This window comes from Aliiglaciecola aliphaticivorans (assembly GCF_054782055.1).
The window spans coordinates 1-57,671 of record NZ_BAAGTF010000001.1 but is presented as its reverse complement, the minus strand read 5'-3'; the positions used below and the strand labels follow the sequence as shown (position 1 = coordinate 57,671).

Below are 57,671 nucleotides of genomic sequence, written 5' to 3'. Positions count from 1 at the left end.
TCATTTCAGCCTCACTGATTTCACCATCACTTCCTGCCAAAACAATGAGATCGTCTAATTTTGCCAGTAATTGCTGTGAGCTATCTGCCACTTCATCGGTATTGCTGGCGCTTTTCAATAATCGTTCTTTCACTTCTTGCATTGTCTGCGGACGATCGACAGCTCTAAACTGCAAACAATCATCCACCAAATTAAGCAAGGATGGGCTAAAATCCCCTTTTTTAAGTTCACTAGCTGACACCAGTGGATCGGGTTTGCCCATGGCAAATGCTAATGTCCGACTTTCCGCTTTTGTACCTTTTTCACCGGTTACGATTCGATAAATTAACGCGCCAAAAGCGTGAATATCGATGCTAGGCTTAGCCTCACCACCACCTTCAATTTGCTCCATGGGCGCATAAAATTCGGTATAAGGCGCTTGGGATTGAGATGCCAACGCAAAGTTTTGTTTAGCCGCACCAAAATCCAACAAAACCGGAGAACCGTCACTGCGACGAATGAAAATATTAGCAGGCTTAATATCGCGATGTAGCACACCTTTGCTGTGGATATAACTCAACCCATCAGCCAAAGGCAGCAAAAAATGCATCAATTGTTCTTGTGAATAATGTTGGCCTTGGGATTCTAAGCTGTTGATTAGTTCATCTAGGGCTAACCCATCTTCAAAATCCATGACCAAGTAGGCAGTACCATTGGAAGTGAATAAATCACGACAACGCACTACATTAGGATGACGAAGCTTCACCAAAGTGCGTCCCTCTTCCATGAAGCGTCGTAAACAATCGCCATACACATCTTGTTTAGAGGTACCATGGGGCGTGACAGTTTCCCCTTGTCGACTTGCTAGCTCAACGGGCAGAAACTCTTTAATCACCACTTCCTCGTCCAAATGAGCGTGGTGGGCTTTATACACCACACCAAATCCACCTTGTCCTAGCACGGATTCAATAACGTAGTGATTTATCTCTGTTCCACTGGGAAGGGCTAGTATGTTTTCCATTTTTAATGCTCTTATGCTAATTAAATTCGACTATTAAGTTCTATCTAAATTTTTACCAAGTTAGATTTCTTTTTTCTAACTCTTGCTGGGCTTTTTCATACCCCTGTTTAGCGGACAATCGATACCATTTTGTCGCTTCAGAATCTGACTGAGTTACGCCATCGCCATTGTCATACATAATGGCCACATTATATTGGCCAACTCGATTATTCCTATCAGCGGCCAGTTGGAAGTATTTTAATGCTTCTGAATAGGATTGTGCTAGCCCACGTCCATGGTAGTGTTGAGTACCTAAATTTAAGTATGCACCAGTGTGCTTTTTTTCTACTGCTTTAGTGAACCATTTATTCGCAGTTTGATGGGATTGAGTGACACCTGTGCCATCACGATACATCTCCCCTAAATTATTTGCGGCATAGGCATTTCCGAGTTCAGCACCTTTGCGGAAATAGGTCAAAGCTTGGGCATAGGATTGTTCAACACCATCACCGGCCTTATACAAAATGCCTAGATTATTCATGGCTCCCGAATTACCTTGGTCGACAGCTTTTTTATACCAATATGCCGCTTGTTGGTATGATTGCTGATAGCCTTCTTTACCAATATCAAACTTATAACCTAATGAAAATTGCTCCTTAGCATCAATAGGATTCAGCCCCTGCGCGGTTAAATCGGCTAGTGCATTTAATGCTTCTTGTCGATGCTCTCGAACGGCTCCGTTATCTAAGTAACCTTGATAGTGTAAAGCCGTATTGCCTTTTTTCGCTATTGCCCAATCCGCTTCGTCTTGTTGAATCTGTGCTTGCCGTTCTTGTTGTCGTTTTTGTTCAATTTTTAATTGCGCAATAGCGCTATTCGCCTGGTTACGATAACGACCGTTTTGTTGAACATCCAGGTATTCTTGATATGCCTCCTCGCTATGGCGTGACTTGGCTTTATCCCAAGCTCTCTGATCTTCGGCCTTAAGTCTTAAAGCAATGCTATCCTTTTTTTGCTGGTAAGCCTGGGCAAGTCGGTCTCTTTCCAGTTGTTTTTGATAATCGACAATCTTGGCTATACCAACAGAAACCCCAACCAGTACAACAACGGCAAGCAACTTGCGGCTAAATGACAGGGATTTTTTATGATGTTCTGGAGTTTCTTCAACAGGATCAGCATCCATATCTACGGGCGATTTAGCAAAGGGGGATTCTGGTTTTTTCGGGGTATTTATTTCCGAGGAAACTATTTCTGAGGGTTCATCACATGCAGTTCCGTCAGAAGAGGTGCTCTGGATTTGCCAATTATTTTGTGTCGCTATAGTAAGAATATAATTTTTTGCCGCAGCGAGATCAATATTCGCTGATTGCGCTTTAGATAAAATTAACTGCATTTCGCTGTCAGTAATCACACTATCACTGCCAGCCATAGTAATTAAATCATCAAGCAATCCAAGGGATGCATTATTGGAATTGGGGCTCCCTTCATTGAGTTGCGCTACCCTCATTAATCGTTTCTTGACCGCTTCCATGGTTTGTGGCCGATCTTTCGCCTCAAACTTTAAGCAACTATCGATAAGGCGTAAAAAATCTTCAGAATAAGTTCCTTTGGCAGCTTTACTTGCACTAATTAGAGGATCATCTTTCCCCATTACCAATGCTAACGCCCGACTTTCCGACTTCATTCCCACAGCGCCGGTTACAATGCGGTACATAAGCGCGCCAAATGCATAAATATCAATAGTTTCTTTCGCCTCGCCCCCCCCTTCTATTTGCTCCATGGGCGCATAAAATTCTGTGTATGGGGCTTGGGATTGTGAAGCGATAGCAAAGTTTTGCTTGGCCGCACCAAAATCAATAAGCACCGGAGAACCGTCACTGCGACGAATGAAAATATTAGCGGGCTTAATATCGCGATGTAGCACGCCTTGACTGTGGATATACGCCAGCCCATCTGCTAATGGCAATAAAAAGTGCAATAATTGTGCTTGGGAATAATGTTGCCCTTGAGACTCAAGACTAGTTACAAGTTCATCTAAGGCTAACCCCTCTTCATAATCCATCACCAAGTAAGCAGTGCCGTTGGCAGTAAAAAGATCTCTGCAGCGCACAATATTCGAGTGACTAAGGCTTACTAAAGTACGTCCTTCAGACATGAAACGATTCAAACAATTCACATATAAATCGTGTTTGGAGGCCGTATGGGGCGACACGGTTTTACCTTCCCGACTTGCCAATTCAAGGGGTAAAAACTCCTTAATCACTACTGCACTTTTTAGGTGAGCATGGTGGGCTTTGTACACCACCCCAAAGCCACCTTGTCCAAGTACGGATTCAATAATGTAATGATTTAGCTCAGTACCTTGCGGTAACGCTAAAATATTTTCATCCATTCCATTAAACCCCTAATTAATTTACCTAAAATAATTTAAACAACACTACAGCCGGACTTTTGCTTCCATCTGTTGAATCTTCACTTCAATTTTAAAATCGGCCAAATACAAAACGCTGCCGTTTTCAATTTCCTGTTCTACGAATTTTTCTAAACGGACCGGCTTGTTATTTTTCTGCAAAAATGACCCGTATGACGAATCCAAATCTTGAAAATACCAATGCCCCTTTTTAAACGTAAATTTACCATGAGTTCCTGAAACGGAGTTGTGTGGCATGACCAACGAACACGTCTCTTTTCGACCAATTTTCGCGCCTTCACCTAGTGCTTGCTCGCTGTGCAGATTAAAACGCCCCTTGTCAGTCACTAAGGTTAAAGTGGATGAACTCTCAGGCTTTTTGTGCTCTTGCTGATTTAAGGAGGGTTTACTTTCAACTAACTGACAAGGTAAATCTGCGAGCACAACTTTATCCCCAAAGTTAACTTTAACCCTTTGATGCTTATCTATTTTTTGAGCGTTAATAAAGGTTCCATAACTAGAACCTAAATCTTCAACAAATAGCTGTTTTTCTTTTGAGAATAAGCGGATATGAAAACTGGATACCGATGGGTGAGCAAGGGGAATAGTGGCTGATTCACTTCGACCAACGGTTATTCCTTTCTCATTTAATGCTGCATTAGAAAGGGCATAGTAACTATCATCAGCCACAAAAAAACCATAATTTCCAGCGATAACTGGATTCGATTTAACTCCCTTTTCCAACTGACTATGCAAAGAGGCAGAGCCAGGGTTAACATTATAAGGGGCATATTTTTGATTCTCAGGCTCGCCAGGACGACTCCGCTTGAGCAATATAATTAACACAACAATCAACAAAAACACGCACACACCTGTCAACAGCATCACCTCAGTGGTAAGTTTGCTACTAACATTCGGCTTACCATCAGGTTTAGGATCGGGCTTAGGGTCAGGTTTTGGATCCGGTTTGGGATCCGGTTTGGGATCGGGTTTAGGATCCGGCTTGGGATCAGGTTTAGGTGCTGGTGCTGGCGGCACATTTTTAGTCCAGCGACCTTTTACACCTATGGCGTCAAAGGCCATATGAACTGCCGTTCTTTCCTCGCTATATTTACCAAAAATAATTTCAGCTGAACGAGCAAAAGCATAACGCGCATCTTCGAAATCTGAGGTTTGAGTCAAAATTTTTGTGGCGCCATACTGCCAGATTTGTAAGGCTTTCTTCATCCCTATTTTGGGTACCTTATCCCCCCCTAAACGTCGATGTTCTCCGCCTTCAGACAATAAGTAAAATGCATGATTAATAATCGAGGAATTGATATGTACGCCACCATGATCTTTGCTACCGGTATAACGTTCACTGTAGTGATCAGGCATATTTTGAACACGTGTGGGATAACCAAAGTCACGTATGACTTCTTTGCCCAACTTTAACTTCCAGTCGGAAGTAGCAGGAGAATTTATCCGATTATGCTTCCAACTTACGAAACCCACACCAATTGCATCACCTATAGCCTCATTTAGTGCCCCTGACTGTTGTTGATAAACTAAGCCAGCGCCATAAGCGACTATACCGTGGGTAAGTTCGTGCATAATCACTTCGGGGTTCTGTAATAAAGGCCCATGAATTTGCATTAAACCAAGCGTGTCACTAAGTTCAGTCCAAAATGCGTTGGTGGTATTGTTTCCAGCGCAACTCAAACTTTCCTCATAAAAATTTTGTCCAACAAATGCTAAAACCCGGACTTTATCGTTTCTATCAATACCAGGATGACCAAATTGGTCCTTCAAATAAGCATTCGCTTCTTCTAGCATGGTGGCTAATTTTAGTTCCCTATTGGTACTTGCCGTCGATGGCGACTGAGCAGGAGGATGAGTTTGCAAATATCCACCATCGGCCATAATCAAGAGTTCAACGATTGTGGTTGGACGTTGATAACCCAAAGCGCCACACATTTCATCAACGTCAATCAAACCATAACTAAAATCAAGACGATTGGGGATGGTTTGCAGAACTTCTCCGGCACTGGAGATAACCAAAGTATACAAATAATCTAACTGGTTCTTTTTGAATTTACCGCGCACTATAGCCGCCGACACTAGCGCTTTTGCTGTTCTAAAATAAACAGGTTTAAGCAAAGGCTCATCCTGATATTCGATTTTCAAATCAGCTAAAGTGGTACTAACAGTGTGTTGTAAACTTGCCATATCCGGCGGGGGTTGTGCTGATAAGTCTGTAGTGACTAAATGCGCACTTATGGGTTGTCCTGCAGATAATATGACGACGGATTGATGGGTAAACACATCAATATTATTTAATTGTTGTTGAATACGATAAATACTATAACCATTGTCTTCTTGGGTGCTTTGCAGTACTTGTACCTGCGCTGCGTCTGACATCCCTAAAAGCTGTTTATTATCACTTACCCAAGCGCTGAACCCCTGCTCTGTGACAATCGGCGTATCAACAGGCGCAAAAGATGTTTCTATACGAGGAGCGTGCAACCGAGTGCCACCACTACTAGCCTGCTCTTCCAACTCGCCATGTGCAACACTGATGAAACTAATAAAAACAGCAACTAAGGTTAAGTATTTCACAACTTATATTCCTTAATGGCTTACGTGTTTAGACACTAGACGGAGTGCTTCACAACTTACATCTAGCAAAAATAAATCATATGCCTGTCCTGTTTCTTTGATCTTAATATCTGTTAACCAAAAATAACCTGAGCTTGCAGGATCAATATAAAGCACAGGATCAGACTGACCTTTTTCAACCGTTTTATTCTGTTGACTTTGCCCTTGCTGGTATTGACTGAAGCAGCTCGCAAAATCATGGGTTGGAGCATCTGGAACCTGAGGTAAATTACTGACTTTACCAGCGATAACTTCAATACCTGAACTGGTTTTCTGGTAACGTAAAACAGCGCCGTATACTGGTGTACCTTTCACTTCTAATTGAACGGTGATGATTTCTGCATATTGATCTTTCATCACATCCGTTTGATCTAATTTACTGCCTTTGGCGAGGCTGCCATCCTGGGTTAACTGAGTTTCAAGCTTGGCAATGGGATCTTCTCCAGGCCCTACGTCTAACGACAAACTTGGGGCTGAATCTAAATTCGCGTTTAAATCTGCCGGTCCAGAGACATTGCCCTCTTCGTTAGCATCAGCGCTAGGATCTGTATCACTGCTGTCAACAAAGGTTTTCACAGGGGATGCTGAGGATTCTTGATCCTTTATCTGTTCAGCACTTTCAATCGTTTTGCTTTCACTCAACGACTCTTCCACATCATCCAAAGACGCTTCAGCTTCACCCAAAGTCTCTTCTACATCATCCAATGACGTTTCAGCTTCACCCAAAGTGTCTTCCACATCACCCATTGACGTTTCAGCTTCACCCAAAGTGTCTTCCACATCATCCAAAGACGCTTCAGCTTCACCCAAAGTGTCATCGAAGGTGTCTTTTGCCTCATTAGTTACAGAGGACGCTAAGGGTTCTAGTGTTTCTTCGACTTCTGCTGATGTCTGGTTAGCCTGAGTGGCTATTTCTTCTGCCGGCCTTTCTTCTTCGCCAATGCTGGAGTCAACTTCAGAGTTTAACTCGCTGGAGGACAAGTCAGACGTCTCGTCACCATTAAAAGAAGGCTCAAGTTGTTGCTCGGTTATTACTGGAGGTTCATTTGCACAGCAAGGTTGAGTGTAATTGCGATAAGTAAAATACAACAACACGATCAACATCAGTGCGACTAGCGCTAACAGGATCACCTTCCAATTGAGTAATGAGTTTGAACCCTGCTCTGCCGCACCGTTAGCTGGCAAATTGTTAGCTGGCTCAGAAACCCTTTCGCTGCTGGCAAGGGAGCTTTGTGGCTCGGCCTCAGTTTCCGTTGGTTTATAACTAGTAATAATGGGAGGGGCTATAGACTTATCTAATTGGCACAACACCACAGTAGTGTTGTCTTGCGTCGGTTTAGTTTGCAAGATTTCATCGATTCGGTTGGCGAATATGTAATCTCTATTTTCATTTTTGATTAATTCTAAAATTTCATCATTATCAAATATTTCCCAAAAGCCATCTGTACATAGAGCAAAGTACTCACCTTCGGCCAACTGCCAATGGTTAATTTCACACTGGGCACTTTCACTGCCATCTAGACAATTTAAAAGTTGGGTTTGGCTTGGGTGGGTGGCCAATTCATCTTCACCAATTTCCCCCATTAAAAATTTGGCGTAAGCCAATGAATGATCTTTAGTTTGCTTAACTTTACCACTTTGATCAAATTGGCAAATTCGTGAATCTCCCGCGTGAGCTGAAACTAACTCCCCCTTTAACAGTAACAATGCGGTTAAGGTTGCGGCAGTGGATACCCCTTGTTCACAGGTTTGTTTAATCGCTAAATTACATGCATCAGAGAAAGCTTTTAGAAAATCTTCGCCGTTCGAGAACTCTTCGCGCTTTTGCCAGAACTCGCCACTTTTATGGGCTATAATTTCCGCGGCTAATTCTCCTTGCTCAGTACCACCGACTCCATCAGCAACAACAATAAATATATCATCGTTGTGATCACTCAAATGGTAAGCATAGCGGTCTTGATTATAGTCTCTACCAGCTTGCTCAGATTTCTCAAAAATAATATGGTTATTAGACATGTATAATTCCCTTGCGAGCGCCCCTACAAAGGCAGCGCAGCTTTAAATTCACTAATATTCTGATATCTATGCTCAGGTTGCAGTTGGGTTGCGTAAAACAATGCATTGGCAAGATCTTCTCCACAGTAGTGAGCTACTTGCTCTAACAACATTAAAATCGGGTCACTACCACCGTTGCCTGATTGGGTATGTCTGTCAAAGGCCTTGATTGGCCTTTGTCCTGTCAACAACTCAATAATCATGACTCCCAGCGCATGGATGTCAGTCCATGGGCCAATGGGAAAAACATTATATTCTTGTTCCAACGCAGCATAAGACTGGGTATTTTGAGCTTGTTGACTGACATAGCCGCCGGCTACTTTTACCGCGCCAAAATCAATCAATATCGGATGAAGTTCAGATCCTGAACGTAAAAAAACGTTACTGGCCTTCATATCTCTATGTACTAAATTTTGTTGATGCAAATAGTCAAGACCTGCCATAACCCCTGGTAATACCGCACCAACTTGCTGCCACGTAAATGGCTGATTATAGGTTTCAACCTGTTGTACATAACTTTCCCACAGGGTGTTCCCAATTTCTTGATGCATCACCATATAGGCTGTACCCGCTTCATAAAAGCAATCATAAACATAAACGATATTCTCATGATCTAAGGTCAGCAAAGTTTCACATTCGTGTTTAAACTGCTGTAGAGCGGTTTCATATACTTGCACTAAATCTGCCATGAATGGTTTAACCACGCCATCAACACGATGGGCAATTTGATTGGGCAGGTATTCTTTAATCACAACCCTATACTCAAGAGAAGCGTGTTGAGCTAAATAAACCACCCCAAAGCCACCGCTTCCCAGTACTTTCTCAATCACATAACGATGTATTCGATTGCCGGGTTGCAGTTCTCGCGTCATGGTATTTATCTCGCACTACTTGGGCATGAGCGCGATGAGTAACGCCGCGGTTAAAGAACCATCAGAGGCGTCTAAATAATTACCTAAGCCTATTTCTGCTAACTCCTGATAAAACTCTTTTTCGTGTTTTTCATCACCGGAATAGCGCACCGAAACACTGTATTTTTCGCTAGCAAACTGCTGAACTTTTCTCATTAAAGGTCGAGCTTCGCCAGAATGGGCTTCATCATCAGTGATAATAAAAATGACTCTACGTTGCGCTTGTGAACGCCATTTCGTATTTAACCCTTCTTCAAAACCGGCATAAACAGACTCACCATTATCACCAGGATTGAACCCTCTCCCCAAACCTAAGTTAAGATTGACTTGGTCTAAATAGGATTTTAATACGGCAATGTCTTTGGTCAGTGTAAGGGGAAATTGAGATACGGGGCGATCAAAATTTTTATCGCCAAAAGCAACGATGCGCATGGCAGCCGAATCCGATAACATCTCAATAATACGAGCAATATTGCCTATTTCAGCGCGCAATCCATTAATTTCTTGCCCCATACTGCCGGTCACATCCAACACAACCACTAAATCAAGTGTTTGCATTTTTTGAAAACCAGGTGGAGTTGGCGCTGGCACAGGATCTGGTTTTGGCGTACTAGGGGGAGGACACACTTTCACTTCTGGGCACTTTTGCGGTGCTGATGTAGGAATTTTCGACACATTCCCAAAGAAAGGGAGTGAAATAACGGCGAGTAAAATAAACGCCCCCATTCCAGAAGCAAACAAATCTAGAGCAGACATGCTAAAGATATTGATTTCCCTACTTTTAAGCTTCATGTATCGATTCCCTTTTAACTACATCACCGACAGCACTGTGCGCTGTCGACTAAGTAAATTTAAAGTACAGTCACTTTGAACGTGATAGTGCTTAAGCGAAGATCCATGCCATTAGAGAGTTCCACTGGTTGCCCTGGGGTAAGCGGTACATCATTCACCCAACTACCATTTTGACTTCCCATGTCTTCCACATAGATTTTATTTTCATGCAAGCGAATCATTAAGTGTTTTCTTGAAATTTCACTTTCACCTAAAACATAATCCACTTGCGCGCTTTCGCGGCCTATGACTTGCCCTTCACTTTGAGCCAGTGTTTTTCCGTTAATTTTAATTCTGACCGTATCACCTTTGGCGGTAGTACCATCGAATAAAATATCATTGAAAGATTTCTCCATCTCAGCGATTTTACCCGCCAGATTATCTTTTTCTTGAGCAAGGCTACTGGCTTCTTTCACTTTATTTTGCAGCTCGTCTGTTTGAGCTTGCATGGCCTCTTTGCGCTTGCGCATCAAAATGACGAACAACAACAACATAACCAATAACAGCACGCCACCACCTAACATAATGTAGGTTTTCTGCTGTTCTGACTTAGCTTTCTTTTGCGCTTCTAATTCTGCGGCTTGCTCTGCTTTTTTCTTCTCTTCTTCTAACGCTAAACGCTCTTCTTCAGCCTTCTTAATGGCTTCTTCGATTTTCTTCTGTTTTTCTAAATTTTCAGCTTCAATTCTGGCGGCTTCATCTTTAGCTTCTTGCAGTGCTTTTTCAGCTTCTTCTTTTGCCTCTTGGGCTTTCTTTTGCGCTTCTTCTAATTTCGCTTTTGCAGCCAAATCTGCATCTTCTTTTTCTTTTTGAGCAAGTTCGGCAAGTTTAGCGGCTTCTTCTGCGTCTTTTGCGGCCTTATCTGCCTTTGCTTTAGCTTGTTCAACATCAGAGAGACAGACTTCATCAGCAACCTTAAAAGTGATCTTATTTTCAGTTAAGAATGACTTTAGCGTTTGCGTAGACAGTGCATATGCGATGTTCTCAGGGGCTTTCATACCCGCAAATAAAGCCGTTTCAAAGACACTGATCCCCACCAACTGGTGACAATTATTCAGTAATGGAGCTGCCCACTGGCCGTCTTTGTAGAGGGCTGTGTGGACATAGATATTGCCTTCAGAAAGGTTTTTCACCGGTTCCAATCGCTGCACAATTGATGGCATTTCGGCAGAATCTGTTTTTAAAATTAGCTGTTCACCCAGGGTTTGCGCTTCTTTCCCTAACATAATTGGCTCACCAGTTACGTTACTGGCAGACAAAATGGCTAAACGTTTGTCTTCATTTTCAACAATCACTGTTGCCAGTATTTTAGCTGCTGGGCTTACCGAGTTATCGACAATAAAAATCGATTTAGCGCCATCGATAACTTCAGCATCAGTGACAAATTGATGGTCATTCACTTTAGTTGCAATGGCGGTTATGGTTTTACCACTTTTGCGTTCTATTTCAATTTGATACGCGTACTCTGCAGCAGCGGAAAAAACTGTCGAACTAAAAGCCAATATCAGTAGTGCAAACAATTTAGGTGACAAAAACATGCCGATTTCCTTACGTATATTATTCAGTTATTTCTTCCGAGTCGGCTTCCTGAGAAACCTTCAATACCATGACAGTGGCGTTGTCTTGGTAATCCTTGTCGAGACTATCGACATAACTAACGATGTGTTCTGCCAATACCTGTGGGTCAGATTGATTAAATCGGTGACACATGGTCGCAATATCCTGTTCGGGAATGCTTTCGATTCCATCACTGGCCAAAAGTACGATATCGCCTACTTTTAACTCAATACTATTAATATCCACCATGTCGACGTCGTAACCCATAACAGCTGAGGTTAACTGGTTACGTTGGGGGTGAACGGCAACGTCATCTTCAGTCATCACACCTTCGTCAACTAACTGCATCAATTCCGATTTTTTTGAGTGATCTTGATTGATGCGTTGTAAGGCGTTATTTCGACAAAGCCATAAAGGACTATCACCCACACTGAGAAAATCTAAGTATTCACCGGTAAATGCCGCTGCAATTAGCGTCCCTCCCATGCCATTGCATTCAGGATTCTCAACAATGTATTCGGCTAGATGTTGATTGGTGGCGTTTAAACTGAGTTGTAAACGTGCCTCCATATGTTCCTCTTCACTGTTACAAAAGGCGTCATTAAAGGCTTGAAGAATTTGCTGACTGGCGACTTCACCATGTACTGCCCCACCCATACCATCTGATAAAACAGTCAATGCAAACCCGTTGGGCCAAACCAATTTGGTTACACCATCTTGCTGATAGTCTCGCTTTCCGACGGTTTGAGCCCATCCTACGGAGATTTGTAGCATCATTATTCCCAATTAAAATTTTGGTCACAAAACGCCACAAACCTTAGGGTCGTTGCGCCAACTTTTAAAAGGCTTCCTGTTTCTAAAACAGTTTGCCCTGCGACAATTTGCCCATTCACACGGTTCAAACTTGAACCATTTCCTGGCGCTACGATGAACTCACGGTTTTCATCATCATAAATAACTAATAATTGCTGTTTAGAGGTAATAGAAGTATCACCAAAATTCAAGGTAATACGTTCAGTAGGAGAGCGTGAAATCGCACTTTGCCCCGGACCTATCACCACACTCTTGCCTTTTCCTGGGCCATCCACTACAACTAACCATCCGCACACAAAAGATTCTGCGCTGGCATTAGACGCATCCCCACCTGCATTAACGGCAATATTAGCGCCACCGAAGTTAATCGAGGTTTTGGGTTCTTCAACCACAGGTTTGGGAGCAGGTTCCTGTCCTTTTGGCGGAATTGTACCTTGTTCCGAACTTCCTGCAGGGTTACTCCCACCAGGAATATTGGCCGGTCGTGTAGGCGGCTCAGGTGAAACGGCAACTCCCCCTGGACGCATCCCCGAACCAGAAGATTTCATATGGTTAAACAAGTCGACTCCAGGTGGCTGCGTAGCCCCTTCTTTAGGCCTGCCACCTTGCCCACCAAACTGACCTTGAGGCGGTTTGGTGCCTCCTTCGGGGGTTGAATGTTTGGGTTTATCATCACTTTTAACAAAACTGGATTCTATTTCGACGGGCTTCCCGTCTGGACCAAGCCTAAAGCTCATGGTGTATTCTCCTTAATTTTAATCTGCCACTATTAAGCGGTTTACTAATCTGTCTAAACAATACTGGCCAACCTGATTTAACGCTTTTTCTTCGCGTCCTTGTGCCAGATGCATAAAAAACACTAAGGCCGCTGACATTATTAATGCTAATAATGTCGTGTTAAAGGCAACCCCTAATTTGATGGTAATAACGGCAACCCAATCTTTGATAGCATCAGAATCAGACAATGGCGGCATATCACCTGCGCTAGACAATGCCATAGCAATACCAATCACTGTACCGATGAAACCTAACGTGGGTATAAGCCAAACCAAATAACGCACCATGGTGTATTTCAGATCGACTTCATGTTGCATTAACTCCAACGAGGAGTTCATCAGGTTATTCGCTTGTTCAGTGCTTCTAGAAAGTTGAAATTGCAGGATTACGCGTTTAATTAAGCGTTGCAGGTAAAAACGACTGCCGAGGGTGTCCGCTTTTATTGCCTGATAGATTGGTCCCAAATCTTTAGGGCGATAAAGGGCATCGTCATCATCACTGATTAAGCCTCGATTGATTTGATTAATTTCTTGGGTAGCTCTTTGCCAACGAACCCATATTTCGCCGCCACAGACAAAGAAAAACAGCCACATTAGATTTTGAATGGTAAAAGGATAAGAAGGACCGCTGCGGTCAAAAAGAATATCGGCTAAACGCATTTCTGTACTGGTGCTAGGTTGTTTTTCTGTTAAAACAAACCCAATTATAATGATTACAAAGGCAATGAAAGACATTGCTAGTAACACAACCAGACGATAGTAAGATTCTTCTTTCTCCAAACTGGTCATATACCACGGCTCCTGCTCTTAATTTGATATGCGATCATGATTTCCATTATGCGAAGTTTCGTTTCACCCACAACGATATAATCGTTAGCAGTTAACGTGACAACGTCAAATTGAAGCCATTGATTCCCTTCCCAATAAAATGATCCATATGACGATTCACAATCTCTGACTTCGATAAAGTCTAAATTATTGAATCTTAGTTGTAAGTGGTTACGAGAAACACTTGGATCATTAATATGAACGTCATTTGTTTGCGCGCAACGACCCACACTAATAACTGTGTCACTAGTAAACATATGAAAAATTATGCACTTTTAAGCAATGAATATTGGGTTCCAAATTTCATATTAGCGGTTGTTTAAAAGTCGAACAAGTATTTATTTAAGGAAAATAACAATTACTAAACGGATCCAAGTTTAGAACTGTTTTTCCTTTAAAGACAATGATATAAGTTTTTCAGTTGGGAATTTGATGATAAGGAAAAAATTTGCACCGAAGTTTAAACGGTGGATTTATGCTGGCTTTTAAGTCCACTTAAGTGAGCCAAAAAAACTGGTTGTGCTTTTCGTCACGTGTTTTGTTGACCGGCTTTTCCGCGAAAACCAGATAACAAAGTGGCAACAATAACGCTAATAAAGGATATATAAAACGCTAACGATAGAGTGCTCATTAACGCAGGAGTTTGTTCAGGCGTAATCTTATTATCACCAAGATAATAATGCACTAATAAGTTAACTGTGCTCATTCCCAACAGGTTACCAATCGTTCGAGCTAGATTTAAAGTAGCAGAAGCCACACCGAGTTCACTGTCTTGCACCGACCCCATGATGGCATTGTTATTGGGCGAAGAAAATAAACCAAAACCTATTCCGATGAGTAACAAGGAGCCGCCAATATAAGTTGTCCCTGTTGCAGTGGTCATTTGTGTCAAGACCAAAAATCCGCAGGCGACAATTGCACAACCTAATGTGGCCAAAAATCTAGGTTGAATTTTGTCTGAAAGCCGCCCTGACATCGGCGCTAAAAAGGCCATCGCAAAGGCTTGTAAAAGTAGTATTTGCCCCGCATCTGCAGGACTGTAGCCTTGTACAACTTGTAAATACAAGCTCAGTAGAAAGGCTAGTGGGAAATTACTCCCATACATCAATAAAGATGTGGTCAAAGACATGGAAAAGACACGGCTTTCGCGAAACATCTGAACGCGAATTAACGGAGTATGGTGCCGACTTTGATGATACACAAATAAGATCATTGTGATAACAGACAAGATCAACAATAAGAATCCATGTAGCTTAGGAAGGGAGCTAAAACCGAAGACTAGTGAGGTGGAAGAAACAGCAAAAATAAAGCTACCGCGCCAATCAAATGAAGCAACATTTTCATTTTTCCACTCGCCATGTAATCCCCACTTAATTAATGCCAATAGCACCATAATTAATGGCAGTTGAAATAAAAATACCGCTCGCCAATTCCATATCTCAGTCACTAATCCACCAATTGCTGGTGCTAAGGTCAATCCTATATAAACACATGCTGCGGCCAATCCAAGGGCGGCACCCCGCTTATGGGGAGGAGTAACCGAAGTTAAAATCGCCACCCCAGTTCCGAAGATCATAGCCGAAGCAGCGCCTTGAACAAAGCGCCAGAACAATACCCACTCTACTTGTTGGCCCAATGCACACATCAAAGACGCAAAGGCATTTAATGCCAAGCCAATGGTATAAATTCGTTTTCTTCCGTAGTTATCAGCCAACTTGCCAAAAGGCAGCATAAAAACCACACTACTGAGCAGAAAAAGCGTGGGCAACCAGCTCACCATTTTAGCGTTAGCATGTAAATCGGCAGCTAAGTTTGGAATTGCAACATTAACCGACGCCATCCCTAATGGCCCAATGAAAGAACCAAGACAAACAACAATAAGGGCAACTGTGGTGACGGGGAGCTTGTTCAAAAACGTTGTATACCTGCAAAAATGAATGATTAAAAGATCATACTCAACAACTGAGAGTTGTACAGTAATTCTAAGATCCAATTAATATAATGCCTTAGTTAACAATATAGCCAGCGCGCTAACAACAATAAAACTACCGCTATAGTTGGCCTGTGTTTATATTTGCAATATTATGTTCTGTAACAATGAACTCGTCCGATAATCAATTCCTTTCCTGAAGTAGAGATAAATTTCATATGGATTATAATCACGAACATAAAGCAGACCGAATAGGCTGGATTAGAGCGGTTGTGTTAGGCGCTAATGATGGCATAGTTTCTACGGCAAGCCTCATCGTCGGTATCGCCGCATCCCAAGTTGCAGCAGAACACTTATTTATTGTAGGTCTAGCCGCTTTAGTGGCTGGGGCGATGTCTATGGCTGCGGGAGAATTTGTGTCTGTGAGTTCGCAAACCGACATCGAGCATGCCGAAATTTCCTTGGAGCAAAAACATATTGACCGTCATTGGGCAGCCGAAGAACAGGAGCTGGCAAACATCTATATAGAACGAGGTCTGGAAGGTGATTTAGCAATGCAGGTTGCCAAGCAACTCATGGCAAAAGATGCCATCGGCAGTCATGTTAGAGACGAGCTAGGTATTACCGAACAATCCCAGGGAAATCCTTTTCAAGCGGCGTTGTTTTCAGCATTGTCTTTTACCGCCGGTGCACTATTACCGCTTTTAACCGTATTAGTCGTCAACGGTCCCTGGTTAATCCCTTCAATTGTGCTGGTTTCATTGCTGTCATTGGTACTACTTGGAAGCGTATCGGCGAATATTGGAGGCGCATCTATTTTAAAAGGCTCTATTCGGGTGCTAATTTGGGGCTCATTAGCCATGGCTGTGTCCATTGCGGTTGGCAATATTTTTCAAGTTTCTGGGTAAAGATCAATGCACAACAGTCAACAAATTCTACTGGTGTAAGGTGTTAAATGAAAAAGATCCTATATGTAATTTTGGCTGGCTTGCTGATAAATGCCTGCTCAAACAACAACTGGCGCACGGCAAGCAGAGAATCTGCTGGAATTGCACCTAACCCCGAAATTAATAAAAATGCGGGTATCGAAGTTTATGCTGCGGATGCATACAGTTGGCGAGGATGGTTCGCGGTGCATACTTGGATTGCCATAAAAACACAAAATGCACCAAATTATACGGTGTATGAAGTGGTTGGCTGGCGAGTCAAAAGCGGGCTTCCTGCCTTACGCAGTTACCAGACACCGATACCAGACCGTTTTTGGTACGGAGCAAAACCTGAAAAGCTGCTTTCAATTCAAGGTGAAAAAGCCAGTGATCTGATACCGAAAATATCGGCAGCTATCCAACGTTATCCTTGGGCAAATGAGTATACTATTTTTCCAGGACCTAACAGCAATACCTTTCCTGCTTGGATTGCATTACAGGTGCCCGAATTAGAACTTACCCTGCCATTTAATGCCATCGGCAGTGGATATGCCGATTAAACGATGTCTCAAACTTTAGCCTAAACGCCTATAAAATCTTTGTTGCTTACCGCATATTGTTGCACTGTTGATAAGAGAGCATCCCGAGAAAAAGGTTTGCCTAAATGGTCAGTAAAACCAACTTTCTTATAATGGGCAACTTCGTCAGCAAAGACATTAGCTGTTAATGCGATAACGGGTAAATCAATCCACTTTTTATTTTTACGTAAAATTTTCAGTGCACTGCAACCGTCCATTACCGGCATTTGAATATCCATTAACACTAAATCAAACTCTTGTTTGGCAAGTACATCCAGTGATTCTTGTCCATTGCTAGCAACCGTTACACGCAGATTGTTTTGCTCTAATATATTTTTAGCAACTTGCTGGTTAATTTCATTATCTTCCACCAGTAAAATACGTTTATTGGCTAGATCTTGTTTTAGCTCGAGTATCGGAATATCAACTCGCGGTTTTTGAGCGATGGGAAGCTCCAATATAAAACTGAACTCAGTCCCCTTAGCTAATTCACTCTTAACATGAATAGTCGAGCCCATTGCTTCAACCAACTCTTTAACAATAGAGAGCCCTAACCCTGTACCACCATATTTGCGGGTAATACTTTCATCCACTTGAGTGAATTTATTAAATAGCGTTTTAATTGATTTATCTTCAATTCCCACACCTGTGTCATTCACAGAAATTTTCACTTTAGCTAACACATCATTGGTGACTAATTTAACCAATACATCCACCCTTCCAGTCTGTGTGAATTTTACCGCATTTGAGGTCAAATTCATTAATATTTGGGTAACGCGGGTGGGGTCGCCTAAAACAAGTGTATTCTGTCTGCCTACAATTTTAGTATTCAGCGCAATGTTTTTCGCCTGAGCCTGACTTGTAAACAAGTTTTCAACTTGCAAAAGAATGTCTTCGAAACAAAAGTGATGTTGCTCTAACTCAAAATGTCCAGACTCAATTTTTGATAAATCAAGTACATCATTAACAATCTGCATTAAAAGTTTTGCAGAAAAGTTTGCGCGGTTTAAATATTCAGTCTGTTGTTCGTTTAATTGGGTGTGCATACACAAGTCCAACAATCCTAAAACGCCGTTTATTGGCGTTCGAATTTCGTGGGACATATTTGCTAAAAATTGGGATTTAATTTGATTAGCCTGCTCTGCGTGCTCTCTTGCCCTTTGGGCTTTTAATTCTAAATTTTTACTTTTAGTCACGTCATGGTAGAAAATAAGCACACCGATCAGATCTTGATTTTTAGAATGCAATGCTAAGTGAGTCACCTCTTTATACTTAACTTGAGCATTCGTATATGGGGATTTCTGTTGGCCCTGTTTTCCTTGGTTTCCTTTTTCTTGGCCTTCTTTTTCTTGATAGTGAATATTAGTTTCATCACCGTAAAGGATGCGTCGATCAATATTGATGATTTTTTGCGCACGGGTTTCATTGGCTAAATCAAAATCTGTTTTACCTTTCAATTGTTCAATATTTTGTAATTTAGAATCTTCTATAAACGCCTGATTTGCGCCTAAATATCTTAATTGCTTATCTTTCCATGAAATGCCGTAGGGTAAGTGATTTATAACGGTTTGGAAGATTGCCTCTGAGTGTTCGATTTTACTGGTTTGGCTATCAATAGTGACTTGCTTGTCTAACAATAGAGACTGTAAATAGTGTAAAAAGTGTTGTATCAAAAACAACACAATACTAATGATAAACCCATATGTTAGCAGCGCAGTAATCCAAGCGGATACACTTAAACCATAAGCACTTTGCGTTACCGTAAACTCAAATTTTCCTAACCAAACAAGGCTCATGTAATAGAATAAAAATAAGCCGCCTGAAATGGCAATTGCTACAGCGACTCTCACACTGAGCATGAAACTACTAAATATGGAAGCAGCCATAATCAGGTAAATTCCGTTTCCTGATAGACCTAAGGTATGTATTCCCGCAAACCCCATTATAAAAAATAACGATGCAATCAAACTAGCGGTAACATTATTTGAAAAACGACGTCGAAATAAATAAAACGTCAATAGCACACAGGTACTAACAATATGTACCCACATCACTGGCAAAAAACCAATTTCAGGAACACGGGAAAGGGAGCCTGCTAAAGCGACGCCAGCGAAAGCCAACGTGACCATTAAAACAGTATTTGTTAGTTTCTCACGAATATAGTCGATGGAACTTTCAGGAGACTCTAAAGACATCGAGGTTCATTAGATTTAATAATAATTGAGCAATATTATGTTGAGACCATAGGGCATTAAAACCCTGTCCGCCATCAAAGGGTATTAGACTTTTGTATAATACCCAATCCATGGGTTACCCAAATAAACAGGATATTAAGCCGTTAGGTCTTTTACTACCCAGGCATTAATCTGCTGTCTTTGAGCCTAATGTTTAGTCAGACTATGTTATACGTTAACTAAACATAATCCATACCCCACGGTATAAGCCACCAACAAATGCACAATATATTTACTGTAACTTACGAATGTGAGCTCTTTCACGCGACTCATGGCCACTATTCCTGCGGCTGAGCCTATCACCAACATTGATCCTCCGACACCAACAGCGTAAGTCAGGGATAACCATTGAATATTGGTTAACTCTGGCTGCGCTTTAAGTAGTGCCGCAGTTAACGGGACGTTATCTAAAAACGCAGATAAAATTCCCACCAAATAATTCGAATAATCAGGATCGAGCATAAAGTAAATATTTGTCATCCAAATTAGCACACCGATTTCTTTGAGTGAGCCAACTATAAGCAGTATTCCTAGAAAGAACATCAAGGTATCAAACTGTATTTTACGGACGTAATCTAATAGATGAATTTCGTACTTAAACTTGTTCACCATACCACCAATTAAGAACATCACAGATAGGCCTAATAAAAAGGTTAAAACTGGCGGAATTTCAAACAACAAATTAAACAGCATAGTGCAGCATATAGTGCTAAAAAATAGACCGGCGATAACAAAATCAAGGGATTTGAATTTTTCACTGCCAATGGTCGCCTCAACCCGTCGATTTTTACCAAAACTCATTAATATAGCCAGCACCACGACGCCTGCTACAGCGGGTAAAATCAAGCCTAACAATTCGACGATCGAAACATGTTTCTCACTGAATATCATCAGCGTGGTTACGTCTCCGGTGATCAAAACCACCCCACCAGAATTCACTGCAAATATAATTAATACACAGAGTTTTACTTTCTCTGCCACCTTTAATTTAAATGCGAAGATAATACTAATTGATACTAGGGTGGCAGTGATATTGTCACACAGCATTGATAACACCAGCGCGAACAAAGCGACCAATAAGGTTAATTTGCGTAAGGACAATTCACCGGGCAAGAGTCGATTCACCATAGCGCCAATCAACCCTCTGGCATTTAGGTATGCAACGAAGGTCATTGTTGCCATAAGAAACAACCACAATTTCGCGATTTCCAGTAAATTCTCGTTGAGTGCATTCTCTATTTCTGCCTGTCCAGAACCATGCCCTCGAATGAATAATAAACACCACACTAAACACCCTAAAAATAAGGTGGTTTTGGCTTTATTGATATGGGTAACTTCTTCAAAGACGATAGATAGCAAAGCTAAAATAGCCAAGCCAATAATGGATATTTCAAACATATCGAACATGGTGTGCGTTCCAGATTACTGAGAGTAGAAAATGCGCCCCGTTGCAGGACACTAAAAAACGTGAGAATTATATCGCAAAAAACCCTGTAGCGGCTACATAAAGGTGTAACGGCATGTTATTTTTTTAGAAAGTGTTTAGAAATTAACTCTGACATAAATATAATTTTTTGGTTGGATAACTGGCGATAGTCAAAATACGGACAGACAATGGTGCGATGATTTAGGTCAATGGCAAATTCTTGGTTAATCCACTCAAGAGTGTTTGGCAAAGTACATGACTTGGCATAAGTGCGCCCCATAATTATGTGCAACTTGTCGGTTTGTTCAAATTTAGGTGGGGTAAAGTAAAGTGCCGTTTGACTGCCAAATTGCAAAAGTTCGTCATCACGATATTGCTGCCAGCTAGAATAACTATCATTCAGTTCACTAAACTTGCTCAGCATCGGGAATAACAACTTTGCATAGACATTGAAAACTTTTCGCCAACCATTCCCACAAGCCTGACCTATGGCATAAATTTCACCTTTTTTAAGGGGATAAACCAGCTGTTGGCTTGCCGCGAAAGAAAATCTGGGGCGATTTTGTATATACACATTAATGTGTGCGTTACTATCCCCCAAACCACTTACTTGCTCAAATTTAGTCTGTGACATAAAACCTATTAGCAGAATTAATGCGCTTTGACAGGTAGTTTACCTCACATGACGACTTTTCAATTAAAAAAATACATTAATAGAAGTTAAAAACCTGTTTTCTAGCAACCTATAAAATATGTGCCCCTTTGCTGAAAATATCTAAACGACTATGTTTATGAATCGTTTTTTGTCAGACTAACAGGATCTAAAAGTGCTTCTAGTTTTGTCCGTGGAATATCAGTATTTTCAGCAGCCACATCAATAATAGGCCGATTTTCCTTGTAAGCCTTCTTAGCAATTTCAGCAGCTTTGGCATAACCAATAATGGGGTTCAACGCAGTTACCAAAATGGGATTTTTATGCAGAGGCTTTTCAAGATTTTGCTGATTCACCTCAAAATCGCGAATGGCATAGTCCGCCAATGAAACCGCGCCATTAGACAATAATTCTATGCTCGACAACAAGTTAAGAGCGATCATGGGTAACATGACATTTAATTCAAAATTTCCCGATTGACCGCCAATGGTGATAGCCGAGTCATTGCCAATAACCTGTGCAGATAGCATAGCAACTGCCTCGGGGATAACCGGATTGACTTTCCCCGGCATAATCGACGAACCCGGTTGCAATGCTGGCAAAGCAATCTCACCTAGCCCAGCTAACGGCCCCGAGTTCATCCAACGTAAATCATTAGCTATTTTCATAAAACTAACGGCGATGGATTTAGTTAACCCCGACAAACTCACTGCGCTATCTTGTGCAGCAATCCCAGCAAAAAAATTTGCTGCTTTAACAAAAGGCACATCGGTTTCTCGACTTAAAATATCAGAAAATTGGTCGGCGAAATCAGGATGGGAATTAATGCCAGTACCAACGGCTGTACCACCTAAAACAAGTGACTGTATTGAAGGCTGCAAACTCTCGAGATGAGAGATTTGTTGCTTAATCTGGGCCGACCAAGCAGACATACTTTGATCCATTCGAATTGGCATAGCATCCATTAAATGAGTGCGTCCGGTTTTGCAATATCCCGCTAACTTTAGGGATTTTTCATCGATGGTTTTAGCCAAATGTCTCAGCGAAGGCATTAAGTTTTGGTGAATTGCCAAGGCGGCACTAACATGAATACAGGTCGGGATGACATCATTGCTACTTTGGCCAAAGTTAACATGATCATTTGGGTGAATGTGCAAATTGGATTGCTTAGACGCAAGGTTGGCAATCACCTCATTGGCATTCATATTGGTACTAGTGCCAGAACCCGTTTGGAATACATCAACGGGAAAGTGATGCATCAGATTTTTATCATCTAATAAAGTGGTACAGGCTTGTTTAATGGCTTGCGCTGTCGGCTCGTCAATACCTTTAAGGTTTACATTTACCGTGGCTGCAGCAGATTTAATCTGAATCAGCGCGCGAATAAAAGCTTCAGGCATAGGAGTGTGACTGATATTGAAGTTATTAATCGCTCTTTGGGTCTGGGCGCCATATAACGCATCTTTGGGAACCTCAAGCTCGCCCATGCTATCTTTTTCGATTCTTACTTCTGTCATGTTAATCCCCTTTTTTATAAAAAATATGTTCCTAACAAAGACAATTCATATTTAAAATGTCGTGTTTCTGCCTTTTGTCCCTCAGTTTTATCGTATTGCTCTACACTGTTTAGTGGTTTGTAAATGTTATCTAAACACAAATAACGCCAGTGAAAACTAATACTAGTATCACAAATTGTATCTAACAAAGTGTGCAACACCCGTTTTAACATCGCTCTTTTTACGTTTTCGTTTTTTTCTGTGGCTAATCGATCTTCAACCACGTCTAAATAATGGTATAGAGTATGAGGGTTATCAGGCTGTAAACCATGACGAATGGTCAACTCTAATGTCCCGAATGCCAATGCTTCATTCACAGAATCACATCCAATTTTTAGGCGGCTAGGTCACCCACCAAATGATAATAATTCTTATTATCATGAGGTTGGAATAGCTTGTCAACCCAGTGCGGCATTTCATAATTACCTAACCACAACTCGATTTATAAAACTAAACTATTGATAAATATAGCAATTAAATAAATCATCAAAAAAACCACCAAACACTATTGATAATGATTTTCATTTACAATATGATGGTTCTGCCTGGAATCGTTAAGTTTCACTGGTCCTGGCTTAACGCAACCAACCGGGTAGGCATTTTCTCCAAGGTGCCTACCCACCCCCTTACTTTTATCACGTTTTTATCCTTCGCCATTCCCTTCAACGTCGGCAATATTGTGGGCAATGCGCTGAAAACAAGTTAATAGGCGTTAAACGCAAAATCTATGAACAGGCATAAAAAATTTATTATCAGTCAATTAAGAGTTTCGTTTAAATCAAAAATTTACATAAAAATAAGTTTGATGAGCTTTGAAGTTATGGGTGTTAACCAGCCAAACTGCCCACCCTAAAATCAGGTTACGCTAAGATAATGTTGCCAATTATGAGTCGCAATACTTAGAAGGTAATACTCATAAATGGGAATACTCACTTTAGCGCAGATTTGCATAGTAGCTAGGTACCCATTAGCCATAGGCTTGGCGATTTCGTTCGATTTCACCTAAATATTGTTGTTTTTCGAATATTAAAGGGGCGAGCGCTGAATAGTTCCAATATAGACCCGAATCGGCTTTGCTCTTGTCTTCTCGATAGGGATTCACCCAGCGATGCCAGATAATGTATTCTGCATTAACGTCACGCTGACAAATAATATCAACGGTTAAATACCAGCACATAGGTTCTCCACATGTGCAAACATAGGGAATCGCTCTATCGGCTGAATCTAGCTGATTAATTCCTAACCCTGGTTGATAAGTACCCGCTATTTGCCCTGCAAAAGGCTTTTCAAAATCAGTGATAGTTTCTAAATACGATTTTCCATCAACCAGCAGGTCAAAGCTTGGGCTGCCATAATCGTGACTAAAATAAGCCAGGCCAAAGGTGTTTACTACTGTCATATCTTTACACCTCAATAAACTAATTTATTGATTAAACATGCAATTAGTAACTGGGTCAAATTCCACATAGTCTCTTGCTGCTGAGCGCATTAGTTCGACTTTCCCTTGGTATAATAATTTAGTTTTTTTCTAACCCTATATAGTTGGGCTGACTTTCTTCAACGCAAGCCAATTATATTTTAAGGTTTAGACTGTTTAAATTTGTCAGCTAAACTCAGATTTCCCTGACTTGCAGCAATATCTGATAAACTGCGGCTGTGACTATCTTTTAAGCTTATGTTGGCACCTTGATCAATAAGCTCTTCAATAATGTTTTGTCTATCAAATAAGGTAGCAAACATCAGTGCGGTTTGACCATTTTGATTGGTTTGGTCCACTTCGCAGTCTCGCCCCATTAATGATTTAGCAATGCGAAGGTTGCCTTTAAAAATGGCGCCCATTAAAGCGGTGTTGCCTCTAGCATCCTCTTGGCATGGATTGATATCGTCTACATCAAGTAAAAAGTTCACCGTCTCAGTCTGACCATTGTAAGCAGATAAAATGAGTGCCGTATATCCCTTTTCATTGGCGATATTAACTGACAAGCCTGCCTTGTAAAAGGTCTGTAACAATTCGATATCGCCGTTTCTAGCGGCATCAAAATACAGCGTTTTAAGTTGTTTACTCTGGTCAGTTTCATTGGCAAATAAAGGATTTAACGCTGAAGCAATGAATAGTAGTAAAGAGAGTATTGCTATAGTTTTCATTAGGTTTTCCTTATCAAGATACTGCCTGCACTGGCAGGCAGTAAGACTTATTTAAGCATTTATTAAATTAGAACAATTCGCTTAACTTAAGGGCAATTTTTTCGCCCTGGGCCGCTAATACTTGTTGCTCTGCCATCAGCGTTTTTGCTCTGGCTTTTACTTTACTTAAGTTGGTACCTGAGCGTTTAGCGATAGCTGTACCGTAATCTTTATCAGCGTTGTACATGAATGCACTTATATTGATCCGAACAAGCTCTTTATCAGACGTTGCTAAAGCGCCCCCTAACACTTCAATAAGTCTGGCTTGTTCGTCCTTAGAAAATGAGCGATACAAATCCCCAGCTTGGCTAAAGTTCAACTGCTTGTAGAAAGGTATTTGCTGATAACTTCCTATCAATGGCATCGCAGAATATTTGTACTTTGTGTCTTCAGCTAAATCAATGTACTCACTTGGCTGATAATTAACTTCCCGCTGAGTATTGGTCGGGCGCAGCTTGCCGTGTTGCATGTGGTTATTAATTTTCACATTCTTAGGAGCGTTAATCGGTATACGATATGAATTCACACCTAAACGGTATCGTTGGGTATCTGCATAGGCAAACACTCTGCCTTGTAACAATCGATCTTCTGATGGCTCTATACCTGGTATGACATTGCTCGGTGCAAACGCAGCTTGCTCAGTTTCTTCAAAAAAGTTATCAGGCACTCGGTTTAATACCATTCTGCCCACTTTGCGAAGGGGTAGCTTATCTTCTGGCCATACTTTGGTGGCATCAAGGGGGTTAAAATCAAAGTTATTCACATCTTTTGGCGACAACACCTGAATGTATAAATCCCAAGACGCACTTTCGCCTTTTTCACCAATGCGAGTATACACATCTGTGGTATGGGGTTGCATGTCTTGCCCCTGCACCGTCATGGCTTCTTTATAGGTGAAATTCTTTACGCCTTGATTGGTTTTCCAGCTAAATTTCACATAGTTCATTTCACCTTTGTCATTGACAAATTTGTAGGCGTGAACACTGGAACCATCCATATTTAAGTAACTTTTTGGTGTACCGTAGTCAGAAAACAGCATGGTTAGCATTTGTGTTGATTCTGGTACGTGTGAAAAGAAGTCAAACACTCTGGATGCTTTTTGCACATTGTCATAAGGTGATGGCTTTAAACTATGAACCATATCTGGAAATTTAATAGCATCGCGTATAAAGAAGATTGGGAAGTTATTACCGACTAAGTCCCAGTTGCCTTGTTCAGTATAAAACTTCACAGCGAATCCACGAGGATCGCGCAATGTTTCAGGGGATTGGTGGCCGTGAATTACCGCTGAGAAACGAGTAAATACTTCGGTATTTTTACCTTTCTCCTGGAAAGGAGCTGCCATGGTTAAATCAGACAAATCAGCATAGTTTTCATAATAGCCGTGAATACCCACACCTCGAGCATGGACAACCCTTTCAGGTACCCGTTCTCTATCAAAAGCGGCGAGTTTTTCAATTAAGTGGCTGTCTTGAAGTAGCACTCCACCCCAAGGACCGGCAGTTTGAGAGTTTTGGTTGTCACCAATAGGTGCACCGTTTTGTCTTGTCATTGTTGTGTTAGCGAGCGCACTAAAAGACAACAAGATTAAACTTGAAAGGGTTATTAATTTTTTCATCTTCATTTTACATCCTATTTATCTATAACTTGGGAAGCCCCAATAGAGTGCTAGGATAAAAACTAAGTGAAAATTAGTATATTTGATAAAGCCGAAGTCGAAGTTTGATTTTTTAGAACCATGCCTGGAAAGCATCAATAACCTTGTATTGCTCATCAACAACCAACATTTTTCGCCATTTATCAAAGGTGGTACATGGATGTGAAATGCCAAGTGCGACTATATCCCCCACCTTTAAATGATCGTCTTGAGGTACAGCTAAAAAGCAATGTTGATCATTAATTCGAGTAATTTGATAACCTTCCTGATCAAGAGTTATGAGTTGATGCTTTAGTCTAGATTTAGCATACAAAGGCTTAGGCAGTCCTTTGTCATAGGAAAAGTCTCGCTTACCTGCACCTAAAATAACCACACCCGCTTCAGGTTTCGACAACACATAACAGCAAACTTCAATCGCCGCTTCAGAGGCGGGCAAGGCAATTTGAGCGTTAGCCAAGCGTTCATCTATGGCTATTGAGGCTTTTTCGTAAACCCCAGAGTCGCTAAATAAATAGCAACCACTTCTCAGTACGACTTTTACATCTAGTTTTCCCTGCAAATCGACAAAAGCTGAAGCGCATAAGTCGTAATACTCAGACCCGCCAATAGTAATAATCAATGATTTGTTGGGTAAGATAACTTGCTGCTCTACAAATAGCGTTATAGTCGCGTCCAATACCTTAAGAAAATCTCGTACTCGCTGCTCTTTGTGTTCATTCGCGCCTTCAAAAACCGCTTCGTATGCACTAAAGCCTGCCACCTCCCATTGATTCGCGCTAATGGATTGAATCAGGGCTTTGGCCACTGAAGGTTCTCGAACGCCACATCGTCCACCTTCAGCTCCCAACTCAATGAGTAATTTAAGTTGGTTTGATTTATTCAAATTGGCCTGTTTTAACAATTCAAAGGCATCTAAAGAATCGACAAAAAGGTAAAGCAACAAGTCAGGGTACTGAGCGAGCAGTTGTTCAACTTCTTTGATATTCGCGCGACCAACCAATTGATTGGCAAATATGATGTGATTGGCCCCCATCTGAGCAGCTAATCTTAAATTCATCACATTGGCAACAGTCACCCCCCAGGCTCCATCCACCAATTGTTGTGAAATTAGCTCTGGACTCATGGTCGTTTTAATATGAGGGGCAATAAATAGGTTATTTTGTTCAAGCCATTGCTTCATGCGTTCACTATTTTGTTGTAGCGCATGCTGCTTAATTATGGCACAAGGCAAAGGCACATCTTCTTGTAGAATATTCCAGCCTGCATTCGCTATTTGTGCACGACTAAAGTGTTGTGCATGCAATGGAAGTCCTTTAAATAGAGGTTTAGGTTGGTAAGCGTCCATGAGCATCCCCTGAATTTCGGCGTGACTAAATAAGAGTTAAGGATGAAAGAGCATCCCATATTTTATACTTTATAATATTAAATAAGGGGAGTTAAAATCGTAAATTCCTTATCTAGAATTTAATAGTTTAATCACCTCTTCGGCAGCAAGTGGATGATGGAATAGATAACCTTGGTAAAGATCACAGCCCATATTTTGCAGTGTTTTCAATTGCGAATTGCTTTCTACCCCTTCGGCAACAGTCATCAAGTTTAAGCTTTTGGCTAAATTAATGATAGTCGCACAAATCTCCGCATCTTCGGTTTTCGAGTCGCATTCATGGACAAAAGAACGGTCAATTTTTAAAATATCCAGTGGCAGCTTTTTAAGGTAGCTCAAGGAAGAGTAGCCTGTACCAAAGTCATCAATAGAGACTCTGATATTCAGGGCTTTCAATTCTTGTAAAATGGCAATACAACGCTCTATATCCTGAATCAAAATACCTTCTGTAATTTCAAACTCAAGCAGTTCACCGGGAATTGAATACTTACTTAGTAACTGTTTAACACACTGAATAAAATCTTCTGCAACCAATTGGCGACCTGAAATATTGATGGCGACGGGCACCACTTGTGATTTTTCATCGAGCCAATAACGCAATTGTTGAAGAACTTTCGTCATCATAATTTCACCAATTTGCACGATCAAATTACTTTGCTCAGCAATGGGTATAAAGGCTTTTGGGGATATATCATCTGAACTTTTTTGCGGCCATCGAATCAATGCCTCCAATGATAATATCTCGCCATCTCCTTTAACTTTGGGTTGATAGACGACTCTGAATTCATCTTGCTTGATCGCTTGTTCAATTTTTCTTTCAAAACTCATTTCCTGCTGAGCTTTTTGCCCCATTTTTTCGGTATACACTTTAAAGTTATCACGACCAAATAATTTTGCGTTATACATAGCAATATCTGCCCGTTGGATTAATTCCTCAGTACCAAACTCACCGCAGTGTGAAACGGCCACTCCCACACTAGTCGCAATGTGATAATTTTTATCATTCAAGGTAATGGGTTCTCGCATTATGGTTAAGATCCGCTGGGCCTTTTCAGTGATTAAAGGCTCAGTTAATTCCCCCGTCATAACGACGATAAATTCATCTCCACCTAGGCGCGCGATAATATCTTCTTCGCGACAAATGTTTTTTAAGCGATTAGCGACTTCACACAATAGATAGTCCCCGGCTTTATGCCCTAAGGTATCGTTGATTTTCTTAAATTTGTCTAAATCCAAAAAGAATAAGGCAATAATCCCTAAATCTTTTTGGGCTTTTGCCACCTGATAATTTAATTCACTAATTAAGTGGGTGCGATTCGATAAATGGGTTAACGGGTCGTGATACGCTAAAAAATTCAGTCGTCCTTGAATTTTTTGTTGTTTGGTAACGTCTCTCAAGTGCAATGTGAATTCATTTACATGGCTTTCGTTTAACTTACTACTGGTGATAGTTACTTCAGCAGGAAAAGTTTGTCCTGCTGCACGCTTTAACACTATTTCACTGCGTCTATTGAGTACCAGCCCATTTGCCGAAACAAACTGCAACTTTAAACTTTCATTAAATCGTTGAATATCTTTATCTAAAGCAAAATTGTGAATAAAGCTTCGTTGCATCACCTCGCTTTTCAAACAGCCAAAGGTTCTTTCCGCAGCCGGATTAAATTCGATGATATTACCCTGCCAATCAATGGAGACAATGCAGTCCATAGATGAATCTAAAATAGCACTCTTTCGTCTTTCACTTATTTTGAACTGATTTATTGCCTTTTCACGCTGTATCATCTCTTTTGAAACTTGACTGATAACTTGGTTATATTTGCGCGCTATTTGGCCAACTTCCGTAAACGGCTCCTCTTTTACTTGCACAGAAAAATCACCTTTGTTTTGATGATTCTGCATATCTGCTAGCAAGTCTATTAATTCAGTAGATGCTTGATGCTCACTGATATTCAGTCCGCTCAGCTCCTGCTCTTTGGTTACCCTTAATGGTGTTATTCTATTCAAAATATAGAGGATGAGATAACAACTAAAAAAACTAAATATGCCAATCACAACAACCCCCAAAAGTTGAATTGTGAGTTGTGAGGTAAACGATAAGCCTGTTCCTAATTTAGCTTGTTCGCCAAAAAAGGCGACCGCCAATGTCCCCCAAATACCAGAAAACAGGTGGGCAGGAATAACATTTAAGGCATCGTCAAGTTTCGCCCAATCCATTAATTTAGAGCCGTATTGCACAACGATACCGGCTACAATTCCTATTATTGCTGCATCCACAGGCGCAACAGCGTGACAACCCGCGGTTATTGCAACTAAACCGGCAATAACACCATTTAGACTAGCTCCCATATCTACATATTTCTGGCTTCGCAAATGTATGAATGTAGCGGTTATTCCACCCCAAATCGCAGCAAGACAAGTATTCAGGATGATGTAAGGAACTTGGTCGTCAAATACTAAGGTACTGCCGCCGTTGAAACCAAACCACCCAAACCAAATAAGTAACGTTCCCAAAGCAGCCAAAGGTAAGTTACTGCCTGAAGGAAATTTTGTATTTTCTTTAAATCGGTCAATTCGTGGTCCAACAATGAGTACACTGGCCAATGCAACCCAACCGCCCACAGAATGCACTACTGTAGAACCTGCGAAGTCTATAAATCCCAATGACTCAAGCCAACCTTGATTGTCCATATTATATACACCGGCCCACACCCAATGCCCTACAAAGGGGTAAATCAGACCACTTAGTATTAACGTGATATATATGTAGCCGGAAAACCGAGTTCGTTCGGCAATAGCCCCCGAGGTTAATGTTGCCGCAGTGCTGCAGAACATCATTTGAAACAAGAAGAAGGTAATCTGAAAAGAAGAACTGTTATCGCCAAATACAAAGTCGCCAGTGCCAGTCCAGCCACCAAGACTAGGGCCAAACATAATGCCAAATCCAAACAACCAAAAAACACTAGCAGAAACAATGAAGTCACCAATATTTTTTGCGGCCACATTGATACTGTTTTTGCTACGGGTTCTACCACTTTCCAGGCAAAGAAACCCTGCTTGCATCAAAAACACAAACATCGCTGACAGAAGCAACCAAAAATTATCAGACAACCGATGACCTTAGACATACATTATTTCAGTTAAGTGATGGTCGCTTAGCAAGATCTATTCCTGCTGTTTCCCCTTGCAGCCTCTTTTATAATGGCAGCATTGAGCAATGCACCACCAAAACTGTGCAAGCAGTGTTCATATTTCGTGCAAGACTACCAAAGTGGTGCATGGCTAAGGATAGGTAATTCACACGACTGAAAGACAATTTTAAAAGTGACTATTAAAACCCTATTATTTACTCAGTAATTAGCGAATAGTATGACGTTTAACGTGAACTGCATCAGCGAGTTTTTCGGCGACAACCTCCCTAAAAAATTGTGCTAACTCACGGAAGAAAACTCGACCAGGCGCAGTATTTCGCCAAATTAAATGCTGCTTACGAGTTATTGGAATATTTTCAAGTTCACAGACATGCAGCTCATTGGGGCGATGCAATTCAGAATGGACATACAGCCCGGGTAAAAAAGAGATACCTACCCCCATCACTACCATTTGACGCAATGTATCTAAACTAGTGCCTTCGTAATCTCGATACATTTGTGCACCAATTTGAGCACAAATGGTTTGAACTTGATGATGAAAATGGTGATGACCTTCTAAGGTGAGCACTTTTTCCCCTTGTACATCGGCCGGCTTAACAAAATCTTGGCCTGCCAAAGGATGATCCCTGGGTATCACCAATTTCAAAGGTTCAGTAAACAACTCTGAGACTATAAATTGCGAAGACTCATGTGTTGAAGGTGATATAATTAAGTCATACTGACCATTAAGCAAACCTTCTTCCAATTGTTGTGGAAACTCTTCTCGTACGTAAAACTTTAATTGTTTAAATCGACGATGTAATTCAGGTAATACAAACGGCAATAAATAGGGACCTAACGTTGGAGGAACGCCCAAGCGATAGGTAGTCGAGGCACCATCAGTAAGCTCACGGGCAGTGTCATTAAACCGTTGGCCAGAACGCAAAACTTCTTCAGCAAGAGGTAGCAGCGTATTGCCTTGAGGAGTGAGCAAAGTGCCGCTTCGGTTACGTTCAAATAAACTCAAATTCATTGTTTTTTCGAGAGCTTGAACTTGAGTCGTTAACGTTGGCTGACTGATCCCTAGACTTTGTGCAGCCCGTCGAAAACTCAAACTTTTGGCCACTGCTACAAAGTACTTTAATTGATTTATTGAAGGGAACTTATTGTCTGAGATCATTTTCGTACCTGATAATATTTTAGGTTTTTTCATCACACCAACTGATAGCTATTTACTATCACGACATAAAGTATACTTCTATATGGCTATCAGGTAAAACTAAAAGTGTATTCGAATCGTATAATCAATTTTTAAATAATTTAATAGGAGTGACTATCATGGACCATGTAATTACTGGTGTGGCTAAATTTCAAAAAGAAGTCTTTCCTGACAAAAAGGCTACTTTCCAAAAGTTAGCAAACGGGCAAAACCCTGAAGTATTATTTATTACCTGCGCAGATTCGCGAATCGATCCTAATCTTTTGACTCAAACAGATCCCGGTGAACTATTTATTTGCCGAAATGCGGGCAACATTGTCCCTCCCCACAGTAACGTAACGGGTGGTATTACTGCATCTATCGAGTTCGCAGTGGCAGCGTTAGGTGTATCGCATATCATTGTATGTGGTCATTCTGACTGTGGAGCGATGAAAGGTGCGTTGAACCCTGAAAAGCTTGACGGGTTACCTCACGTTAAAGAATGGTTATCTCATAGTCGTTGTGCCTCGGAAGTGGTGAAAGAAAAATATGGCAGTCTGAACATGGAGCATTTGGAAAAGTTAACCGAAGAGAACGTCGTTCAACAGCTACAACATCTTCGCACTCACCCATCTGTCGCCGCTAAGTTAGCCACTGGACAAGTGAAACTCCACGGCTGGGTTTATAATATTGAAAACGGTCAAGTGTTAAACTATGACCCCGAAATTGCTAAGTTTGTACCTTTGGGGCAAGAAAAAGCAGAAAAACTATCAGTTGCGTAATAGCAATTAAGGTCCATTTATGAAATTTGATTTATCAAACTTAAAGGGTGATATAACGGGCGGTTTAACCGCTGGTATTGTTGCCCTTCCCTTAGCATTGGCTCTAGGTGTTGCGTCGGGCTTGGGCCCGATGGCAGGTCTTTATGGCGCAATTGCATTAGGCTTTTTTGCTGCTTTATTTGGCGGAACCCCTTCTCAAATATCCGGTCCAACGGGGCCAATGGTCGTGGTTTTAGCTGGTTTGTTCGCGAGTTTATCTGGCGATGTGACGCTTATTTTCACTGCGGTAATGCTGGCAGGCCTGTTGCAAATTGCATTTGGTTTGTTGGGAGTCGGCCAATATATTCGATTAGTTCCTTATCCCGTCATCTCTGGATTTATGAGTGGTATTGGCGCAATTATTATTATCCTTCAACTAGGTCGGTTGTTAGGACATGAGCCTCCAGGTGGCACTATCGGTGCCCTGAGCTATATGCCCACGGCTTTGGCTGACATTAATTTTGCTACATTAATACTGGGTATTGGGACATTAGCTATTGCATACAAATGGCCCGCTTCTTTAGCAAAATATATTCCTGGGCCATTAGCAGCCTTAGTGATTGGGACCCTTGCTAGTTTTGCATTTTCTAACGTGCCAGCACTGGGTAATATCCCCACTGGACTGCCGAGTTTGCATCTACCTGTGTATGAACAAAGTAAATTCCTTCTCGTCCTAGAAGCCGCTTTCATTCTCGCCATATTAGGAGCAATAGATAGTTTGCTAACATCTTTGGTTGCAGACAATATGACTCGTACTCGCCATGACAGTAAAAAAGAACTTATCGGTCAGGGTATTGGTAACACTGTTGCAGGATTGATTGGCGGTATCGCCGGTGCTGGAGCAACCATGCGTACGGTAGTTAACATCCGTACTGGTGGTAAAACTCGTATTTCAGGGATGGTTCATTCCTTTGTGTTGCTAGCAGTTGTGCTTGGATTAAGTCCATTGGCAGCGAGCATACCTCATGCAGTCTTAGCAGGGATACTTGTTAAAGTAGGTCTAGACATTATTGACTGGAGTTACTTAAGACGTGCCCACAATGGCCCGCGCTGGGATTTTGCATTGATGATTCTGGTACTAGGACTTACTGTATTTGTTGACTTGATAACGGCAGTTGGCGTAGGTGTAGTGCTTGCAGCATTGGCTTTCGTGCGTCAAATTGCACAAATTCAAATTGAAGACCTACAGAAAATCCCTGATACGTTGAATGATCCAAAAGAGAATGCATTGCTTAAACAAGCAAAAGGCAAAGTCAGTATTTTCAGTTTTGGTGGACCACTGAGCTTTGGTGCTGCGGCTGATGTAGGGCATCACGTTCGTGATAAAGTAAAACCTGGATCACAGATATTGATAATGGATTTTACCCGCGTACCCACTATGGATGTATCAGCAGGTATGGCCGTTGAAACCGTTGCAACAGACGCTAAACTTTCCGGCAGAACACTACTAATTTGCGGTGCCAATGACGACATTCAAAAAGTGCTGATAGGGATTAATGCTGCGCAAACGGATGTAGAGTCGTTTGATAGTCTATTGGCCGCGTTAGAATACGCAGTCACAATTATTAAGAATGACCCAAATTCACCTAAATCGTTAGGCAATTCGTCAAAATTAGCAGGAGCTTAATAAGTAAGTATTGCGATGACTTGCTTTAAAAGTTAAGTGATAAGTAGATGTAAAGCGCGCTGCACCTTTGGGTACAGCGCGTTTTTTTTATGCGTAGACTGGAAACTCAGCGGTCAATTGTGCAACCTTAGTCGTCACTTGTTCACGTACTGAAGTATCTTCTGGGTTATCCAATAAATCACATATCCAATTTGCTAAATCAGTAACATGAGAGACTTTGAAACCTCTAGAAGTCACAGCGGGTGTACCAATGCGTATTCCACTGGTCACAAAGGGAGATTGTGGATCATTGGGAACCGTATTTTTATTAACCGTAATATTTACCGAACCAAGTAACGCATCAGCTTCTTTTCCGGTCATTCCACGAGCAATCAAATCCACCAAGAACAGATGATTGTCCGTGCCACCTGAAACCACACCATAGCCACGCTCTAGGAACACGTTAGCCATTGCTTGGGCATTATCAATCACTTGTTGCTGATAAGTTGTAAACTCAGGGGAAAGGGCCTCTTTAAATGCCACTGCTTTTGCAGCAATAACGTGCATAAGTGGACCACCTTGGATACCCGGAAAAATTAACGAATTAAACTTCTTTTCCAGCTCAGGGTTTGATTTACACACTATTAGGCCGCCACGAGGTCCACGAAGGGTTTTATGGGTGGTAGTGGTCACAACGTCAGCAATAGGCACAGGATTAGGATACAGGCCTGCTGCAACTAATCCTGCAACATGAGCCATGTCTACGAATAAATAGGCACCGACACTTTGTGCGATATCTTTGAACTTCTGCCAATCTACCACGCGTGAATAGGCAGAAAAGCCTGCCACTATCATTTTCGGCTTATGCTCTTGTGCTAACTCAGCCACTTGTTGATAGTCAATTTCACCGGTTTCTGTATCTAAGCCATATTGTATCGCGTTGTATAATTTCCCAGAAAAGTTCGGCTTTGCACCATGGGTTAAATGCCCACCGTGATCTAAGCTCAAACCAAGAATAGTATCGCCAGGCTTAAGCAGTGCCATGTACACTGCGGCATTAGCTTGTGAACCAGAATGAGGCTGAACATTGGCGTAATCAGCAGCAAAAAGTTGCTTAGCCCGTTCAATTGCTAACGTTTCAGCTTTATCTGCAAATTCGCAGCCGCCGTAATAACGTTTACCAGGGTAACCTTCTGCGTATTTATTGGTTAACACGCTACCTTGTGCTTCCATCACCGCTTGACTGGTATAGTTTTCTGAAGCTATCAATTCGATGTGTGCTTCTTGTCGTTTTTCTTCATCTTCGATTATGTCGAAAATATCAGGGTCTACAGTTTTTAACGGGTTATTTAGTTGCATCATTATATGTCCATTGCCTTTCGAGAAACTCTATGCTAGAACTACTAATGAAATAAATAAAATTAATAATAAATATGAGCTCATAAGATTTTAATATGGCTTTAACAAGGCATAAACATAAATGCCACCCACTTTAATAAGGAGTGAAGCCATGAAAAATTTATCTATAGATTTTCTGCGATCATTTGTGACCATCGCACAAACAGGCAGTTATACATTGTGTGCGGAACGGCTTAAACGTACTCAGCCGGCGATTAGTTTGCAAATCAAAAAACTAGAAGAAGTGGTGGGAGAAAAACTTTTTCTGCGGGAAGGGAATCGACTTACCCTCACGTTAGCCGGCAGTAAGTTACTTGAGTTTGGCATGAAAATACTGATGCTAAATGATCAAGCAATGGCGGAATTTGGTAAGCCACAAGTCAGTGGTAATATTAAATTAGGCATTCCTAGTGAATTTTCCACCACTTTAATGCCGAAGATAATTCGCCGCTTTACTCACACCTACCCTGAAGTATCATTAGAAGTCCATTGTGCTTTAAGTAAAGATTTGGTGTGTGAACCCCTAAAAAGTCAATTTGATTTGATTCTATCCCTACAGGAACAACCGGATCCCGAACAAGAAGGCTTTATCATTACTGATCAACTGGTTTGGGTGGGCAGTCAGAGATACGTTAATAAAGTGCCTAACAAGCTACCGATAATTGCCGCTCCTGCGCCTTGTATTTATCGCAAACGGGCAACCCATGTATTAGGAAAGTGCAAAAAACAATGGCAAGTTGTGTATACCATCTCAGATCTGAACGGTATTCAAGCGGCCATTAATGAAGACTTAGGCATTACCGTATTAGCCAGAAGTACAGTGCCACCAGGTTTATTTGTGTTGCCACCGCAAGCCGATTTACCTGACTTAGGGCACATTGGTGTATGTTTGTTGAATCCTCAAAAAGTGCGCTCGGAAGCCATTGAATTGTTAGCGAAGGATATGGTTGCTCAGTTGGCGATTTAAGCTATCAACCTCCATTTTTGATTAAACGGTTGATCAATCAAACCTGTAAAATCTAGAAACGAACAACCCAAAAAGCAGCACCTTAAGGAAAACTTAAGGTGCTGAAAGTTGCTCTTGGGAGCATACACACGAACACAATTAGTTATTGTTATTTATCTATTTCACTGGAATTAAGGTTTGTCCTTAACCGTCGGATATTCCACGCCTAGTTGCTCCATATAAGTGTCATATTTATTGGCGTCATAATAGTAAGCCCGCATTTTCTCTCGATAACGCTGCATTATCTCCTCGTTTAGCTGGGTTTGAGGCTTATCACCTTTGCGCAAAAGCGACTTATATTTAACATCTTTGGTTTGTACTTCAGTAAAGTATTCTGTCACATCATCCATTAAAGCCGGATCAGTAAATAGATCGAGCAGCGTCATGCCGTGGGCTTTCGCCCCCGCAATAATTCCTTTGTGGGCTATAGGTGTAGCCATCGACACCGCATTAGACCAGTGATGACCGGGCAAATTAGGAATATTAGAGGGGTACAACATAAAGATAGTTGGCACACTCCATGAGATATCGCCTACATCGTCAGAGGGGCCACCGGTTGGTACTTTAGGCTTGCGAGGATCACCAATCGGCATCACCTTGCTATACAAACCAACAGCACTGGCACCAATCTCGGTTTGAACTGCTTTGGCCAAAGTGATGTCTTCAGCAGACCATTGGGGCATACCAACCGCTTTAATGTTTTCATAAGCACGCAATGCCATAGGTTTATTAAAGTGTCCGGGCCAAGCCGTTCCCATGACGACTGAATCCCAAGAGGTATCGGTCATCAGTGCTGCGCCTTCGGCAATTTTGTCACCCACTTCCCACAACGCTTTAATGTGGTCGTAGTCCATTTCACGAAAGTAATACCATGCCGTTGCTTTAGATGGCACTACATTAGGTTGGTCACCACCATCAGCAATCACTGAGTGAATGCGTTGCGCTAAGCGTAAATGCTCTCGACGGTAATTTAGTCCGACGCTCATCAGCTCAACAGCATCTAAAGCACTTCTTCCTCGCCAGGGACCACTAGCACTGTGGGCTGACTCACCATAGAAATTATATTGAACTGACACTAAACCTGACATACCCACTTCTCCGTAGAAAGTGCCAAAACCACTTCCTACATGTGAGTACAAGACCGCATCTACATCATCAAAATACCCGTCACGCACATAATAAGCTTTGGTAGCGAGTTGCTCTTCAGCCACCCCAGGCCAAAGCATGATTGTGCCTTCTATTTGATGCTCAGACATATAATCCTTAAGGGCCAATGCAGCAATAATATTCACCACCTGACCTGAATTATGACCTTCACCATGACCAGGAGCTCCATCAACAATGGGGTCATGATAGGCAACACCGGGTTTTTGCGAGCCTTTAGGGATACCATCTAAATCAGTACCTAGCGCAATAACCGGTTTTCCGCTTCCCCACTTGGCTATCCATGCTGTGGGAATATCAGAGATACCTTTTTCGACTGTAAACCCCTGCTCCGTGAGAAATTGGGTTAAATAAGCAGAAGTTTCAATTTCTTGAAACCCCAACTCGCCAAAGGAATAGAGGGTGTCATTCATGACTTGCGCTAATTTCTTCTGGCCTTCAATTTTCGCTGCGATTTGCTCTTTAGCGGCTCGACGCTCACTGTCACTTAAACTCGCAGCCGTACTTTGACTGATAGCGACAACGAAAATTGCCGCTACTCGCAAAGTTGCCGGTAGGGTGCGGTTCAGAAGTTCTGAGATAAAGCCACCTTTCATTATTCTTTCACCATTGGATACTCAATACCTAACTGCTCAAGGTACGTATCGTACTTTTCAGGATCGTAATAAAAAGGTCGCATCTTTTCTCTAAATTCACCCATGATATTCTCATTCAAATGAATTTGTGGCTTATCGGTATCACGTAAAAATGATTGATATTTCATATCTTTGGTTTGAACATTGTCGAAATAATCTTGCACCTCAGCCATCAATTCAGGATCGGTGAATAAATCAATCATCGTCATGGCATGTGCTTTAGCACCTGCAACAATCCCCTTGTGAGCAATAGGCGTAGCCATTGCTACTGCGTTGGACCAGTGGTGTCCTTGCAAATTAGGAATGTTTGAAGGATAAGACAGCCACATTGAAGGCGTTACCCAAGAGATATCTCCCATGTCGTCAGAGCCGCCGCCAGTCATTGTTTTAGGATCTGGGGGGGCAACAACAGGCATTACCTCTGTGGGTAAACCCGTTTGTGGCGCACCCACTTCTTTTTGCAATGATTTGGCCAGCAAAATATCGTCTTCAGACCACTCAGGCATACCGACTTTTTGGATATTTTCAAAGGCCCGCATTGCCATAGGTTTATTGTAATGACCAGGCCAGGCCGTTCCCATTACCGTTGAATCCCACGTGGTGTTAGTCATCAAAGCTGCACCCTGTGCGATTTTGTCACCCACTTCCCAAAGGGCTTTTACGTGTGGGTAGTCTAACTCTCTAAAGTAATACCAAGAAGTCGCCTTAGAAGGCACTACATTAGGCTGATCGCCACCATCGACCACTACCGAGTGAGTGCGCTGAGCGATGCGTAAATGCTCACGACGATAGTTAATACCCACACTCATCAACTCAACGGCATCTAATGCGCTTCTGCCACGCCAAGGTGCACCAGCACTGTGAGCAGACTCACCATAAAAATTATATTGGACTGACACCATCCCAGAGAAGAACGGGTTGCCGTAAAACGTACCAAAACGGTTACCTACGTGGGAATACAGTACCGCATCAACATCGTCAAAATAACCTTCGCGTACATAATAGGCTTTAGTGGCAAGCTGCTCTTCAGCAACACCAGGCCATAACATAATGGTGCCTTCAATATTGTTTTCTGACATATATTCTTTAAGCGCCATAGCAGCTAATATATTCACCACTTGGCCAGAGTTGTGCCCTTCACCGTGGCCAGGAGCACCTTCAACAATAGGATCATGATAGGCGACACCGGGTTTTTGCGAGGCTTTGGGAATACCGTCTAAATCGGTTCCCAAGGCAATGACGGGTTTACCGGAACCCCAAGTGGCTACCCATGCCGTTGGAATACCAGCAATGCCCTTTTCTATTTTAAAGCCTTGTTCAGCTAAATGATTGGTTAGATAGGCTGATGTTTCAAATTCTTGGAAACCTAACTCACCGAAAGAAAAAATCATGTCGTTCATGACTTGAGCAAGTTTTGCATTTTTATCGACTGCGGCGGCAACTTGTTGCTTAGCCGTCTCGCGCTGTGCGTCGGTGAAGGTAGTTGCTAAAGTGCATTGAGAAAAAATTAAGCCAAGCATTGCCATGCCTGCCTTTTTGGAGAGACTTTTTTTAGTGAAACTTAACATCTTGATATGCTCCTAGACGTTCATTAACTATGATCACGGTGACCATTACTTATTCAACGAAAATATGGTGACAGCCAACGACTGCCACCAAATACCTGTACTAAGGGTTTTTAACGGTTGGATATTCGACACCTAATTGTTCTAAGTAGGTATCGTACTTTTCAGGATCGTAGTAGAACTTTTCCAATTCAGACTTGTAAGTTGCCATTATTTCTTTGTTTAAATGAATGGCAGGCTTGTCTTGAGGACGCAATAAAGGCGTGTATTTGTCTTCTTTCGTTTGCACGTTCTTATAATAATCCCATGCTTCATCCATCAACGCACTATTGGTCAACAAGTCGAATAAATTCAAGGCTTGCGCTTTAGCACCAGCAACAATCCCTTTGTGAGCAATAGGGGTTGCCATAGCAACTGAGTTAGACCAGTTGTGCCCGGGTAAATTAGGAATATTAGCTGGGTAGCGCAAGGTGATAGTAGGTACTTGCCAAGAAATATCACCAATATCGTCAGAACCGCCACCCGTTAACTTGGCAGGATCAGGCGGATCGAGTAACGGATTGAGCTCTGTTTTAAGGCCTTCCGGCGCGACACCAATTTCAGTTTGCAACGCTTTAGCCAAAGCGATGTCATCATCTGACCACTCAGGCATGCCTACCAATTTGATATTTTCGTAGGCATCTTCAGCAATAGCTTTGTTCATATGTTGTGGCCAAGCTGAACCTAAAACCGTCGATGACCAAGAGGTATTACTCATCAGAGATGCCCCTTCTGCCATTTTGTCACCAATTTCCCACAAGGATTTAATATGGGGAAAATCAGTTTCTCTAAAGAAGTACCAGATACTCGCTTTTTGAGGTACAACATTTGGCTGGTCACCGCCATCTACAATTATAGAGTGGATGCGTTGGGATAAACGCAAATGTTCGCGGCGGTAATTAATACCCACACTCATTAATTCAACAGCATCTAATGCACTACGGCCACGCCAAGGAGAACCAGCACTGTGCGCAGATTCACCAAAGAAGTCATATTGCACTGAGACTAAACCGTTTCCTCGGCCAGCTCCCCAGCTCGTACTGAAACTATTGGATACGTGGGAAAACAATACAGCATCAACTTCATCAAAGTAACCGTCGCGGACGTAATAAGCTTTAGTCCCTAACTGCTCTTCGGCCACACCAGGCCAAATTTTAATGGTGCCATCGATATCATTTTTTTCCATGTATTCTTTAACGGTTAACGCCGCAAGGATGTTAACCACTTGCCCAGAGTTATGCCCTTCACCATGGCCAGGAGCGCCTTCAACAATAGGATCATGATAAGCCACCCCAGGCTTCTGAGAAGCCTTGGGGATGCCATCAATATCAGAGCCAAGGGCGATGACGGGACCGCCATCTCCCCAAGTCGCCATCCAAGCTGTTGGAATACCGGAAATACCACGCTCTATGGTAAATCCATTGTCTTCTAATATTTTGGTTAGGTATGCAGAGGTTTCAAATTCTTGGAAGCCTAATTCCCCAAAACTGAAGATCATATCGTTCATCACCTGCGCTTGCTTAGCTTTAGCACCGACTGCATCAATCAGTGTCATTTTTGCTTCCATACGCTCGACTTGAGACATATCTTCAAAAGCTGCAGCTGAACCAACAATTGACGTCATAGTTAAGCCAATGATGGCGTTTAAAACGTTGCGTTTAAACATGCTTTTGTCCTTTTTGATTAGCATTTTATTCATTACATTTCTACTCGGAAGCCAACTTTAAACTGACGACCCAATACGTCGTACAAACCGCGGTGTGTTTCTAAATAGCCAGGACGGTTTTCAGAACCTTGAGAAGCAGGAAATGCGACATCTGCCGGATCGGTGTCAAAGAGATTGCGGATTGATAGGTAAAATTCAGCTTCAGAGTCTTGACTAAAGCTAACTTTTTTAGCGGCATACAAATCAAAGTAAACTTCACCATCAACACTGTTGTCATTGATTGTGTAGTTAGGCGCAACACTTTCAGGACAACTAGAAGTACACTCAATATAAGCATTACTTAACACCCCATCACTGACACCTCGAGCGGTCAAATCAACCGTGACACCATCTAGGGTATAAGTTGCAGAAGCACGGTATTTCCAATCTGGTGTGCTAGTCGTATTGGCACCCGCTGAATCAATCGCAGTTACACCATTATCAGTGATACTTTCTAAATAATTAGTGGCTAAGAAACGCAGTTTAAAAGCGCCAGGTGCATCATCAAAAACGTCACCTAAATCGAACGTGTAGGTTAGGTCGTAATCAATACCTTTGGCCGTCATCACGTTTAGGTTGTCATACAAAAGGTTGATGGTTTGTAACGTACCTGTTTCATCATAAATCATGTTGTCACAGTATTTTTGCACACCAAACTCAACACAGTATTCCGCGGTATCATCAGCTGATACGAAACTAATGATGCCATCGATTTCAACTTCGTAATAATCAATTGCAGCAGAGAAATTTTCTAAGAAGCTAGGACGTAAAATTACACCTATTCCCAAAGAATCGGCTTCTTCTGGCGCTACATCAGGGTTTCCTTGCAGGTTTTGAATCATAGGAACTGATGCGCCGTCGATTGTAACAGAGTTACTACGGGCAGTACCTGCAGCGTAGAGTTCACTCAAGTTAGGCGCACGGATATCGCGTGACTTGGTTAAACGAAATGTTGCTTCTTCGATTGGTTGATAGGTTAATCCCGCTTTCCAGGTAGTGACACCACCAGAGGTACTGTAATCGGTGTAGCGGACTGCACCATTAAAGTCTAAATCATCCATTAGTGGGATCAACGTTTCAACATAACCTTCGATTACATCGTAGTCACCTTCAGTCACTTTGTAGTTACCGTATTTCCAGCCTGATTGATATTGTGACTCGACATAACCATCCATTTCTTCTTTACGGTATTCAGCACCAAAAGCAACAGAAATTGGACCCGCCCAGCCCTCAAAATCACCGGTACTGAAGTTAACCGCAGCCACATTTTGAATAAATTCTTGTTCACGGCGCGGACGACCTAATACATAATCCAATGCTTCGTCACTGGCAACACCCACACCTAGACGATTTAATGGAACACAGCCGTTACTGGGGTCAGTTAAGGTAGAACGACAAACAACTTCGCCAGTGGAAGAATCAACTACCGCATCGGTTGCCAAAGTTAAACGAGCTGAATTATAGGTTGGGGTCATATGCTCATCGGTCTTGGTTTTACCGTATTGATAATAAGCATCCCAAGTAAAGTACTTGCCGCCCATCTCAAATTCACCATCAGCACCCAATACAATTCGAGTGGTATCGCGGACGTTATTTGCGCCTGATGCAGGCATGTCGACATTACTTGTATTTAAACTAAAGCTCTCTAACCCTTCGTCTGCCATTTGCGTGGCTATTGAATCAGGTAAATATGCATTGTCAGCATATATAGTAACGCCTTTAGTAGTCGGATTGATGTAATAAGCTAAGCCTTCATATTCAGCATAAGAACCTTGCAAATACACCTCTGTTTCGCCAATCATATAACTCAGACGAGCAAATAAATTTTTACGTTCTTCATCGGCGGCTAAAGAGTTCGTGCCGACCATACCCGAAGAAGTATATTGCCAATCACCACCTTGCATCCACTGACCTGAAACATCGCCAAAAGCCAGCTGATTAACCGCGCCATCAACGCCAAAATAGGTACCATATAAAGGACCAGAGGCGATCATTCCGCCTGGTGTATAATTAGAAATACCAATGCCTTCATCCACTAAGAAGAATGGAGAACCGTCGCTGGTATCAGGATTTATCATCCCAACATAACCTCTTTCAGCCCAATCTCGCGTCTCATAGTGAATGCCATTTGCAGAGTAGTATTCGCCACTTAATAATAAGTGCCCTGCTCCATCGGCCAATTCAGTACCGTAGGTTAGTACCACTTTGCCATTTTCTCTATCACTGTAGGTGGTTTCGCCATACTCAACTTGAGATTTAAAACCGGTATATTCTTTATCGAGTATAAAGTTCACTACACCACTCACGGCATCTGAGCCATATACAGAGGATGCACCGCCAGTTACCACCTCAACATTTTTGATCAATGCCTGTGGGAAAGTATTGGTATCTACCTGACCCGTTGATGCAGACACGACGTTACGCTGACCGTCGAATAACACCAAGGTACGACCGACACCCAAGTTTCTTAAGTTCAATGCTGCGATACCTGAGGCACCGTTACTCAATGAGCCGGATGATGTAGACGCGGTACTACTGCCGGTAACAGAAGGTAACGTATTAACAAACTCAGCCACACTTCCTGGTGCGTAAGCATTAATGTCATCTTGTGTCATTATGGTCACGGGTGCTGGCGTGTCATAGCCGTCCCTTGCTACCCGTGAACCTGTAATTTGAATGGATTCTAATTTGTCATCTTCGCTTAAACTGTCGTATTCACTAGCTGCTTCCTGAGCAAGAGCGGTATTCACTGCCAACATGCTAGAAATCAATGTAGCCAGATAGGTAACTCTATGCGTTTTTGATTTAATGGGGCTTTTCATGTGTTCTTCTCCTGTACAAAGGATGTAATAGTTATTTTTATTTGCTGATTTTTTGTGACTTAAAACATAAATGCATTTTCACGTCGTTACACTTGCAACGAGTTAAAAGCACAAGTCATACCTAAAACATTGATTTAAAAAATTATTATTGAATTTCTTTGAAGAAGTTAAATTAAAACAACCTAAAAAGATAAAAAAACATGTTTAATAACAGCAACTTGACAGATATAAAAACATTTTATTTACAGACTGAAACATATAAGATTTTCTTATTGAAATTTGAGGATTGAGATAAGATTAATTAATATTTTTTAAATTTAATAAAAAAATCTTATGCAAAAATAAACTTCATTTATGCATTTTGAAAACTCGCACTATTTCGATGCAATGGAATGGAAATACGGATGATAATTATACATTGGAGAATTTTTTAACCCGACCTAAAGTTATAAACATCCTAATTATGAGCACTTATAATGATATAATTTTCTATATGTCATGATTTTAGAAACATATTGTAATATACAATGAGACTTCCAATATTTTGCTCAACCCTAAACGCCGCGCTTACCCTAGCCCATTTTGACCTTCAAGAAAGAGTAAATATGCACTAAAAAGTGAATTTTTATTCAATCATTTCTGCTTTGCACCAAATTGGATGTTTTGTACATCATGAAATGTCATTTCAATTTTTTAGTGGTTAACACTTAACATTCATATGAGGTGCGTTGAATAAAGCTCATCTCAAAACAGTTATAACTAAGCCAGAGTATTTGCATACTAAATTGATATTTGGATTAGTTAGGCGAAAAACCGCTACCTTTTTTCCCAAAATAAATCATCGGATGCTCGTTGATTCATGCACTTCATGGTGACCTCTTAAGGGCTTTTAGCAAGTGAGATAACAAATTCATTTAGATCGTAAAGTTTCTGTAAAGACGCCCCTTACTAATGAACTAAGTAGAACTTAACTCTGTCCGAATCGCCATTGTGAGAAATATGACTTCTATGCTCATTACCTCGCTTTTGCCAACAATAATTAATGTGGAGAATCCATGAAAATCAGTAAGCCCCCCCTTAAATTCACTTACTACCCTTGGGTATGTATGGGTTTAATGCTATTCGTACTAACTGGCTGTGGCAGTGACGACGACAGTTCAGGTTATATTAAATTCTATAATGCATCGGCGAATGCGCCTGGGGTTTACCTCACAGTTGATGAAGATTTAGATAATGACGACGACGATGAAATTGAACTTACCTACAGCGCTGTGGAGTTTGCAGAAGTCAGTGCAAATAACGAGTTGGATACGGGTAGCTATTATGTTGAATTAGCATGGCAGGATGAAGAAAGTAGTGATCGCAGTGATCTCGAAATGGTCTATCAGGAACAATTAAGCATCAACTCTGACAGCATTACGTTCCTTGCTATGACGGGCGATATTAGAGACCCCGAGGTACTTAAATTTGATATTGAAATTGTCGATGACGATGACGACGATGATGATGATTTGTTTAATCTGCGATTTTTAAATCTGCACCCTGACTACACGTACGTTGACGTATATATGTCTGCGGATAATGAAACCTTTAATGAAGCGGTATTCGTTAATACAAGCAGTTATAACGAATTGTCTGAAAATATAAAAATGGACCAAGACCAATATATTTTCTACATCACAGAAGCAGGTAGTGACGAAGTTATTTATACCTCTACTGACCAATCCTATAGCACTGTAAGTCAGTATGTCATTGTATTACGAGAAAATGTTGGGGTTGGTTCATCACCTTTTGCTATCGATAGTATTGGCACAAATGGCGCAACCTTGTTGAACGATGTTGATTCAGAAGCCACCTTCGGTTTCTATAACGGTGTGGCGGAAAGTGAATATTTACCTTACTACGGCGGCTATATCAATATTGATGTCAAATTAGATGACGACTCAGAAATATTGATTGAAAACTTAGGCACAGGTGAATTCAGTGATTCCACAACCACTGCGAATGGCGACTATGGATTTGACGTTACGGATAATTACACTGACGATACATATATCAGCGATGCATTATTAAGTTTGGAAGAAAATGCCGATAGTACCATCTTCATTTATAACAAGATTGACCCTATTGATGATGATGAAGACGACGACATTGATGAAGACAGTGATGGTGTAGTTGACGGTTACGAAGCCACAATAAAGTCACTTACAATTACCAAGAGCAACACTTCTAGTATCTATAGCCATGGTATCAAAGTGGTTAACTTATCTGATTCTGACGATTTTAGCCGCGTGACATTCTATTTCGTTTTAAATGACGAAATAATTTCTACAGCTGAAAACAAGTTATCGGTTCTAGAAACCAGTAGTGGTTCAGTTTCCTTACTGAATAACACCTACGATATTTTCGCCATCGCCACAATAGACGGTACCGACGTTATTATGGACAGTATGTCGATGACCTTAGATGAAGACTGCGTGGAACAATTTCTAATATTCGCAGAAAATGAATCTATGCCGTCTGGTTATGAAATGACCTTAGTTAACCAATCATCTGACGAGTAATCTGACAACAGCTCGCTAGTAAACATCACAACAATTCCCTTTTAATGCAGGCACAACAATATTGTGCCTGCCATAGGGCTTATCTGAAATTTGCTTGCGGGCTAGCTAAAAGTAGTAAACAGGAAATTCAATGAAAAAAATCCGACTTGTACTAGCGTTGTCCTGCTCCATGATATTGGGTTTTAAGGTCTATGCTGCACAATTTGAAGTGATAGAGTTACCCGTCACCGAATTAGGTAATAGCACGTCTCCCACAGATATTAATAGTATTGGAGAGGTTACGGTCAATCTAGTAACTAAATACAATCCCCCGATTGATATATCGCTACTCGATTTTGACGCATTGTCTGCTTATCTAACCGATGTTGAGTCGGCAAAAGTAGGTGATTTCAACGACGAGGATTACGCATTTCTGTACAGTTATATTCAATCATTTGCTGAGAATCAGTTATATCAACAAATTGCAGCTCAAAATGCGTTTATTGCTACTGAATCAGACAGTGAAGAGTTGCATGGTTTTGACACTTTTGACTCGGTAACAGATGATTACAGCAATAGTGCATACGTTAGCGCACAAGGGATCAACGATTTTGGCTACGCGGTAGGATTCAGCCATGGTGGGTTTTACACCGTCGATTACATCAATGATGATATTGACGATGTCACTTATGTATTGAATGACTTTTATGTCAGAGGGTTTGCATACATTGACGGCGATACCGTTGACTTACCGCCCCCCGAAACAACCGCCGGAGGTTTAAGCTACGCTTATGATATCAATGACAGCAACCAAGTAGTTGGGTTTGGTACGACTGAATTAGTATCTGATGAGTTTGCACAAAGTGTAGAAGACTGCGCAGATGATGATGCCAGGGCAGATGTACCTGAAGAGTCATGTTTACGTAGTCTAAGTGTTGAACTTAGCAGTAGCGTTTCGACAATTTCTCAAAGCAGAGGCATCATTTGGCAAGTAGATGAACGAGGAAGCGTAACCGATACTTATGTTTTACCTATGCTTATCGAACCTGACAGTGACGATGAAACAATTTATAGCAGCACTGCAGTCGCCATCAACGATTATGGTGTCGCCGTGGGAGAATCACCTGCCTACTACCTTGATGGCACAACCATAACCACCGCCGCCGCTATCTATATAGATGATGAAGCGAGCACGATCAATGAAGATGAATATGTTTACTCTAGCACTGCAACAGCCATAAATAATGACAATATTGTGGTTGGTTATGCATCAAAATTGGTAAACGGCAGTTTGGTAAATAAATTTTTCGTTCACGATGTGGATGCAGATGTCACCGAGTATCCAGATGATTTTTATACCTCAGCCAACAGCTATGCTACGGGGATTAATGATCAAAACATGATTATCGGTTATGGCGATTCTGAACTCACCACATCAGGCTCTAGTCGTACCGGGGCTTTTCTATATGATTATAGAAATGATATTTTCAATGAAATTAATACTTTAATAGAGTGTAATAGTGCCTACAACATCGTAGAGGCCCATGAAATCAATGATGATAATATCATAGTTGCCACCGCCACAGTGACAGAGGCTAGTCGCAATCTATCAGGTGAAATTATTTATGATGATTATGGTGCTGAAGTGGAAACTACCCGTTATGTAGCAGTAAAACTCGAACCCATTTCCGGGGGATCAATAGATAATTGTGATGCCCTTGAAGAAGAAGTAGAACGCCAAGGCGGCAGCTTGTTTTGGTTATTTTTGCTCGCTCCTATTGCGTTACTGCGATTTTATCCCTTTAAAAAACTTAGACTGAATATATAGTTATATTGCATATTGTAGTGCAGACAGAGGTTTGCACTACAATCCTGCCTTTTCTTTCTATTTCGATTTTCGATTAAACAGGCCATTTTAAAAATATAGTGCAATGGTAACTTTTCAAACGCTATTTGCTTGGATTTTCATGTAAAATCTTCAACCTATCTATTCAATCAATAAAAAGTATCTAGCATGTTTAAATATTGCCCTAAATGTCAAAGTTCAGATATCAGTTTTGAAGGTCAGCGTTATTGGGATTGTGGCAATTGCGATTTCGTGTATTTTCATAATACCGCCGCCGGCGTTGCTGGATTGATAAAATATCGTAATCAACTGCTTTTCACTGTTCGTGCCAAAAAACCCGAACAAGGAAAACTAGACTTACCTGGAGGGTTTGTAGACTACCATGAGACCCTAGAACAAGGCCTAAGTAGAGAGTTAACGGAAGAGTTAAGCTTAACGATTGCTCCTCAAAAGTGGCAATATTTTTGTTCTTTCCCAAATCAATATCTATATAAGAACATCAATTACCACACCATAGATAGTGTGTTTGCATGTGAGCTAGACCAAAAACCAGAAGTGCAATTAGAAAAAGCTGAAATACAGGAAGCTCGTTGGATAGCGCTAGATGAAATCGACGTCAGTAAAATTGCTTTTCCGTCATTGGCCAACGCCGTAACACAGTTTATCGAAATGGAATAAAAATGCGCCTACATCCTGCTATACCACGGCAAATTCTGAATCCATAGAATAATTTCACCGCAGGTGATACCGAGCCAAGCACCATTTCGTGAGAGAAATATGAATGATTTAAGCCTTTGGCAATTCACCCACAATGGATATCAATAATCAGGGCTAAATTTTAGTTGTTTTTTGTCAGTTTACTGGCTTGTATTGCTAGCCCTTCGCACACAGAATTAAATGCATCACCTTCCATAACCGGCAAATGGGGCAACATTACTTCCTGAAGCTCCTTTCTGACAATCGGTGATAAACTCATACCGCCTGTAATAAACAACATTTCAGGGGGCTCACTGCTATTGTCTAAACACTGAGTGACTAAACGTTTCACTCTGCGCATCCAAGTTTGCATCGAGCGATTCAAGTCAGTCAGAGTAATATTAACATCGTAATCTGGCTCAATGTAATGCAGTGGCAGAGTCACTTCATCTTTAGAAGATAGCAATTCTTTTGCTAAACGCGAGGAGTTGACAAGTCTAGCTGACAATTTTTGTTCTTGTACTATCAACAACCTTTCCAACAATCTCGGATCTTTGGTAATAGACATGGTTTGTGCGATTTCTAACCCATAATCTTCAGAGAAAAATCGATTAAGTTTTGCAATGTCATCAACGGCACACATATCTGAAAAATAGGTAGGTGGTATAGGTAATCCGCTTTGGGTTAACAAATCCTGCCCCATGGTCGGTGCAATGGATTTTACAATGAGGTTTTTGTCACACTCCATTCCTCCCAAGCGCGTACCTGTCACCGCAAGTACGTCTTGTTGACGGTCTAGGTTCGTGCGTTTTTGAGGGGATAATTTAATGCAACACACATCGGTCGTCCCACCGCCAATATCCACCACCAGCACATTGGTTGGTTTATCTAGGGTTCGTTCAATTTGATATGCCGCGGCAATTGGTTCTTCGAGAAATTCAACTTGATTAAAGCCTGCTTTTTGCGCCGCTTGGGTCATAATTTCAATGGCTTGATTGTTTCCAGCGTCGCCTCGAGTACCGTGAAACTTAACAGGTCTTCCAATAACCGCTGTATCCACAGAAGTTTGTAATTGTTTTTCAGCACTTAGGCGAAAGAATTCCAATTGTTTCGCTATAATGCCGACGAATGCTTGCTGCTGACCGGCAATCAAGGTGGCTCCCAAAAAGTTCTTGGGTGAATAAATAAGACGCCCCTTTTCCGGCATTTTTAAATAACGTTTAAAACCCTCTTCACCGAATGCGAATTTGCCTGTTTCAACGAGTTGCTGTAAGGATAAATCTTGCACGGTCATGTCTTTCAGCAACAGTTGAATAGCCTTACGCTGCAGTGCTGGCAAGTTGTGTAATTCGCCCCGCAAGTCATCTATTTTTTCACTGTAGATCCGCTGCTCTCTTGGATCTGCAGCTTCATAGTAGCTTTGCTTGGCTTTTTCAATCTGGTCATTTACAGCACGTTTAATTTGCGCGACTTTTGCTTCAATAATTCCAATGGGTGGCAAGGGTAAATCGTCTTCATAATAAATAAAGACTGAGGATCGAATCTTATTAGCTGCATCAAGATCAGGGTCAAGTTTGATAAATTGGTGTTTCTTACCATCAAAAAAAACTACCTCGGAATTTGAGGTGCCATAATCTATACCAATCGCTGCCATTTGAGTCCAACACTAGTGAAAAATAAAGTCGCGGATTGTAATGTAAAATGCGTTATTGTTCATCTATTGTTTGTCACTTAAACGTTATCCAAATACAGAGATTTATTTAACCCCCTTAAACAAAGGTGACCTTATGGCGCTCACCAATGTCTGGCATTTTGTACAGATCATCAGGCATGGTTTTTACGCGATCGTTAATTTCCTGAAAGAACGAATGGGAATGACTGGGAGATTCAAACCTAATGAGCAACCCTTCTTCATCTGATAAACCAGTAAATCCATGCACGTGATTAGCCGGAACCAAGGCATAGTCACCAGGATTCATTCGCGTGATTGTGTCACCTAAACGCAGTTCAACTCGCCCTTGTAAAACATAGAAGCTTTCGTCCCAAGGATGTGAATGAGGAGGCGCGCCTAGCCCTTTAGGGACGGTATTGAGCATACTGGAGTAACGGCCGTTGGTTTCTTCTGCGGTGCATAAAAACTTTAGTCTCATCCCTAGAACAGCTAACCAGTTTTCGTCACTCGCATGTTTAATTATAGATGTCGACTCCATCTGATATGCTCCTATTCTAGATATTAGCCAGTATAAACTTTAATCAGTATAAATGTTAGACAGATGTCAGTACCTATGTCAAGATTACATTATAAATGACAAACCATTTAGATCCGATGACGACTTTGCAGCAGAAAAAAATAGAATTTACCCGTAACCTAATCTTGGACGCGGCATGTGAATTAACACATGAACTAGATGTTGATGAAATTAGTTTTAAGAAAGTTGCTCAACATGCAAATATTTCTGAGCGCACAATATTTAGATACTTTGAGAGTCGAGATACTTTTTTAAATGAACTCACAGCACTGCTTTATCAGCAATTGGCGTTGCCCATGTTTCCAACAACAATAAATCAGCTGCCCGACTACATTTCGCATTTTTATACTAAACTGGACAGCCAACCTAGACAGGTTCTGGTTTTGTTAAAAGGTGAGGTTTTTCAACGTATTTTGTCAACCACGGCAAAACAACGACTGACTGAATTAACCCAGCTGCTAACTGAAGCTTATCCCCATGCTGCGGAACAAGAAATTGTCAGGACTGCCGCCAATATTCGCTATAACTTAAGCGCATCTAGCTGGCGTTATTATCGCGTGTATTTTGAATTTGATCTAAAGACTTGTATTGAATGTACGCAGATGCTGGTTTCTCAATCCCTCCAGCATCTGCATAAAGTGAACCTTGATACTAATTAGATTTAATCAATATAAGTTCTTGTTGCACAGGAATTAAATACTCAGCTCCGTCTTTGGTAATGTGTACCATTTCCTCAACCGATATGGTTTTAGGTTGACCATCGTCTAATGACCAGCTATAAAATCCATCAAAAGCAAAGGTCATACCTTCAGCTAAGGTTCGCAAAGAAGCTGGTCGCACGCTGACAGCCCTTGAACCACCCAGGTTAGGTCCAGTGTCGTGGGCAACATATCCCACTGGATGCCCGGTACTCCACATCAATGGTATAGAGCCGGTGGCTTCCATCACTTTGCGCTGTGCGGTATCTACATCAATCCCTCTAACACCAGGTTTCATTGCAGTAAACGCGGCATTTTGTCCTTGTTTAGCATTTTTCCAATAGCGTTGTATATCAGCTGGCGCAGCACTTTCACCGTCTTTTAATACATAAGCAAAGCGTTGAATGTCAGTTACCCAGCGATCGTAAACACGAATACCAAAATCAGTTTGAATCACATCTCCAGGCTGAATAATTTTGTCGGTTGGGTGGGAGTGTCCACGATCTGAACCTGAATTGATATTCGGATTTTGCGCTGCCGCCCAACCGTCTGTTACACCCGCTTCTCGCATTTTCATTTTAAGAAAACGAGCCACATCGGCATCGGTGGTGACCCCAGGTATAACTTGCTGATAAACCTCAACCTGCCATTGCGCAGTCAACACTGCAGCCTTGCGCATAATATCAATTTCCGCTGGTAGCTTGATGGACAGCCATTGATAAATGACCTCTTCAGCTGAGGTTAAACGTTGCGTAAACTTCGCGCCTAAAGCTTTGGTTAATTGTTGATACTGGGTGAAACTTATTCCATCGGCTTGAGCATTTTTAGTCGACATATTAATTGCGATATTGGCAAAGTTCTTTTCGATAATAAAATTCGCAGCGGTTTGAATGGCCGATCCACTTCGTTCCACTGAAACCACTTCATCCAATAAATTGACATCTTTGAGGGCGGTAGATTCACCCGCCGGCGAGAACGCCATTGAATGGAATTGATTCCTGTGGTTATAGAATAAAAACACTGCAGTTTGACCCGCATTCTCACAACCCACATGGTCAGCCAGCGGGTCATTGTTATTCTCTCGACAAATCACCAACCAAGCATCAACCTCTGCTTTTGCCAGTGCTGATGGCAGCAATGTGGCAATTCGCTGTTTACGGATCTCTGGCCACGGAGATGGGTCTGAAAATTGAGCAAATGCAGAAAACGGCAACCACAATACACATAACACACTAATTAATTTCACTTTTTTATTATTCCTTTTGGTTCAATTAGTTGTGACAAAATTAACCTGCAGAAGCATAAATATAATGACTGAACTATGCAACCAGCATCACGTGTATTGGAAATTTTCAAACAAGAGTAGCTCCTCTGTGTCATTTGTCAGCTAAGGTTGCTTGATTATCATTAACTAACCCTGCCTGTTGCAAAGACTCCGCGAGTAAATCAATAAATGCAGGGACATCAAAATACGAGGTATGTATTAACTCTTGCCAATTGATACTATCACTCAATTCGGTGCGAATATCTGGTGTGGCATCGGCATTTTCAGACATGCCTAACACTAAGCGCACTTTATGTAGGGTTTTAATCGCATTTTTCTCGCTGTGCTGACGTAACGGATCTGCAATTGAATCACCAAGAAAATCACACTTGTGCTCAAATTCAGGAGGGTGCGAACTGATTGCATGGACATCTTCTTTCAATAAATCATCACCCCATGCGCGTTTCTGAATGGATGCCCAAACAATTTTGTTCAGTATATAAGCCAAAGGGCGACCAAATAAGTGGGCGAATACACTCAATAGTTTGGTAAGAATCCATGTTATGGGAATCCAAATAAGCAAAATTTCAAATGCAATTGAAAACGTAATACCGCCAATACTAAAACCTTCAGAGCCATCCTCAGATGTGAGAAAATAATTGAGCATGTCACCGCTATTAAAAGCCAAATCAAAAGCAAAGATCAAACCAATCAAAATAACTAACCCAAATTGAAAGCTGGCAACAACGGGGAGTAGAAATGTACTTGGAATAATCGGTGCACTTATATTTTGCACGTTACTAAGTGCGCTAATCGCTTCGTCTTCTTTATGCCACAATCCACACCACAAATTACTGTACAGCGCTTCTACTCGTTTCTTCTGTTTTTTCGTAAACCAACTTTTTCTCCGACGTTCATATAACCACAGGCAAGCATAAGTAATCACTCCATAAAGTGTCATTGCATGACCTAGCGTTACTATATTTTGGTTAACTTCAGTTTTAAATAACGCCATAAGCATAATCCAGAACCCCAACACCAAAGACACAATACCCGTTGTATAAATAGTTAACCCTATGCTTCTAAGGCGTTGAAATAGAAACGTATTTGGTCTGTAATCTAGAAAGGGAGTGCCAACGGTACACCACACTTTAAGCCGTTTAAAAGGGGTTTTATTGTCAACTGATTTCAATAAGGCATTATAAATAACCGAGCCCCCATGACTATGTCCAATTAGATAGTAATCTTGCTCAGCTTCGTCATAGGATGCTAACTGTTTTGCTAGTGCAGAGCCTGCATCTCGCCTTTTATCTTCGCTGTTAGGACCATTTTCCCATTGAAACGGTACTATTTCGACTTGATTAGGATCCAGGTCTAGTCGTTTTTGTAATTCGTCCATAAACACACTGCCAAGTTGCCACCATTTATCTCCTGAGCTAGTGATATCGCCCGCTCCAGTGCCATGGACAGTTACGAGCTTAATAGGTATGTGGTTGTGAAGTAACTCTCCACCGCTCTCTTTTGGGTTGTTTTTATTAAACACAAATCCATCCTTAATTCACTTCCATTAGCGACGACTAGCCACGAGGCTCATGCCAAATTGTATTATTTTCACTCTAAAACTAGCAGCTTTATACAAATTAGTCAGCTACATCCTCTGGGAATAGAGCCCCCTCCTTATCAAGACACCCATGTTAATATTAGCGTCCGTTATTGAAACACCCATGCTAATTTCAACGTCCGTTATTGAGACACCCATGTCGTCCGTTATTGAGACACCCATGTTAATTTCAACGTCCGCCACCATTATCGAGACACCCATAGCAATTACATAGACACCCACGCTAACCAGAAATTTTACCCTCGTTTGACCTTGTCTATGTCAGTATGCGGTTTCGAAACAAATAACATTGATAAAAATTTGCCATCTTTGCAGAACTATTGAAGTATTTACCTTAAGCAGATGTGGCAAAGATATATCCTGTAGGATTGGTCATGGCAAAAAATAAAAGTAATTTGTCGGTATTATTGATAGAAGACAATTTAGCTATTGCGAAACAGATTGCTGGCTTTTTAGAGGCGCAAAACTGGATTATTGATTGTGCTACCCTTGGCAAACAAGGGTTAGATTTAGCCCTGCAACATCACTTTGATTTAATTGTGTTGGATCTCAATCTTCCAGATATAGATGGTCTGGTTGTTTGCGATGAAATAAAACGCACAGCTGACCGAAACATTCCCATTTTAATGTTAACTGCCCGCGATGCATTCGAAGATAAAGCGAAAGGATTTGGTATTGGCGCTGATGATTATTTAACAAAACCTTTTGATTTAAGAGAACTCGTCCTTCGTTGTGAAGCATTGGCGCGAAGGCCTCAACTACATGGTGAAACTTTGCTGCAAAAAGGCATGTTGAGCATTGATAGTAGAGCCCATAAAGCCACCTTTAACAATTTAGAATTAACCACTACAGGTATTGGCTTTCGTATTTTACAAAAGTTAGTTGAGGAATACCCTTACCCCGTGAGTCGTTCCGAATTAATTCGTCATTTATGGGGTGATGAACCTCCTGAGAGCAATGCCCTAAAATCGCATATTTACGGCTTACGAAAATCTTTTGAAAAAGTCACAGACAAGCCGGTATTATGCACTATCAGCAATATAGGTTACCAATTGCAGGCTTTAGATGATTAAATTTAAATCTCTGAAACTACAGTTGTTTTGTGCATTTGGTGGATTGAGTTTAATCATTTGTCTTTTTTTTATTCGACTCAGTTTTTTATTTGCCGATATTATTCAACAGAACAGTGCAGAGACTATTTTACGTAATGAAGGTCTGCATCACGCCCTGAGTCATTCAACAAGTGTTTTATGTTGCCAATAGCGGAGAATTTCTCTCTTTCAGCGCTTTTAAATACTTTGACTCATCATAGGGAGTTCTTGTATTCCAACATTTATAAACAA

At 41.4% G+C, this 57,671-nt stretch carries 42 protein-coding genes (1 of these 42 running past the window's edge); 10 read left to right on the top strand and 32 right to left on the bottom strand.

Translation table 11 applies throughout. From position 1 onward, the window contains the following. The 12 genes from ACYVIL_RS00210 to ACYVIL_RS00155 form a co-directional block, all read right to left on the bottom strand. Positions 1–1,000, bottom strand: partial view of a protein kinase domain-containing protein gene (locus ACYVIL_RS00210; RefSeq protein WP_460311156.1) — the 5' portion only. The gene continues 1,442 nt to the left of window position 1, outside the view; the window shows 1,000 of its 2,442 coding nt (coding positions 1–1,000); it begins with the start codon at positions 998–1,000; the stop codon falls past the left edge of the window. A gap of 52 nt (positions 1,001–1,052) precedes the next feature. Further along, a complete protein-coding gene (locus tag ACYVIL_RS00205) occupies positions 1,053–3,371 on the bottom strand; it encodes a protein kinase domain-containing protein (RefSeq protein ID WP_460311155.1) in 2,319 nt (772 codons plus the stop codon). Positions 3,372–3,416: 45 nt separating this feature from the next. Beyond that, positions 3,417–5,987 carry a M4 family metallopeptidase gene (locus ACYVIL_RS00200; RefSeq protein ID WP_460311154.1) on the bottom strand — a complete coding sequence of 857 codons (2,571 nt, stop codon included), beginning with the start codon at positions 5,985–5,987 and terminating at the stop codon, positions 3,417–3,419. Between the two features lie 12 nt (positions 5,988–5,999). After that, on the bottom strand, positions 6,000–8,042 hold the full coding sequence (locus tag ACYVIL_RS00195; protein ID WP_460311153.1) for a PP2C family protein-serine/threonine phosphatase: 2,043 nt from the start codon (positions 8,040–8,042) through the stop codon (positions 6,000–6,002). A gap of 23 nt (positions 8,043–8,065) precedes the next feature. Further along, positions 8,066–8,953, bottom strand: a complete 888-nt coding sequence (locus tag ACYVIL_RS00190; RefSeq protein WP_460311152.1) for a serine/threonine protein kinase — start codon at positions 8,951–8,953, stop codon at positions 8,066–8,068. Between the two features lie 15 nt (positions 8,954–8,968). Continuing rightward, positions 8,969–9,784, bottom strand: a complete 816-nt coding sequence (locus ACYVIL_RS00185) for a vWA domain-containing protein (RefSeq protein WP_460311151.1) — start codon at positions 9,782–9,784, stop codon at positions 8,969–8,971. A 59-nt stretch (positions 9,785–9,843) separates the two neighbouring features. Next, positions 9,844–11,361 carry an FHA domain-containing protein gene (locus ACYVIL_RS00180; RefSeq protein WP_460311150.1) on the bottom strand — a complete coding sequence of 506 codons (1,518 nt, stop codon included), beginning with the start codon at positions 11,359–11,361 and terminating at the stop codon, positions 9,844–9,846. A 19-nt stretch (positions 11,362–11,380) separates the two neighbouring features. Continuing rightward, on the bottom strand, positions 11,381–12,154 hold the full coding sequence (locus ACYVIL_RS00175) for a PP2C family protein-serine/threonine phosphatase (protein WP_460311149.1): 774 nt from the start codon (positions 12,152–12,154) through the stop codon (positions 11,381–11,383). 2 nt (positions 12,155–12,156) lie between these two features. Beyond that, positions 12,157–12,930 (bottom strand): FHA domain-containing protein, encoded by a 774-nt coding sequence (locus ACYVIL_RS00170; RefSeq protein WP_460311148.1) that lies wholly within the window; start codon positions 12,928–12,930, stop codon positions 12,157–12,159. An 18-nt stretch (positions 12,931–12,948) separates the two neighbouring features. Next, on the bottom strand, positions 12,949–13,758 hold the full coding sequence (locus tag ACYVIL_RS00165) for a MotA/TolQ/ExbB proton channel family protein (protein ID WP_460311147.1): 810 nt from the start codon (positions 13,756–13,758) through the stop codon (positions 12,949–12,951). Beyond that, complete coding sequence (locus tag ACYVIL_RS00160; protein WP_460311146.1) at positions 13,755–14,054, bottom strand: FHA domain-containing protein; 300 nt, start codon at positions 14,052–14,054, stop codon at positions 13,755–13,757. The genes ACYVIL_RS00165 and ACYVIL_RS00160 overlap by 4 nt, the downstream gene beginning before the upstream one ends. A gap of 272 nt (positions 14,055–14,326) precedes the next feature. Beyond that, complete coding sequence (locus ACYVIL_RS00155) at positions 14,327–15,709, bottom strand: MFS transporter (protein ID WP_460311145.1); 1,383 nt, start codon at positions 15,707–15,709, stop codon at positions 14,327–14,329. Positions 15,710–15,945: 236 nt separating this feature from the next. Between ACYVIL_RS00155 and ACYVIL_RS00150 the strand changes: the two genes are divergently transcribed. Next, entirely contained in the window at positions 15,946–16,635 is a 690-nt protein-coding gene (locus tag ACYVIL_RS00150; protein ID WP_460311144.1) for a VIT1/CCC1 transporter family protein, read from the top strand. 47 nt (positions 16,636–16,682) lie between these two features. After that, positions 16,683–17,213 (top strand): DUF3750 domain-containing protein, encoded by a 531-nt coding sequence (locus tag ACYVIL_RS00145; RefSeq protein ID WP_460311143.1) that lies wholly within the window; start codon positions 16,683–16,685, stop codon positions 17,211–17,213. Between the two features lie 20 nt (positions 17,214–17,233). Here the strand turns inward: ACYVIL_RS00145 and ACYVIL_RS00140 are convergent, their stop codons facing one another. The 11 genes from ACYVIL_RS00140 to ACYVIL_RS00090 form a co-directional block, all read right to left on the bottom strand. Beyond that, entirely contained in the window at positions 17,234–19,426 is a 2,193-nt protein-coding gene (locus tag ACYVIL_RS00140) for an ATP-binding protein (RefSeq protein WP_460311142.1), read from the bottom strand. Between the two features lie 207 nt (positions 19,427–19,633). Continuing rightward, positions 19,634–20,863: a sodium:proton antiporter NhaD gene (gene nhaD / locus ACYVIL_RS00135; RefSeq protein WP_460311190.1), complete on the bottom strand. Its 1,230-nt coding sequence runs from the start codon at positions 20,861–20,863 to the stop codon at positions 19,634–19,636. Between the two features lie 125 nt (positions 20,864–20,988). Then, entirely contained in the window at positions 20,989–21,525 is a 537-nt protein-coding gene (locus ACYVIL_RS00130) for a DUF6942 family protein (RefSeq protein ID WP_460311141.1), read from the bottom strand. Positions 21,526–21,680: 155 nt separating this feature from the next. Next, entirely contained in the window at positions 21,681–23,060 is a 1,380-nt protein-coding gene (locus ACYVIL_RS00125) for a class II fumarate hydratase (RefSeq protein ID WP_303476597.1), read from the bottom strand. 14 nt (positions 23,061–23,074) lie between these two features. Next, positions 23,075–23,416 (bottom strand): hypothetical protein, encoded by a 342-nt coding sequence (locus ACYVIL_RS00120; RefSeq protein WP_303476599.1) that lies wholly within the window; start codon positions 23,414–23,416, stop codon positions 23,075–23,077. A gap of 650 nt (positions 23,417–24,066) precedes the next feature. Beyond that, entirely contained in the window at positions 24,067–24,498 is a 432-nt protein-coding gene (locus ACYVIL_RS00115) for a hypothetical protein (RefSeq protein WP_460311140.1), read from the bottom strand. Between the two features lie 179 nt (positions 24,499–24,677). Continuing rightward, on the bottom strand, positions 24,678–25,244 hold the full coding sequence (locus ACYVIL_RS00110; protein WP_460311139.1) for an ankyrin repeat domain-containing protein: 567 nt from the start codon (positions 25,242–25,244) through the stop codon (positions 24,678–24,680). A 67-nt stretch (positions 25,245–25,311) separates the two neighbouring features. Next, positions 25,312–26,907 carry a catalase gene (locus ACYVIL_RS00105; RefSeq protein ID WP_460311138.1) on the bottom strand — a complete coding sequence of 532 codons (1,596 nt, stop codon included), beginning with the start codon at positions 26,905–26,907 and terminating at the stop codon, positions 25,312–25,314. Between the two features lie 106 nt (positions 26,908–27,013). After that, positions 27,014–28,285 carry an alanine racemase gene (locus tag ACYVIL_RS00100; protein WP_460311137.1) on the bottom strand — a complete coding sequence of 424 codons (1,272 nt, stop codon included), beginning with the start codon at positions 28,283–28,285 and terminating at the stop codon, positions 27,014–27,016. A 108-nt stretch (positions 28,286–28,393) separates the two neighbouring features. After that, positions 28,394–31,432: an ammonium transporter gene (amt, locus tag ACYVIL_RS00095; protein ID WP_460311136.1), complete on the bottom strand. Its 3,039-nt coding sequence runs from the start codon at positions 31,430–31,432 to the stop codon at positions 28,394–28,396. A 246-nt stretch (positions 31,433–31,678) separates the two neighbouring features. Further along, positions 31,679–32,632 (bottom strand): hydrogen peroxide-inducible genes activator, encoded by a 954-nt coding sequence (locus tag ACYVIL_RS00090; protein WP_303476615.1) that lies wholly within the window; start codon positions 32,630–32,632, stop codon positions 31,679–31,681. A 158-nt stretch (positions 32,633–32,790) separates the two neighbouring features. Between ACYVIL_RS00090 and ACYVIL_RS00085 the strand changes: the two genes are divergently transcribed. Both ACYVIL_RS00085 and ACYVIL_RS00080 read left to right on the top strand, forming a co-directional pair. Beyond that, positions 32,791–33,432, top strand: coding sequence for a carbonic anhydrase (locus tag ACYVIL_RS00085; RefSeq protein ID WP_460311135.1), 642 nt, complete (start codon positions 32,791–32,793; stop codon positions 33,430–33,432). A gap of 19 nt (positions 33,433–33,451) precedes the next feature. Then, positions 33,452–35,098 (top strand): SulP family inorganic anion transporter, encoded by a 1,647-nt coding sequence (locus tag ACYVIL_RS00080; RefSeq protein WP_303476620.1) that lies wholly within the window; start codon positions 33,452–33,454, stop codon positions 35,096–35,098. Positions 35,099–35,185: 87 nt separating this feature from the next. On the opposite strand, the gene glyA is transcribed toward ACYVIL_RS00080, so the two are convergent. Then, positions 35,186–36,439, bottom strand: coding sequence for a serine hydroxymethyltransferase (glyA, locus tag ACYVIL_RS00075; protein ID WP_460311134.1), 1,254 nt, complete (start codon positions 36,437–36,439; stop codon positions 35,186–35,188). A gap of 148 nt (positions 36,440–36,587) precedes the next feature. On the opposite strand from glyA, the gene ACYVIL_RS00070 reads away from it, so the two are divergent. Next, complete coding sequence (locus ACYVIL_RS00070; RefSeq protein ID WP_303476626.1) at positions 36,588–37,442, top strand: LysR family transcriptional regulator; 855 nt, start codon at positions 36,588–36,590, stop codon at positions 37,440–37,442. A 170-nt stretch (positions 37,443–37,612) separates the two neighbouring features. Here ACYVIL_RS00070 and ACYVIL_RS00065 read toward each other — a convergent pair whose 3' ends face one another. The 4 genes from ACYVIL_RS00065 to ACYVIL_RS00050 form a co-directional block, all read right to left on the bottom strand. Then, complete coding sequence (locus ACYVIL_RS00065; protein WP_460311133.1) at positions 37,613–39,241, bottom strand: amidohydrolase; 1,629 nt, start codon at positions 39,239–39,241, stop codon at positions 37,613–37,615. Further along, positions 39,241–40,848: an amidohydrolase gene (locus ACYVIL_RS00060; protein WP_460311132.1), complete on the bottom strand. Its 1,608-nt coding sequence runs from the start codon at positions 40,846–40,848 to the stop codon at positions 39,241–39,243. Before ACYVIL_RS00060 ends, ACYVIL_RS00065 begins: the two co-directional genes overlap by 1 nt. 100 nt (positions 40,849–40,948) lie before the next feature. After that, a complete protein-coding gene (locus ACYVIL_RS00055) occupies positions 40,949–42,550 on the bottom strand; it encodes a peptidase dimerization domain-containing protein (RefSeq protein ID WP_460311131.1) in 1,602 nt (533 codons plus the stop codon). A 32-nt stretch (positions 42,551–42,582) separates the two neighbouring features. Continuing rightward, positions 42,583–45,411 (bottom strand): TonB-dependent receptor plug domain-containing protein, encoded by a 2,829-nt coding sequence (locus ACYVIL_RS00050; RefSeq protein ID WP_460311130.1) that lies wholly within the window; start codon positions 45,409–45,411, stop codon positions 42,583–42,585. 1,055 nt (positions 45,412–46,466) lie between these two features. Between ACYVIL_RS00050 and ACYVIL_RS00045 the strand changes: the two genes are divergently transcribed. The 3 genes from ACYVIL_RS00045 to ACYVIL_RS00035 all read left to right on the top strand — a co-directional run bounded on the left by ACYVIL_RS00045 (position 46,467) and on the right by ACYVIL_RS00035 (position 50,478). Beyond that, positions 46,467–47,975, top strand: coding sequence for a hypothetical protein (locus tag ACYVIL_RS00045; RefSeq protein WP_460311129.1), 1,509 nt, complete (start codon positions 46,467–46,469; stop codon positions 47,973–47,975). 130 nt (positions 47,976–48,105) lie between these two features. Continuing rightward, on the top strand, positions 48,106–49,782 hold the full coding sequence (locus tag ACYVIL_RS00040) for a DUF3466 family protein (RefSeq protein ID WP_460311128.1): 1,677 nt from the start codon (positions 48,106–48,108) through the stop codon (positions 49,780–49,782). Between the two features lie 186 nt (positions 49,783–49,968). Further along, positions 49,969–50,478, top strand: coding sequence for an NUDIX hydrolase (locus ACYVIL_RS00035; RefSeq protein WP_460311127.1), 510 nt, complete (start codon positions 49,969–49,971; stop codon positions 50,476–50,478). A gap of 160 nt (positions 50,479–50,638) precedes the next feature. Here ACYVIL_RS00035 and ACYVIL_RS00030 read toward each other — a convergent pair whose 3' ends face one another. After that, positions 50,639–52,150 carry an Hsp70 family protein gene (locus ACYVIL_RS00030; protein WP_460311126.1) on the bottom strand — a complete coding sequence of 504 codons (1,512 nt, stop codon included), beginning with the start codon at positions 52,148–52,150 and terminating at the stop codon, positions 50,639–50,641. 115 nt (positions 52,151–52,265) lie between these two features. Further along, positions 52,266–52,706, bottom strand: a complete 441-nt coding sequence (locus ACYVIL_RS00025; RefSeq protein ID WP_460311125.1) for a cupin domain-containing protein — start codon at positions 52,704–52,706, stop codon at positions 52,266–52,268. Positions 52,707–52,801: 95 nt separating this feature from the next. Between ACYVIL_RS00025 and ACYVIL_RS00020 the strand changes: the two genes are divergently transcribed. Then, positions 52,802–53,404: a TetR/AcrR family transcriptional regulator gene (locus ACYVIL_RS00020; protein WP_460311124.1), complete on the top strand. Its 603-nt coding sequence runs from the start codon at positions 52,802–52,804 to the stop codon at positions 53,402–53,404. Here ACYVIL_RS00020 and ACYVIL_RS00015 read toward each other — a convergent pair. Continuing rightward, positions 53,397–54,689 (bottom strand): M24 family metallopeptidase, encoded by a 1,293-nt coding sequence (locus ACYVIL_RS00015; protein WP_460311123.1) that lies wholly within the window; start codon positions 54,687–54,689, stop codon positions 53,397–53,399. The two genes, ACYVIL_RS00020 and ACYVIL_RS00015, sit on opposite strands and share 8 nt — an antisense overlap. Positions 54,690–54,819: 130 nt before the next feature. After that, complete coding sequence (locus tag ACYVIL_RS00010; RefSeq protein WP_303476657.1) at positions 54,820–56,250, bottom strand: hypothetical protein; 1,431 nt, start codon at positions 56,248–56,250, stop codon at positions 54,820–54,822. Positions 56,251–56,702: 452 nt separating this feature from the next. Here ACYVIL_RS00010 and ACYVIL_RS00005 point away from each other — a divergent pair, with 452 nt between their 5' ends. Next, on the top strand, positions 56,703–57,401 hold the full coding sequence (locus ACYVIL_RS00005) for a response regulator transcription factor (RefSeq protein WP_460311122.1): 699 nt from the start codon (positions 56,703–56,705) through the stop codon (positions 57,399–57,401). Positions 57,402–57,671 lie beyond the last annotated feature (270 nt).

What these genes read in the sequence shown, in the direction of transcription:
- ACYVIL_RS00205 (WP_460311155.1), bottom strand. Translation starts at nt 3,371, where the DNA reads ATGGATGAAAATATTTTAGCGTTACCGCAAGGTACTGAGCTAAATCAT.
- ACYVIL_RS00195 (WP_460311153.1), bottom strand. Translation starts at nt 8,042, where the DNA reads ATGTCTAATAACCATATTATTTTTGAGAAATCTGAGCAAGCTGGTAGA.
- ACYVIL_RS00190 (WP_460311152.1), bottom strand. Translation starts at nt 8,953, where the DNA reads ATGACGCGAGAACTGCAACCCGGCAATCGAATACATCGTTATGTGATT.
- ACYVIL_RS00185 (WP_460311151.1), bottom strand. Translation starts at nt 9,784, where the DNA reads ATGAAGCTTAAAAGTAGGGAAATCAATATCTTTAGCATGTCTGCTCTA.
- ACYVIL_RS00180 (WP_460311150.1), bottom strand. Translation starts at nt 11,361, where the DNA reads ATGTTTTTGTCACCTAAATTGTTTGCACTACTGATATTGGCTTTTAGT.
- ACYVIL_RS00175 (WP_460311149.1), bottom strand. Translation starts at nt 12,154, where the DNA reads ATGCTACAAATCTCCGTAGGATGGGCTCAAACCGTCGGAAAGCGAGAC.
- ACYVIL_RS00170 (WP_460311148.1), bottom strand. Translation starts at nt 12,930, where the DNA reads ATGAGCTTTAGGCTTGGTCCAGACGGGAAGCCCGTCGAAATAGAATCC.
- ACYVIL_RS00165 (WP_460311147.1), bottom strand. Translation starts at nt 13,758, where the DNA reads ATGACCAGTTTGGAGAAAGAAGAATCTTACTATCGTCTGGTTGTGTTA.
- ACYVIL_RS00160 (WP_460311146.1), bottom strand. Translation starts at nt 14,054, where the DNA reads ATGTTTACTAGTGACACAGTTATTAGTGTGGGTCGTTGCGCGCAAACA.
- ACYVIL_RS00150 (WP_460311144.1), top strand. Translation starts at nt 15,946, where the DNA reads ATGGATTATAATCACGAACATAAAGCAGACCGAATAGGCTGGATTAGA.
- ACYVIL_RS00145 (WP_460311143.1), top strand. Translation starts at nt 16,683, where the DNA reads ATGAAAAAGATCCTATATGTAATTTTGGCTGGCTTGCTGATAAATGCC.
- ACYVIL_RS00140 (WP_460311142.1), bottom strand. Translation starts at nt 19,426, where the DNA reads ATGTCTTTAGAGTCTCCTGAAAGTTCCATCGACTATATTCGTGAGAAA.
- nhaD (WP_460311190.1), bottom strand. Translation starts at nt 20,863, where the DNA reads ATGTTTGAAATATCCATTATTGGCTTGGCTATTTTAGCTTTGCTATCT.
- ACYVIL_RS00130 (WP_460311141.1), bottom strand. Translation starts at nt 21,525, where the DNA reads ATGTCACAGACTAAATTTGAGCAAGTAAGTGGTTTGGGGGATAGTAAC.
- ACYVIL_RS00125 (WP_303476597.1), bottom strand. Translation starts at nt 23,060, where the DNA reads ATGACAGAAGTAAGAATCGAAAAAGATAGCATGGGCGAGCTTGAGGTT.
- ACYVIL_RS00115 (WP_460311140.1), bottom strand. Translation starts at nt 24,498, where the DNA reads ATGACAGTAGTAAACACCTTTGGCCTGGCTTATTTTAGTCACGATTAT.
- ACYVIL_RS00110 (WP_460311139.1), bottom strand. Translation starts at nt 25,244, where the DNA reads ATGAAAACTATAGCAATACTCTCTTTACTACTATTCATTGCTTCAGCG.
- ACYVIL_RS00105 (WP_460311138.1), bottom strand. Translation starts at nt 26,907, where the DNA reads ATGAAGATGAAAAAATTAATAACCCTTTCAAGTTTAATCTTGTTGTCT.
- ACYVIL_RS00100 (WP_460311137.1), bottom strand. Translation starts at nt 28,285, where the DNA reads ATGGACGCTTACCAACCTAAACCTCTATTTAAAGGACTTCCATTGCAT.
- ACYVIL_RS00090 (WP_303476615.1), bottom strand. Translation starts at nt 32,632, where the DNA reads ATGATCTCAGACAATAAGTTCCCTTCAATAAATCAATTAAAGTACTTT.
- ACYVIL_RS00085 (WP_460311135.1), top strand. Translation starts at nt 32,791, where the DNA reads ATGGACCATGTAATTACTGGTGTGGCTAAATTTCAAAAAGAAGTCTTT.
- ACYVIL_RS00080 (WP_303476620.1), top strand. Translation starts at nt 33,452, where the DNA reads ATGAAATTTGATTTATCAAACTTAAAGGGTGATATAACGGGCGGTTTA.
- glyA (WP_460311134.1), bottom strand. Translation starts at nt 36,439, where the DNA reads ATGATGCAACTAAATAACCCGTTAAAAACTGTAGACCCTGATATTTTC.
- ACYVIL_RS00070 (WP_303476626.1), top strand. Translation starts at nt 36,588, where the DNA reads ATGAAAAATTTATCTATAGATTTTCTGCGATCATTTGTGACCATCGCA.
- ACYVIL_RS00065 (WP_460311133.1), bottom strand. Translation starts at nt 39,241, where the DNA reads ATGAAAGGTGGCTTTATCTCAGAACTTCTGAACCGCACCCTACCGGCA.
- ACYVIL_RS00060 (WP_460311132.1), bottom strand. Translation starts at nt 40,848, where the DNA reads ATGTTAAGTTTCACTAAAAAAAGTCTCTCCAAAAAGGCAGGCATGGCA.
- ACYVIL_RS00055 (WP_460311131.1), bottom strand. Translation starts at nt 42,550, where the DNA reads ATGTTTAAACGCAACGTTTTAAACGCCATCATTGGCTTAACTATGACG.
- ACYVIL_RS00050 (WP_460311130.1), bottom strand. Translation starts at nt 45,411, where the DNA reads ATGAAAAGCCCCATTAAATCAAAAACGCATAGAGTTACCTATCTGGCT.
- ACYVIL_RS00045 (WP_460311129.1), top strand. Translation starts at nt 46,467, where the DNA reads ATGAAAATCAGTAAGCCCCCCCTTAAATTCACTTACTACCCTTGGGTA.
- ACYVIL_RS00040 (WP_460311128.1), top strand. Translation starts at nt 48,106, where the DNA reads ATGAAAAAAATCCGACTTGTACTAGCGTTGTCCTGCTCCATGATATTG.
- ACYVIL_RS00035 (WP_460311127.1), top strand. Translation starts at nt 49,969, where the DNA reads ATGTTTAAATATTGCCCTAAATGTCAAAGTTCAGATATCAGTTTTGAA.
- ACYVIL_RS00030 (WP_460311126.1), bottom strand. Translation starts at nt 52,150, where the DNA reads ATGGCAGCGATTGGTATAGATTATGGCACCTCAAATTCCGAGGTAGTT.
- ACYVIL_RS00025 (WP_460311125.1), bottom strand. Translation starts at nt 52,706, where the DNA reads ATGGAGTCGACATCTATAATTAAACATGCGAGTGACGAAAACTGGTTA.
- ACYVIL_RS00020 (WP_460311124.1), top strand. Translation starts at nt 52,802, where the DNA reads ATGACAAACCATTTAGATCCGATGACGACTTTGCAGCAGAAAAAAATA.
- ACYVIL_RS00005 (WP_460311122.1), top strand. Translation starts at nt 56,703, where the DNA reads ATGGCAAAAAATAAAAGTAATTTGTCGGTATTATTGATAGAAGACAAT.